The sequence below is a fragment of the Rhodoferax ferrireducens T118 genome, from assembly GCF_000013605.1.
Taxonomy (GTDB): domain Bacteria; phylum Pseudomonadota; class Gammaproteobacteria; order Burkholderiales; family Burkholderiaceae_C; genus Rhodoferax; species Rhodoferax ferrireducens.
This window is the reverse complement of sequence record NC_007908.1, coordinates 4,414,613-4,469,130: the sequence shown is the minus strand read 5'-3', so window position 1 is coordinate 4,469,130 and position 54,518 is coordinate 4,414,613. Positions and strand designations below refer to the sequence as shown.

General features: G+C 61.0%; 62 protein-coding genes (1 of these 62 cut by a window edge). 26 read left to right on the top strand and 36 right to left on the bottom strand.

The window, feature by feature from the left end; genetic code table 11:
- The 3 genes from RFER_RS20310 to RFER_RS20300 all read right to left on the bottom strand — a co-directional run.
- Positions 1–620 carry the 5' portion of a type I restriction-modification system subunit M gene (locus RFER_RS20310; protein ID WP_011466266.1) on the bottom strand. Its footprint begins 925 nt before the window's first position, so the window shows 620 of its 1,545 coding nt (coding positions 1–620); the start codon lies at positions 618–620; the stop codon falls past the left edge of the window.
- Positions 621–668: 48 nt separating this feature from the next.
- Complete coding sequence (locus RFER_RS20305; RefSeq protein ID WP_011466265.1) at positions 669–2,501, bottom strand: DEAD/DEAH box helicase; 1,833 nt, start codon at positions 2,499–2,501, stop codon at positions 669–671.
- 166 nt (positions 2,502–2,667) lie between these two features.
- On the bottom strand, positions 2,668–2,982 hold the full coding sequence (locus tag RFER_RS20300) for a BON domain-containing protein (RefSeq protein ID WP_011466264.1): 315 nt from the start codon (positions 2,980–2,982) through the stop codon (positions 2,668–2,670).
- Between the two features lie 246 nt (positions 2,983–3,228).
- Here RFER_RS20300 and RFER_RS20295 point away from each other — a divergent pair, with 246 nt between their 5' ends.
- On the top strand, positions 3,229–4,107 hold the full coding sequence (locus tag RFER_RS20295) for a DUF3014 domain-containing protein (protein WP_011466263.1): 879 nt from the start codon (positions 3,229–3,231) through the stop codon (positions 4,105–4,107).
- 37 nt (positions 4,108–4,144) lie between these two features.
- On the opposite strand, the gene RFER_RS20290 is transcribed toward RFER_RS20295, so the two are convergent.
- From RFER_RS20290 to RFER_RS24735, 3 genes are read right to left on the bottom strand one after another with little or no spacing between them, the layout of a single operon-like run.
- Entirely contained in the window at positions 4,145–4,648 is a 504-nt protein-coding gene (locus tag RFER_RS20290; protein WP_011466262.1) for a 3-hydroxyacyl-ACP dehydratase FabZ family protein, read from the bottom strand.
- Positions 4,645–5,907 (bottom strand): beta-ketoacyl-[acyl-carrier-protein] synthase family protein, encoded by a 1,263-nt coding sequence (locus RFER_RS20285; protein WP_011466261.1) that lies wholly within the window; start codon positions 5,905–5,907, stop codon positions 4,645–4,647. Before RFER_RS20285 ends, RFER_RS20290 begins: the two co-directional genes overlap by 4 nt.
- A 10-nt stretch (positions 5,908–5,917) precedes the next feature.
- Positions 5,918–6,475: an acyl carrier protein gene (locus RFER_RS24735; RefSeq protein WP_244095758.1), complete on the bottom strand. Its 558-nt coding sequence runs from the start codon at positions 6,473–6,475 to the stop codon at positions 5,918–5,920.
- Between the two features lie 10 nt (positions 6,476–6,485).
- Here RFER_RS24735 and RFER_RS20275 point away from each other — a divergent pair, with 10 nt between their 5' ends.
- The 4 genes from RFER_RS20275 to RFER_RS20260 are packed head-to-tail and all read left to right on the top strand — an operon-like array spanning position 6,486 to position 10,141.
- Positions 6,486–7,700, top strand: a complete 1,215-nt coding sequence (locus RFER_RS20275; RefSeq protein WP_244095757.1) for a beta-ketoacyl-[acyl-carrier-protein] synthase family protein — start codon at positions 6,486–6,488, stop codon at positions 7,698–7,700.
- A 24-nt stretch (positions 7,701–7,724) separates the two neighbouring features.
- Complete coding sequence (locus RFER_RS20270; protein WP_011466258.1) at positions 7,725–8,471, top strand: lysophospholipid acyltransferase family protein; 747 nt, start codon at positions 7,725–7,727, stop codon at positions 8,469–8,471.
- A gap of 3 nt (positions 8,472–8,474) precedes the next feature.
- Positions 8,475–9,263, top strand: a complete 789-nt coding sequence (locus tag RFER_RS20265; RefSeq protein WP_011466257.1) for a glycosyltransferase family 2 protein — start codon at positions 8,475–8,477, stop codon at positions 9,261–9,263.
- Positions 9,264–9,286: 23 nt separating this feature from the next.
- A complete protein-coding gene (locus RFER_RS20260; protein WP_244095756.1) occupies positions 9,287–10,141 on the top strand; it encodes a class I SAM-dependent methyltransferase in 855 nt (284 codons plus the stop codon).
- On the opposite strand, the gene RFER_RS23135 is transcribed toward RFER_RS20260, so the two are convergent.
- From RFER_RS23135 to RFER_RS24990, 17 genes are all read right to left on the bottom strand, one after another.
- Positions 10,138–11,274, bottom strand: coding sequence for a 1-acyl-sn-glycerol-3-phosphate acyltransferase (locus tag RFER_RS23135; RefSeq protein ID WP_011466255.1), 1,137 nt, complete (start codon positions 11,272–11,274; stop codon positions 10,138–10,140). The two genes, RFER_RS20260 and RFER_RS23135, sit on opposite strands and share 4 nt — an antisense overlap.
- Positions 11,275–11,287: 13 nt before the next feature.
- Positions 11,288–12,028 carry a 3-oxoacyl-ACP reductase FabG gene (gene fabG / locus RFER_RS20250; RefSeq protein ID WP_011466254.1) on the bottom strand — a complete coding sequence of 247 codons (741 nt, stop codon included), beginning with the start codon at positions 12,026–12,028 and terminating at the stop codon, positions 11,288–11,290.
- A 3-nt stretch (positions 12,029–12,031) separates the two neighbouring features.
- A complete protein-coding gene (locus RFER_RS20245; protein WP_011466253.1) occupies positions 12,032–12,832 on the bottom strand; it encodes a beta-ketoacyl synthase chain length factor in 801 nt (266 codons plus the stop codon).
- 6 nt (positions 12,833–12,838) lie between these two features.
- Positions 12,839–13,342, bottom strand: a complete 504-nt coding sequence (locus tag RFER_RS20240) for a hypothetical protein (protein WP_041791028.1) — start codon at positions 13,340–13,342, stop codon at positions 12,839–12,841.
- 3 nt (positions 13,343–13,345) lie between these two features.
- Entirely contained in the window at positions 13,346–14,074 is a 729-nt protein-coding gene (locus RFER_RS20235; RefSeq protein ID WP_011466251.1) for an alpha/beta hydrolase-fold protein, read from the bottom strand.
- Entirely contained in the window at positions 14,058–16,412 is a 2,355-nt protein-coding gene (locus RFER_RS20230) for an MMPL family transporter (RefSeq protein WP_011466250.1), read from the bottom strand. Before RFER_RS20230 ends, RFER_RS20235 begins: the two co-directional genes overlap by 17 nt.
- Positions 16,409–17,323, bottom strand: a complete 915-nt coding sequence (locus tag RFER_RS20225) for an acyl-CoA synthetase (protein WP_011466249.1) — start codon at positions 17,321–17,323, stop codon at positions 16,409–16,411. Before RFER_RS20225 ends, RFER_RS20230 begins: the two co-directional genes overlap by 4 nt.
- A complete protein-coding gene (locus tag RFER_RS20220) occupies positions 17,316–17,618 on the bottom strand; it encodes a 3-hydroxyacyl-ACP dehydratase FabZ family protein (RefSeq protein ID WP_011466248.1) in 303 nt (100 codons plus the stop codon). The genes RFER_RS20225 and RFER_RS20220 overlap by 8 nt, the downstream gene beginning before the upstream one ends.
- A gap of 1 nt (position 17,619) precedes the next feature.
- On the bottom strand, positions 17,620–18,966 hold the full coding sequence (locus RFER_RS20215; protein WP_011466247.1) for an AMP-binding protein: 1,347 nt from the start codon (positions 18,964–18,966) through the stop codon (positions 17,620–17,622).
- Positions 18,963–19,427 (bottom strand): hypothetical protein, encoded by a 465-nt coding sequence (locus RFER_RS20210; RefSeq protein WP_011466246.1) that lies wholly within the window; start codon positions 19,425–19,427, stop codon positions 18,963–18,965. The genes RFER_RS20215 and RFER_RS20210 overlap by 4 nt, the downstream gene beginning before the upstream one ends.
- Positions 19,424–20,218, bottom strand: coding sequence for a beta-ketoacyl synthase chain length factor (locus tag RFER_RS20205; RefSeq protein WP_011466245.1), 795 nt, complete (start codon positions 20,216–20,218; stop codon positions 19,424–19,426). The genes RFER_RS20210 and RFER_RS20205 overlap by 4 nt, the downstream gene beginning before the upstream one ends.
- Entirely contained in the window at positions 20,215–21,408 is a 1,194-nt protein-coding gene (locus tag RFER_RS20200) for a beta-ketoacyl-[acyl-carrier-protein] synthase family protein (RefSeq protein WP_011466244.1), read from the bottom strand. The genes RFER_RS20205 and RFER_RS20200 overlap by 4 nt, the downstream gene beginning before the upstream one ends.
- 154 nt (positions 21,409–21,562) lie before the next feature.
- Complete coding sequence (locus RFER_RS20195) at positions 21,563–22,417, bottom strand: polysaccharide deacetylase family protein (RefSeq protein WP_011466243.1); 855 nt, start codon at positions 22,415–22,417, stop codon at positions 21,563–21,565.
- Complete coding sequence (locus RFER_RS20190) at positions 22,414–23,007, bottom strand: LolA family protein (protein WP_011466242.1); 594 nt, start codon at positions 23,005–23,007, stop codon at positions 22,414–22,416. The genes RFER_RS20195 and RFER_RS20190 overlap by 4 nt, the downstream gene beginning before the upstream one ends.
- Before the next feature lies 1 nt (position 23,008).
- A complete protein-coding gene (locus RFER_RS20185) occupies positions 23,009–23,653 on the bottom strand; it encodes a hypothetical protein (protein ID WP_011466241.1) in 645 nt (214 codons plus the stop codon).
- Complete coding sequence (locus RFER_RS20180) at positions 23,650–23,937, bottom strand: phosphopantetheine-binding protein (RefSeq protein ID WP_011466240.1); 288 nt, start codon at positions 23,935–23,937, stop codon at positions 23,650–23,652. The genes RFER_RS20185 and RFER_RS20180 overlap by 4 nt, the downstream gene beginning before the upstream one ends.
- 128 nt (positions 23,938–24,065) lie before the next feature.
- Entirely contained in the window at positions 24,066–24,191 is a 126-nt protein-coding gene (locus RFER_RS24990) for a hypothetical protein (protein ID WP_279587685.1), read from the bottom strand.
- Between RFER_RS24990 and RFER_RS20175 the strand changes: the two genes are divergently transcribed.
- The 11 genes from RFER_RS20175 (at position 24,190) to RFER_RS20125 (ending at position 33,418) form a co-directional block, all read left to right on the top strand.
- Positions 24,190–24,765: a phosphatase PAP2 family protein gene (locus RFER_RS20175; protein WP_166485767.1), complete on the top strand. Its 576-nt coding sequence runs from the start codon at positions 24,190–24,192 to the stop codon at positions 24,763–24,765. The two genes, RFER_RS24990 and RFER_RS20175, sit on opposite strands and share 2 nt — an antisense overlap.
- A 146-nt stretch (positions 24,766–24,911) precedes the next feature.
- The gene (locus tag RFER_RS20170) at positions 24,912–25,184 is read left to right on the top strand and encodes an acyl carrier protein (protein WP_011466238.1); all 273 of its coding nucleotides are present in this window, start codon (positions 24,912–24,914) and stop codon (positions 25,182–25,184) included.
- Positions 25,181–26,242 carry a beta-ketoacyl synthase N-terminal-like domain-containing protein gene (locus RFER_RS20165; protein ID WP_011466237.1) on the top strand — a complete coding sequence of 354 codons (1,062 nt, stop codon included), beginning with the start codon at positions 25,181–25,183 and terminating at the stop codon, positions 26,240–26,242. The genes RFER_RS20170 and RFER_RS20165 overlap by 4 nt, the downstream gene beginning before the upstream one ends.
- A complete protein-coding gene (locus tag RFER_RS20160) occupies positions 26,239–26,790 on the top strand; it encodes a hypothetical protein (protein WP_011466236.1) in 552 nt (183 codons plus the stop codon). Before RFER_RS20165 ends, RFER_RS20160 begins: the two co-directional genes overlap by 4 nt.
- An 86-nt stretch (positions 26,791–26,876) precedes the next feature.
- A complete protein-coding gene (locus RFER_RS20155; RefSeq protein WP_011466235.1) occupies positions 26,877–27,866 on the top strand; it encodes a hypothetical protein in 990 nt (329 codons plus the stop codon).
- Entirely contained in the window at positions 27,856–28,989 is a 1,134-nt protein-coding gene (locus RFER_RS20150) for a beta-ketoacyl-ACP synthase III (RefSeq protein ID WP_011466234.1), read from the top strand. The genes RFER_RS20155 and RFER_RS20150 overlap by 11 nt, the downstream gene beginning before the upstream one ends.
- Positions 28,989–29,384 (top strand): hypothetical protein, encoded by a 396-nt coding sequence (locus RFER_RS20145; protein ID WP_011466233.1) that lies wholly within the window; start codon positions 28,989–28,991, stop codon positions 29,382–29,384. The genes RFER_RS20150 and RFER_RS20145 overlap by 1 nt, the downstream gene beginning before the upstream one ends.
- Positions 29,381–30,373 carry a BtrH N-terminal domain-containing protein gene (locus RFER_RS20140; RefSeq protein ID WP_011466232.1) on the top strand — a complete coding sequence of 331 codons (993 nt, stop codon included), beginning with the start codon at positions 29,381–29,383 and terminating at the stop codon, positions 30,371–30,373. Before RFER_RS20145 ends, RFER_RS20140 begins: the two co-directional genes overlap by 4 nt.
- The gene (locus tag RFER_RS20135) at positions 30,373–31,293 is read left to right on the top strand and encodes an ABC transporter ATP-binding protein (RefSeq protein WP_011466231.1); all 921 of its coding nucleotides are present in this window, start codon (positions 30,373–30,375) and stop codon (positions 31,291–31,293) included. The genes RFER_RS20140 and RFER_RS20135 overlap by 1 nt, the downstream gene beginning before the upstream one ends.
- 2 nt (positions 31,294–31,295) lie before the next feature.
- The gene (locus tag RFER_RS20130) at positions 31,296–32,447 is read left to right on the top strand and encodes an ABC transporter permease (protein WP_011466230.1); all 1,152 of its coding nucleotides are present in this window, start codon (positions 31,296–31,298) and stop codon (positions 32,445–32,447) included.
- A 311-nt stretch (positions 32,448–32,758) separates the two neighbouring features.
- Entirely contained in the window at positions 32,759–33,418 is a 660-nt protein-coding gene (locus RFER_RS20125; protein ID WP_041792962.1) for a DUF1345 domain-containing protein, read from the top strand.
- Positions 33,419–33,441: 23 nt separating this feature from the next.
- On the opposite strand, the gene RFER_RS20120 is transcribed toward RFER_RS20125, so the two are convergent.
- The 4 genes from RFER_RS20120 to RFER_RS20105 are packed head-to-tail and all read right to left on the bottom strand — an operon-like array spanning position 33,442 to position 36,463.
- On the bottom strand, positions 33,442–34,092 hold the full coding sequence (locus RFER_RS20120) for a lipoyl protein ligase domain-containing protein (RefSeq protein WP_425057093.1): 651 nt from the start codon (positions 34,090–34,092) through the stop codon (positions 33,442–33,444).
- A 44-nt stretch (positions 34,093–34,136) separates the two neighbouring features.
- The gene (locus tag RFER_RS20115) at positions 34,137–34,388 is read right to left on the bottom strand and encodes a lipoyl domain-containing protein (protein ID WP_011466227.1); all 252 of its coding nucleotides are present in this window, start codon (positions 34,386–34,388) and stop codon (positions 34,137–34,139) included.
- The gene (locus tag RFER_RS20110; protein ID WP_011466226.1) at positions 34,385–35,425 is read right to left on the bottom strand and encodes an alpha-ketoacid dehydrogenase subunit beta; all 1,041 of its coding nucleotides are present in this window, start codon (positions 35,423–35,425) and stop codon (positions 34,385–34,387) included. The genes RFER_RS20115 and RFER_RS20110 overlap by 4 nt, the downstream gene beginning before the upstream one ends.
- Positions 35,426–35,455: 30 nt before the next feature.
- Positions 35,456–36,463, bottom strand: a complete 1,008-nt coding sequence (locus tag RFER_RS20105) for a thiamine pyrophosphate-dependent dehydrogenase E1 component subunit alpha (protein ID WP_041792958.1) — start codon at positions 36,461–36,463, stop codon at positions 35,456–35,458.
- Positions 36,464–36,664: 201 nt separating this feature from the next.
- Between RFER_RS20105 and RFER_RS20100 the strand changes: the two genes are divergently transcribed.
- A complete protein-coding gene (locus RFER_RS20100) occupies positions 36,665–37,081 on the top strand; it encodes a YchJ family protein (RefSeq protein WP_011466224.1) in 417 nt (138 codons plus the stop codon).
- Positions 37,082–37,093: 12 nt separating this feature from the next.
- On the opposite strand, the gene RFER_RS20095 is transcribed toward RFER_RS20100, so the two are convergent.
- Positions 37,094–39,229: an acetoacetate--CoA ligase gene (locus RFER_RS20095; protein WP_011466223.1), complete on the bottom strand. Its 2,136-nt coding sequence runs from the start codon at positions 39,227–39,229 to the stop codon at positions 37,094–37,096.
- Positions 39,230–39,446: 217 nt separating this feature from the next.
- The gene (locus RFER_RS20090) at positions 39,447–40,016 is read right to left on the bottom strand and encodes a YbhB/YbcL family Raf kinase inhibitor-like protein (RefSeq protein ID WP_011466222.1); all 570 of its coding nucleotides are present in this window, start codon (positions 40,014–40,016) and stop codon (positions 39,447–39,449) included.
- 155 nt (positions 40,017–40,171) lie between these two features.
- Here RFER_RS20090 and RFER_RS25135 point away from each other — a divergent pair, with 155 nt between their 5' ends.
- The 3 genes from RFER_RS25135 to RFER_RS20080 all read left to right on the top strand — a co-directional run bounded on the left by RFER_RS25135 (position 40,172) and on the right by RFER_RS20080 (position 41,527).
- On the top strand, positions 40,172–40,291 hold the full coding sequence (locus tag RFER_RS25135) for a CopG family antitoxin (protein ID WP_425057092.1): 120 nt from the start codon (positions 40,172–40,174) through the stop codon (positions 40,289–40,291).
- 555 nt (positions 40,292–40,846) lie between these two features.
- Entirely contained in the window at positions 40,847–41,056 is a 210-nt protein-coding gene (locus RFER_RS20085; protein WP_011466221.1) for a DUF1059 domain-containing protein, read from the top strand.
- A 255-nt stretch (positions 41,057–41,311) separates the two neighbouring features.
- Entirely contained in the window at positions 41,312–41,527 is a 216-nt protein-coding gene (locus RFER_RS20080) for a hypothetical protein (RefSeq protein WP_244095754.1), read from the top strand.
- Positions 41,528–41,828: 301 nt separating this feature from the next.
- Here the strand turns inward: RFER_RS20080 and RFER_RS23610 are convergent, their stop codons facing one another.
- Positions 41,829–42,476: a hypothetical protein gene (locus RFER_RS23610; protein ID WP_011466220.1), complete on the bottom strand. Its 648-nt coding sequence runs from the start codon at positions 42,474–42,476 to the stop codon at positions 41,829–41,831.
- A gap of 766 nt (positions 42,477–43,242) precedes the next feature.
- Between RFER_RS23610 and RFER_RS20075 the strand changes: the two genes are divergently transcribed.
- Positions 43,243–43,566 carry a hypothetical protein gene (locus tag RFER_RS20075; protein ID WP_166485766.1) on the top strand — a complete coding sequence of 108 codons (324 nt, stop codon included), beginning with the start codon at positions 43,243–43,245 and terminating at the stop codon, positions 43,564–43,566.
- Positions 43,567–43,708: 142 nt separating this feature from the next.
- Here the strand turns inward: RFER_RS20075 and RFER_RS20070 are convergent, their stop codons facing one another.
- From RFER_RS20070 to RFER_RS20060, 3 genes are read right to left on the bottom strand one after another with little or no spacing between them, the layout of a single operon-like run.
- Positions 43,709–44,056 (bottom strand): hypothetical protein, encoded by a 348-nt coding sequence (locus tag RFER_RS20070; RefSeq protein ID WP_011466218.1) that lies wholly within the window; start codon positions 44,054–44,056, stop codon positions 43,709–43,711.
- 51 nt (positions 44,057–44,107) lie between these two features.
- Positions 44,108–44,845: a tRNA-uridine aminocarboxypropyltransferase gene (locus tag RFER_RS20065; RefSeq protein WP_011466217.1), complete on the bottom strand. Its 738-nt coding sequence runs from the start codon at positions 44,843–44,845 to the stop codon at positions 44,108–44,110.
- Positions 44,842–47,850, bottom strand: a complete 3,009-nt coding sequence (locus tag RFER_RS20060) for a DNA topoisomerase III (RefSeq protein ID WP_011466216.1) — start codon at positions 47,848–47,850, stop codon at positions 44,842–44,844. Before RFER_RS20060 ends, RFER_RS20065 begins: the two co-directional genes overlap by 4 nt.
- Before the next feature lie 112 nt (positions 47,851–47,962).
- On the opposite strand from RFER_RS20060, the gene RFER_RS20055 reads away from it, so the two are divergent.
- Genes RFER_RS20055 through RFER_RS20045 form a run of 3 tightly spaced genes read left to right on the top strand, consistent with a single transcriptional unit; the run spans position 47,963 to position 49,955 of the window.
- Positions 47,963–48,442 (top strand): SET domain-containing protein, encoded by a 480-nt coding sequence (locus RFER_RS20055; protein WP_011466215.1) that lies wholly within the window; start codon positions 47,963–47,965, stop codon positions 48,440–48,442.
- 6 nt (positions 48,443–48,448) lie between these two features.
- Positions 48,449–49,255, top strand: a complete 807-nt coding sequence (locus RFER_RS20050) for a biotin--[acetyl-CoA-carboxylase] ligase (protein ID WP_011466214.1) — start codon at positions 48,449–48,451, stop codon at positions 49,253–49,255.
- A gap of 40 nt (positions 49,256–49,295) precedes the next feature.
- On the top strand, positions 49,296–49,955 hold the full coding sequence (locus RFER_RS20045; RefSeq protein ID WP_011466213.1) for a hypothetical protein: 660 nt from the start codon (positions 49,296–49,298) through the stop codon (positions 49,953–49,955).
- Between the two features lie 15 nt (positions 49,956–49,970).
- Here RFER_RS20045 and RFER_RS20040 read toward each other — a convergent pair whose 3' ends face one another.
- The 3 genes from RFER_RS20040 to RFER_RS20030 form a co-directional block, all read right to left on the bottom strand.
- On the bottom strand, positions 49,971–51,425 hold the full coding sequence (locus RFER_RS20040) for a sensor histidine kinase (protein WP_011466212.1): 1,455 nt from the start codon (positions 51,423–51,425) through the stop codon (positions 49,971–49,973).
- A 30-nt stretch (positions 51,426–51,455) separates the two neighbouring features.
- A complete protein-coding gene (locus tag RFER_RS20035) occupies positions 51,456–52,130 on the bottom strand; it encodes a response regulator (RefSeq protein WP_011466211.1) in 675 nt (224 codons plus the stop codon).
- A gap of 97 nt (positions 52,131–52,227) precedes the next feature.
- Positions 52,228–52,767, bottom strand: a complete 540-nt coding sequence (locus tag RFER_RS20030) for a MarR family winged helix-turn-helix transcriptional regulator (RefSeq protein WP_011466210.1) — start codon at positions 52,765–52,767, stop codon at positions 52,228–52,230.
- A 154-nt stretch (positions 52,768–52,921) separates the two neighbouring features.
- Here RFER_RS20030 and recA point away from each other — a divergent pair, with 154 nt between their 5' ends.
- Complete coding sequence (gene recA / locus RFER_RS20025) at positions 52,922–54,025, top strand: recombinase RecA (RefSeq protein WP_049765762.1); 1,104 nt, start codon at positions 52,922–52,924, stop codon at positions 54,023–54,025.
- A gap of 5 nt (positions 54,026–54,030) precedes the next feature.
- Positions 54,031–54,492 (top strand): recombination regulator RecX, encoded by a 462-nt coding sequence (recX, locus tag RFER_RS20020; RefSeq protein WP_011466208.1) that lies wholly within the window; start codon positions 54,031–54,033, stop codon positions 54,490–54,492.
- The last annotated feature ends 26 nt before the right edge of the window (positions 54,493–54,518 follow it).

The following is a 54,518-nucleotide window of genomic DNA, read 5'->3' as shown; positions in this document are numbered from 1 at the left end:
TCAAACACCCGGCCCTTGTAGGGTTCCAGCATGACCACCAGCAGTTCCACGATGGAGCGCGGCGTATAAAACTGCCCGCCCTGCTTGCCCTCGGCCAGCGCAAATTCGCCCAAGAAGTACTCAAAGACGTGGCCCAGCACATCGGCGCTGCGGGCCTTGGCGTCGCCCAATGCAATGTTGCCCACCAAGTCGATCAGCCCGCCCAGGCTGGCGGGGTCAAGATTTTGCCGGGCAAAGACCTTGGGCAGAACGCCCTTGAGTGAAGGGTTTTCCTTTTCGATGGCGTCCATGGCCGCGTCAACGTGGCTGCCAACGTCGGGTTGCTTGGCCTTGCCCAACAAAAATGACCAGCGCGCTTGCGGCGGCACAAAGAAGACGTTTTCGGCCTTGTATTCGTCTTTGTCTTCCGGGTCGGCCCCGGCGTAGTCGCCTGCGCCGCCTTGCAGCTTTGTGAACAGTTCCTCGAAGGAGTCGGAGATGTACTTAAGGAAAATGAGGCCAAGCACCACATGCTTGTATTCGGCCGCATCAATGTTCTTGCGCAGCTTGTCGGCGGCTTTCCAGAGCTGCTTTTCCAGTGGTTCTTCTTTGTCGGGTTTTGCTGTGGGTGCACGGGCCATGGGAGTCGGTCTTTCAAATAACTAGTGGGGTACTGTACGACACGACACTCAGGTCAATCTCACCCCAAACCCCCCATCCCCACCCACCCCAATCACCAACCTCTGCGTCGCCCGCGTCGCCGCCACATAAAACACCCGCGCGGCTTCCTGCTCGTCTTCGCCCTTCGCAGGCATGTGCCCCACGCCGGGCAGCGCCACCACGGGGAACTCCAGGCCTTTGCTCACCTTCATGGTCATGATCTGGATGGCGTCGGCTGCGGGGTTGTACTCGCCGGTGCGCTTGCGCACATTGAACGGCAGCTTGCGCTGGTGCAGGGCGTCGGCGCACAGGTCCATGGTCTTCCAGTCCGCGCACAGGATGGCCATGTCGCCCCAAGCGTGGCCGTCCTTGTGCGCGTGGCTGAGTTGGTCGGCAATGGCGAATGCTTCTTCGCGCAAACTGGGCAGTTTGATGAGGATGGGCGCCTGCCCTTCGCGCCCGCAGCTGATGGGTTTCACCAGTGGTATGCCGTCATCGTCCCGGTCGTCCGCAGTCAGCAAATCGGCGGCAATGAGGTTGGCGGTTTGCAGAATCTGCTTGGTGTTGCGGTAGTTGATTTTCAAAATGGTGGTGCGGCCCTGCGCTTGCACGCCCACGCTTTTGAAACTGAACTGCTTGCTGCGCGCACGCTCATAAATGCTTTGCGCATCGTCGTACAGCAGTAGCAGGCTGTTGGTGGTGGGGTCCACCATTTGCGTGACCAGTTTGAGCCACTCGGGCGCGAAGTCGTGGCCTTCGTCGATCAGCACGGCCTGGTACTGGCCGCTGGGGATTTGCTTGCGGTCTACGGCGCGGATGACACGGTCAACCAGTTCTTCCGAGAACTTAGGGCCTTGGGGTGGCATAGCCTGTCCCGAGTATTTGAGCTGGTCATAGCACCATTTATGAAAATGCCGCACATGCACCTTGTCGCTCAAGCCCTTGGCGTCCATCACGCTGTGCAGCTTCACGCCCAGCGGCTCGTTAAAACACAGGATGAGAATGGGCTTGCTGCTGGCGGTTCTGGCCTGCGCCAGATACTCGGCGCGGTAGCCCAGAATCATGGTCTTGCCCGAGCCCGCCACGCCGTGGATGACACGGTGGCCATCGCCCAGGCTGCGCGCCAGTTGCTCTTGCTGAATGTCCATCACGCGCATGATGCTGGGCATCTCCGCATCCGCATCCGCATCCGCGTCGGTGTCGTCAAACAGCGCGGTTTGCCCAGTTGACCCGTGTGGCACCCGCACCTGCGGAAACATGATCCAGCGCACGCGGTCCAGTTGCGGCAGGCTCATCACGCCACGCATCATGTAGGGGAACATGTCCCACAGGCGGCTTTGCAGTTCTTCGGCGCCCACGCTCTCCAGCATTTCGTCCTGGCACAGCACGCGGTGCGGCTCGATGGCGTGCTGCAGTTCTGCGGCTTCAAACTGCTTGCGGGTGATGTTGGTCAACACCACGCCATAGCTCCAGGGGAAGGCCAGCTTGCCGGCGTGGGGGCCATCCGCCTGCACCAGTTGCGGGTCGCGCTCCAGCGCATTGACAACCTGATGCGCGTATTGGCGGGCTTGCTCCAGCGGGTTGATGACGTTTTTTGGAATGCCGTCGGGGATGATGGTCCAGGTCTGTTTGTCGGCCTGCTGGATGGTGCTGGGCTTCCAGTCTTTCACCTCCAGCACCAGAATGCCCCGGCGCGGGTGCATCACGCAAAAGTCGGGGTGGGCGTTCTTCGGGCCCATCGGCACGTCGTACCAGAGCAGGTAGTCGTCGTCGAGCTTTTGTTCCAGCCGCTCGGCCAAGCGTCGCTCGCCGCCTGTCATGCGCGACACGCAAGCGCCAAGCGCCGGTATGAGGGTTGCCATGTGGTGATCCCGTCCCTGAGATTGTTTGCGGGCCATTATGGGCGCAATCGCAGGGGGCTTGGCAGGGATCGGGTTAGGTCAAACCCTTAACGCGGCGGAGCTTGCTGTTTGGTGCCGTGCGCTAGCGCACGGTCTTGAAGATTCACGAGTGCGTTTGCGCGCACGCTCACGGACGCACGACGATCTCGTTCCTCACGGATTTCACCCCGTTCACACCACGCGCGATGCTCTCCGCCGTGCTTTTCTCCGTGGTGTTCTTGGCAAAGCCCGACAGCAGGACGACGCCATTGAGGGTTTCGACCTTGATGCTGGTCGCGGCGACCTGCGTGTTGTCGACGAAGCGCGCCTTGATTTGGGTGGTAATCGTGGCATCGTCAATATAGGCGCCGACGGTTTCCTGGCCGCGCGTGACGGCGCAGCCGGTGGCGGTGAGCAGAGCCACTGCGGCAACAAAGGCGGCAAGAAGAGTACGAATGATCATGATGAACCTCCTGTGAAAGTTGATGTGGGCTTGGCCTTGACTGATTGTCGGACGGGTTCCGAGCCCCACCAGCAAAAAAGAGTAATGCGAAGTAACCCGGCTGGCAAGCCACAAGCAGCCCGAAAAAATGCAGGAACTTGATGATTCGCAAGCGGTGCGACACCCGTGCAACAGCCGCTGATACATCCGGTTGCGTCCTGGCACCAGGGGCAGGCAGATAATTAAACGCATGGCTATACGAACAGAATGCGCGATGACAGCCCCCAGGCTTGCGCCGCCAGCAGCATGAGCACGGCACGACGCACGCTGCTGGCCGTCGTCATCGGCGCGGCGATCATCGGCGCGGCAGCGCTTTGGTGGAACATGTCCCGGCCCGCGCCCCAGACGCCTGTTGCGGCTGCGCCCGCACCCGAACCCGCGGCGGCACCGGCCGCCCCCGAATCGGCTGCGGCGCCCGCAGAGCCGGTGGTCCAGTACCCGGTCGAAGCACAGCCCGCGCAGGCGCTCCCCTTGAAGGCGGCTGATTTGGGTACGGTGTTGACCGATCTTCTGGGGCGTAAGGCGGTTCTTGAGTTCTTGGCGCTTGATGAATTTCCGCGCCGCCTGGTCGCCACGGTCGATAACCTCGGACGCTCCCACGCGCCGCCCATGCTGTGGCCCATCAAGCCGACGCCTGGCCGCTTCATGGTTGAAGAACGCGCGGGCGGCAGCGTCATCAACGCCGACAACAGCCAGCGCTACACGCCGCTGGTGCTGCTGGCCGAATCGGTAGACACGGGCAAGGCCGTCGATTTGTACATTCGCATGTACCCCTTGCTGCAACAGGCGTATGAAGAATTGGGTTACCCCAAGGCTTACTTCAACGACCGGCTGATTGCGGTGATTGACCAACTGCTCGCCACGCCCGGTGCCGACGAGCCGATTCAGGTTCACCTGACCGAGGTCAAAGGATCGGTTGCGTCGCTGCAACCCTGGGTGCGCTACGAGTTTTCCAATCCGGCTTTTGAGTCGCTGTCAGCCGGCCAAAAAATCATGCTGCGCGTCGGGTCGGTCAACGAACGCCGGCTGAAGGTGAAACTCAGCGCGGTCCGCCAGCAACTCATCAAACGCGTGGTGCCCCGTTAGAGAGCGCCATGACGCCGGCCCTGGCCTTCATGCTGGGTCAGGCGGCCCACCCCATGACGGCGGAAAACTGCGTTTTGTCGGCGTAGACCATCAGGGTTTCCAGTTGGGCCACTTCAATGCCATCTACCAGGGCCTGGGCATTCACCTGCACGGCATCCGCACCGATCTGGCGGCAGGTGATCTCAAACGTGACATCCTGTTCCGGCTGCACCGGGCGCTTGAAGGCACAACGCCGCACCGATGCCAGCACACCAATACGTTCATTGGGCAGGGACTGCACGTAGCTGTCGGCACTGAGCAAGCCGGCCCCGGCAAGTTGGGTCACCGATTCAATCAGCATGACTCCGGGCACCAGCGGAAAGCCGGGGAAGTGTCCCTGGACCACAGCGTTGTCCAGTGGCCAGTTGGCAATGGCCGTGTAGGCGCGCGGGCCCCGCGCGATCAACTGCTTGCAGGCAAAGATCGGCCCACGGTGGGGCAGTAATTGTTCAATGGCCCGGCGGTCCAGGGTGAATGGAAATTCAGGAATGAACTGCGTCATGGCGCAGCAAACCGGCGAGCGATCAGTGACACATTACTGCCGCCAAAGGCGAAGGAATTCGACATCACCGCGTCCACCTGGCAGCCGTGGCGTGCTCGCAGCGGGATGTAGTCCAGATCACAGCGTAGATCGGGTTTGTCGAGGTGGGCAGTGGGCGGCAGGGAGCCGCTGTTGAGCGCCTCAATGCTCAGCGCCAGTTCCAGCGCCCCGGTGGCACCAATCAGATGCCCGTGCATGGATTTGGTTGAACTCACGGCAACCAGGCGGGCCGCAGGGCCAAAGGCTTGGTGGATGGATTGGGTTTCGGTCACATCACCGGCATCGGTGGCGGTGCCATGGGCATTGATGTATTGAATTTGTTCCGGGGCCAGACCGGCTTCCTGCAGCGCTTGCTGCATGGCGTGGGCTTGACCATCGACACTGGGGGCAGTTAGATGCTGTGCGTCACTGCTGCAGCCGTAACCGGCCAACTCGGCCAGCACCCGGGCACCGCGCTGGGTGCTGCGGGTGGCGCTCTCCAGCACCAGGGCGGCGGCACCTTCGCCAATCACAAATCCGCTGCGACCGCTGGAGAATGGGCGGCAGCTGCGAGAGGGGTCGCTGGCGTCCGCCTTGGCCATGACGCGCAATGCGTTCCAGCCCAGCATGGCCCCGGCGTTGAGCATGGCTTCGGTGCCAACCACCACCGCTGCGTCCAAATAGCCATGGCGGATGGCCCGGTAAGCTTCACCGATGGCAATGGCCGATGAGGCGCAGGCCACCGAATAGGTGTTGCTGGGGCCGTGCAGCTTGTAGCGCATGGTGATGGCGGCAGCGGCCGCATTGGCCATGACGCGTGGCACCGTGAGCGGATGCATGACGGTGGGGTCTTTGTGCTTCAGATTGGGGTCGAGCAACGTGGTGTAAAAGCGTTCGTACAAGCTGTTACTGGTTTGCGAGCCGCCAAAACCAATGCCCACAAAGACACCGACGCGGCGCGAATCCGTGGGAGGGCAGGTAAAACCAGCCTCGGCAATGGCTTGCGCGGTGGCCACGAGTGCAAATTGGGTGGCACGGTCAAGCCCCTGGTCAGCACGTTCCAGCAGGGTTTGCGGGTCAACACTGGCTTGCGCCACCACCACATGAGGGAGCCTGGCGGCAATGTCTGCGGGGCAACCACCGATGCCGCTGCGGGCTTCCAAGGCGGCCGCAAAAGCGCTGGCCTTGTCGGCACCCAGAGGGCAAATGACACCCGAGCCGGTGACAACGACTTTGTTCACGGAGCGGGGATCAGTTGAGGGCGGTTTGGAGCTTGGTGTGTTCCTGCACCATGGCTTCGATGGCAGTCACCATCCCGGCAAAGGTCATAGGCAAAAAAACCATGGGGTCCGGAATTTGGAAGCCGTATTTGTCTTCGACTTCAAATAACATTTCGATCAAACCGAGGGAATCCAGTTCCAGATCAGCAATTTTCAATTCCGGATTCTCAAATTGCTGGGGATCAACACCTGCCGTCTCCACTAAATAATTCTTGATTTGATCAAATAACATGCTGGCTACCGGAGTGACATTGGTGCGGGATTGTATCGGAACGGGGTACAGCAACAGGTGAACTGCACACTGCACACCAATGGTTGCAAGGCATTTGCATGTATCCATCGCCGGACAATTTTCAACCGGCTGTTTTGGCAGTCTCTGAAATTTCGGGTGCTTTAGAATCCAACACATCTGCACACCACTGTGGCGGTCCAGTTGATTTGTTTTGATTATGGCCACACTGGAAACAACCAACTGATTTAACCCGCAGCAATTCATGAGCAAGGCGCCTGGTCGGAGAGTAGCTGTCACAGGCGTTGGAATGGTCAGTCCCTTTGGCGGCGACACCGACGACTTTTTCGACCGCATCATGCGCGGCGAATCCGCAATCCGTCTCTACGAGCATCCCACCTCGCCATCCCGGCTGGTGCAGCCTGCGGTGACCTGCGCCCAGTTTGATTCTGAAAAGTCGATAGGTCATGCGATCACCCATGTCACCGACCGCTACAGCCAGTTGGGTGTAGCGGCAGCGTTTTCAGCCTGGGACGATGCCGGCCTGAAACGTGAGGGTGCGGGCTCTGACGAATACGGTGTGTCCTGGGGGACGGCCGCCGGCGGCATGCTGACGTACGAGAAGGGCTACGGCGACATGTACCTGCGCGGCAAGCAGCGTGTCTCTCCCTTGTCGGTGCCTATGGCGATGAACAATGCGGCCGCATCCCATATCGCCATGGCTTTGGGGTTGGGCAGCGCCTGCATGACCTATTCCATGGCATGCGCTTCTTCCACCGTTTCCATCGGTGAGGCGTTTCGACGAATTCAACGTGGCGAATCTTCCTTGATCGTCGCGGGCGGTTCCGAGTCGCCGCTGGCATTTACCATCATGCGGGCTTGGGAGGCGATGCGCGTGGTGGCGGCAGGAGATGAGCAAACCGCGTATCGCGCCTGCCGACCCTTTCAGCAAGGACGCACGGGTCTTGTGCTGGGTGAAGGCGCCGCTGCGCTGGTGCTTGAAGACTGGGAGCATGCACGCCAGCGTGGTGCCCGCGTCTACTGCGAGCTGGCCGGATTTGGGCAAAGTTGTGATCACACACATTTGGTGCGTCCCGATGCCCAGGGGCAATCCAGGGCCATTATGGCTGCGCTGCATGAAGCGGAACTTGCGCCGGCACAGGTCGGTTATGTGAATGCCCATGGCACGGCCACAGTGGAAGGTGATCCGATTGAAATCAGTGCGCTCAGGCAGGTCTTCGGGGTCCATGCCGGGCAATTGGCCGTGAGTGCCACCAAGTCGATGCATGGACATTCGCTGGGTGCGGTCGGCGCCATGGAGGCTTTGATCACCGTGCTGGCACTGGCCCGGAAGGCGATCCCGCCCACCGCCCACCTGGAGCAGGTTGCTCCGGACTGCCTGGGGGTCCAGCATGTGATGGGCAGTGGCCTGCGCGATGTGCCGCTGCAGGCCGCCATCAGCAATTCCTTTGCGTTCGGGGGCAGTAACGCAGTCCTGGCATTTCGTGCAACCAGCGATGCGTAACGCTTGTCTGACACCGTTTTTCTGATGCAATTCCTCCGCCATCTGTATTCTGCTGCACGCCTGCGCTTCGCACTGGTGATGCTGGGTGTGGGGTGTCTGTTGTGGACGGTCCTGGCCTTGCCCTTGGGCCTGGTCTTGCCCAGCCGTTGGGGCATGTGGGTGGGGCGCTGGATGGCCACGCTCGGGTTCCGGGCCTATATTTGGCTGTTGGATGTCATTGGTCTGGGTCGCTTCGACATTGCTGCGCTGGACACCCTGCGTGGCGCGGGTCCTCTGATACTGGCCGTCAACCACCCTGGTTTACTGGATGCGCTGATGGTGCTGTCCCGGCTGCCGAATGTGACCTGTATTCTCAAGGCGTCGCTGATGCGCAGTCCCCTGTGGGGGGCCGGTGCCCGCCTGGCCGGATACATTCGCAACGACCTGTTTCTCGGCGCGGTCAATCTGGCGGTGGACGAATTGCACCATGGCAGTCAGCTCCTGTTGTTCCCCGAGGGTACGCGCAGCGACCCGATGCCCCTGGGCGAGTTTCAGATCGGCGCGGCCTATATGTCCTACCGCTCCGGCATTCCGATTCAGACCATCATCATCGAACAGGACAGCCGGTTTTTGGGCAAGGGTTGGCCATGGCTGAAGCGACCCGACATGCCCATGCACTTTCGCATTCGCCTGGGCCAGCGATTTGATCCACCGACCAACCCCAAGGCATTCACGTTGACCCTGCATGACTATTTTCGCAGCGAGATCAAGCCGCTCTCCGGCGGGGCCTGATCGATGCACTCCAAGCGCACTTTGCCCTCCACCACTCATCTGGTGCTGATCCCCAGCTACAACTCTGGTGCCAAGGTCTATGAGACCGTGGCGCAAGCCCGCGTCCACTGGAATCCGGTGTGGGTCGTGGTCGACGGCAGCACCGACGGCACCGCCGCCGTGTTGCAGGACATGGCGGCCCGGGACGCGGGGCTGCGGGTTATTGTGCTGCCCAAGAATCAGGGCAAAGGCGCGGCTGTGTTGTATGGACTGGATCAGGCTGCGCAACAGGGTTACACCCATGTCCTGTGCATGGACTCCGATGGCCAGCACCCGGCGAACCTGATAGAAGCTTTCATGCATTGCTCACAGGCCACACCTGCGGCCATGGTGTTGGGCGTACCGGTATTCGATGCCAGCGCACCGGCGCTGCGCGTCTGGGGACGAAAAATATCCAACTGGTGGGCGAATCTGGAAACCTTGTGGGCCGGCATTGGCGACTCACTGTACGGTTTTCGTGTCTACCCGGTGGACCCATTGCGCAGTGTGATGCGGGGCCAGCGCTGGATGCGCCGTTTTGATTTTGACCCCGAGGCCGCCGTGCGCTTGTGCTGGCGGGGCGTGCCACCGATCAATCTGCCGGCACCGGTGAAGTATTTGCAGGCGCATGAAGGCGGTGTTTCCCATTTCAACTACCGCCGTGACAACCTGCTACTGACCTGGATGCACATCCGCTTGATGGTGGGGTTTGTGCTGCGTCTGCCGATGTTGCTGATGCGGGCGTTGGGCCGTCGCTCAAGCCTGGGCAAGTAGGGGGTCCTATGTCTGTAGCCGTCATGATGCATCTGCTTCGCGAGCGACTGTATTGGCGCAAGCGGACCCGGGTGCCCGAGCCGAACCTGGTGATGCAGAGCGAGACCCAGACGGAGTCCTTTGCTCGAGCCGGTCAAGAGGGTGGGGCGCTGGCGTTTCTCTACCTGTACCACGCCGTGCAGATCACCTCGGTCTTGCAGCCTGGCGACCGCGTGCTGGACTTGGCCTGTGGTCCTGCCAACCAGCTGCTGCAAATTGCGCGACTCAACCCGCAAGTCCATTTTGTCGGGCTGGATGCGTCGTCCACCATGCTCCAGTGCGCGCAAAACACATTGGCGCAGGCACACATTCACAACGTTGAATTGGTCCAGGGCGACATGACCCGCCTGGTGCGTCAGGAAGACGCCAGCATGGACGGCGTGATCTGCACCATGTCCTTGCACCATTTGCCGGACCATGCGGCGCTCTGCACCACGCTGCGCGAGGTTCGCCGGGTGTTGAAGCCGCAAGGGCGTTTCTATTTGACGGATTTCGGGCGACTCAAGCTACTTCGCACCCAGCGCTTCTTTGCTGATGACCTGCGGCAGTCGACGCAATTTACCGAGGACTACTTCAATTCGCTTCGGGCCGCATTCAGCGTGGAGGAGTTGTCTGCTGCCGTGGCACCGTTGGGTTCGGACGTGCAACGCCACGTGACAGTGTTGGCGCCGTTCCTTGTGGTGTTCAAAAGTGCGTTTCAGCGCCCGATGGATCCGCCGACACTGCAGCGCGCCAAGGAGGCGTTTGCCAAACTGTCGGCCACGCACCAGGATAATTTTCGCAGCATGGCCAGCTGGTTTCGGGTCAGTGGTTACGCCTTGCCCTGCGAGTTGGATTAGGTGCGGGAAGCGGCTGCGCGCCGTGCGTTGAAGACCGGTTGTGCATACAGTTGCAGAAGTGCTTCGCGCGCCGGGACGCTGGGCAACCCCATTGCGGTCAACTCCGCTACCTGATTCGCAATCAGACCCAGGAATGCTTGTGCGTAAGGTGTGTCCAGGTCCCAGTTGTCTTGGGTCAGCAGGGCATGGGCGATCCGGTTGCTGTCCCAGGCGCGATAGATGCTCCAGATTTGCGCATCGATCCTGTCAGCGACTTCTTGCACTGCATCGGCGCTGTGTGCACCGTCCAGGCGGATTTCCTTGCCGAAGGCCAGATGGATATGGCCTTTGTTCGCAGTCACGCTGTCCCGGATTTGTGCCACATCTTCGTCAGCGGCCTTGTGGTACTTGCCATGCTGGAGCCGCAGCAGTGTTTCGCGCACCTTGTGGGTGGCGCAGGGCTCGAATTCGTAGGAGATGGCGACCGGAACAATGTGCAGTTTCTCAAAATCGGCGCGGGTTTTGTCGCCTGCCAGAGCCAGCATCTTGATGATGGCCGGGTCGGTGTGGTCGTTGCCGTCTTTGGTGCGGCCCGGACTTTGCGACAACCAGACGGAATAGCGCTGCTCTTCAATTTGTCGTGCCAGGTAGGCGGCTGTCTGCTGGGCCTTGGCATACACGTCGCGGCGTGCGCCGCTGCGCTTGATGACCACACCATTGAGCAGCAGCATCAGCTCGGCCACACCGGGGGTGTCCATCAGGTTGTCGCCCACACACACCTTGCAGGTGCCCCGCCCGCTGGACAGCAGGTTCAGTGAAACCAGTGCAGCGTCCATGACGATGCAGCGGTGGTTGGAGATGAAGAGAAATTTGCGGTCAGTCGGCAGCTGGTCCAGGCCGGAAATGCTCAGGCCCTGTGAGGTCTCTTTGAGAATGCGCTGCAGCATCGGGTTGACGTAGGCGAACTGGAACTCCTCGGTGCCGCGAAAGGCATTGGTCTGCTCGACGACGGCCTGCCGGGACAGCTCAGGAAAACACCAGCGCAGCATGGTGTCGGACAGTGGGCGGGTAAAAAACCGGTCGCGGCAGGCAGCAAATTCGGCGGGGCTGTCCACCGTGCGTTGGGTGCGGGTACTCAGGGGGTGGTGTGGCATGTTGAAGGGCCGGTCAAGCCATGCCGCCGTTGACTGAAATGACCTGGCCTGTGATGTAAGCCGCGCTGTCTGAGGCCAGGAAACCCACCAGGGCGGCCACTTCTTCCGGTTTGCCGGCGCGTTTCATGGGCACCAGGTTGGCAATGGCGGTGCTGTCAAAAACATCTTTGGTCATGTCTGAGCTGATGATGCCGGGGGCCACGGCGTTGACGGTGATGCCGCGTGTGGCCAGCTCCAGCGCGAGTGATTTACTGGCCGCGTGTAACGCGCCCTTGGCGGCGGCGTAGTTGGTCTGACCACGGTTGCCGGTCAGGCCGGCAATCGAAGAAATGCTGATGATGCGGCCCCAGCGGCTGCGGATCATGGGCATGGACAGTGGCTGTGTGACGTTGAAAAAACCGTGCAGCGACACATCAATCACCCGGTGCCACTGCTGGCGCTGCATGCCGGGAAAGACGGCATCATCATGGATGCCGGCATTGTTCACTAGCACCTGGATCGGGCCGTCTTCCAGCAGGGCTTCCAGGGTAGTCTGAGTGGCGTTGCTGTCGGTCACGTCAAACTGAACGGCCTGCGCCGAGCCGCCGCTGTTTTGCAGCTCGTCGCACAGGCTTTGGGCACTGGCAAGATGGCTGTTGGCGTGCACGATCACATGCAGACCGTCGGCAGCAAGGCGGCGGCAGATCGCCGCGCCGATGGCTCCACTGCCACCGGTGACCAGGGCGCGCCTCGTAGGTGTTGATTCGATATTCATGGTTCAGGCGATGTTGCAGACTTCGATGCCCAGGCGCAGCGTGTCCAGGTAGTCCACCACCACCGATCCACTGCGGCCTTGTGCCAGCAGGGCCAGCACAGGCAGGCTGCGGGCCACCGGAATGCTCTGGCGCAAATGCTCCAGGTCGTCCTGGGGCAGGTGGGTTGCCGGTGCGTCGCTGAAGCTTATCTTGAACTGCGCCAGTGCTGCCGGAGTCTGGCAGGGGTTGAGGATCAGGGCCACCCCCATGGCAGCAGGAATGGGCCGCAGTCTGTGCAGAGGTTCGGGATAGGTTGTGTCATAGGCCAGCAGCAGGCAAGGTTGGCCGCTGCTGTTGGCTTGGGTGGTGGCTTCCAGCAGCCCGGCGGCAAAGGTAGCATCAAAGGCGCTCAGGCTGGTGCTGGGTTGCATGCTGCCGGTGGCGATGCCCCAGTAGCCGGATGCCGCGTTGTGCACCGAGTTGTGAAAGCGGGTTGGGGACAGGGCGCGGTCGCTGGAGGCCAGGGCTTCCAGAATGGCATGGGAGTTGTCGCAATCGGCTTCGGTTGAGGAAAACACGGTGGCCAGGTTGGCCAGGTCAGCCCCGGCATGGCGTGCCGCCTCCAAGCCGATGGCCATTGACAGTTTGACGGGCATGCCCACCCGTCTGCGTTCGGCGGGAGGGAGCTTTTCAACGGCGGGCAGGGCAGTGGGCGCAGCCGCATAGGGCTGGCGGCCGGCCAGCACTTCACAGGTTTGCGCCCAACCGGCAAGGCCGGGGCCGAACACGCCGACACCGTCGAGGTAGATGGTTGGTGTACTCATGTGTGATCAATCACACCCGACGCGTTCCACTTGGGTCGTTCCCAGGACGGTCACGCCTTTGCCGTCAGAGGCGTTTGCGCCCGCCAGCACGTCACCAGCCGTGGTGGCCAGGTGCGATTTGCAATGGGCTTTGATGGTCACCCCCCCCATGACGCTGACAGTGGTCCGAAAGCAGTACCAGCCATTGGGGTTAAGCACCTGCACGACCGAACCGCCCGCAACGTTGACGCCGGGATTGACCAGAACCAGCGCGGGAGTTTGTGTGACTTCGGTGTCGGCGGTGTCGGGGCCGATGCCGAACACCTTGACCGAGGTGGAGAGTGTTTTGTATGGAGGATTTTTCCCGAAAGGGTGTTTTCCCCAGGCGTTCAGGCAACTGTTGACTGGGCTGTCATCTGTTTCCGCCGCAATGGCAGACGCCCATACGCTGGCACCCAGCAACAGACCGATCAAGCATCGTTTGCAGGTGTGTGTGATGTGCATGTGGTGCCCTTTTTTTACGGTGGTCATTGATCAACCATTGTAGGTACCACCAGCCACCTTCAGACTCGGCAGAGGTGGTGTTGGTGCGCCTGAACAGGCGGCTTTGCAGGCCAGCGGCCCGTGGTCCAGCCAATCTGCCCACAGCGCCTGCCAGGTGGGCCATTGATGTTTGCCAGGGAGTACGCGCACGTGATCCTCGGGCAGTAAATTCGAGAGCAATTGCTGCCCGCTCAGGAATCGGTCGGCGCTGCCGGTGCCTAAATACACCGGGGTTTTCCATTCGCCTTTTATGGATTCCCGGCCCAGCCATTGCCACCACTTGCGTTCATCCAAAACGCTGCTTGGGTTCTGACACCAGGCAAGCGCGCCGCCTGCGGTGCGGATTTCAGCCAGGACATCGCCCGTGCCGGGATAAGGGGCTATCAGAAAGATGCCTGAGGCCTGCTCGGCATGGTGGGCCACATAGTGCAGCGCGCTGAAGGCACCCATGGAAATACCCGCCAGCCAGACCGCACGATAGCCTTCGGCACGCGCGGGTTGCAGCACTTCTGCGTGCAGTGCGTCGACCAGACTCTTGTCGATCACATATTGCGCCGTGACATCGACCAGACGCAGATCCACGGGTAACTGGCGCTGGCGTACAGCCTCCACAAAACCTTGGTCGTAAAAGTCATCAATGCTTGACAGTGCAGGCGGCAGCAGCACCAGAAGCGTGTCGCTGCGTTGGGTGGCGGTGTGCAGATCAGTGCGGGTGTGCATCAGTGCGCTCTCGCGTCAGGATGGCGGCAAAGACCAGGGCCAGAAAAGCCCCGGGTGCCACGGTGCTGCCAATGGCAGCCAGCACCGGCACTTTGGACAGGCCCAGCAAGCCAAAGCTGCCCACTGAAGTCAGGTTGGCGACCAGCAGGGCCACTTGTGTTTGCTGGCGGTAGGCGGCACTGCCAGTCTGTGCGCTGCGGTCAAAGAACAGGGCGTAATTGGAGCCAACAGCCACCACCAGCAACAAGCCCACCAGGTGCAGGATGGTGAGCTGGATGCCCTGCAGCAGCAGGATGGCGGTGACACACACCACGGCACACGCCAGGGGTGCCGCCACCCGCAGGGTGCGAACCCAGGAACGCAGTGAGGCCAGCAGCAGCGCCAGGATGAACAGACAGCCCAGGCCCGACAGCCACAAAGCCTCATGGCGGTAACCGTCAAACAGGCTGCTGGACTCTTCCAGCATGTCGATCACCACCGCGTCATTCAAGCCTTTGGCGCGCAGCGCCGCATGCACCTGGTCCAGCGGGAGGTTGTCCGCCAAGGGGCCGTTGGTCATGGGGCGCAAGGGCATCAGCACCAGGATATCAGACGTGCGTGGGATCAGCATGGAGTCCACCATCAGCGCCACGGATGTGCCGTCCAAGTCCTTTCGCTGCAGGGGCGGGTGTTTTTGTGCGGTTTGCAGGTCGCTCAGAAACGGGGCCAGTCGTTCAGCCCGAACCGGCAAGTCTTGCAGTGCTTGTTGCAAGCGCGCGGGTGCCTGTGCCGCGTCGGGCAACGCGGCTTGTCTGGCATGCTGCAAGGCTACGCTGGGCAGTACGGTGGCGGGTGAGCTGAAGCCCGCCATCACTTGCGCTGTCACCAGGCTTTGCAGCACGGTGCCCGCACGCTCGGCTTGTTGCAGCGCGGCCTCCTGGTTCGGTGCGGTCAGCGCCATGATGTAGCGTGTATCGGTTCCACCCAGGTCGCCACGCAGTTGCTCGTCCACTTGCCGTTCGGATTGGGGAATGGGATTGAGGCCGGAGAGGTGGCGATTCCAGATGCTGCCGTTGTGCAGCAGCACGGCAGCGCAGGCCGCCAGCGCCAACGCGACCACCGGCCAGCGCAGCGCGGCGGCGCGTTCGATGCCATGATCCAGTTTGACCGCCATCCGGCTGAGGTCGCGCAAGGCCAATTTCCGCGGTGTCAGGACGGGCAGCACGTAGCGTGTGACCAGCACGGCCGCCACCAGCCCGCTGATGGAATACAGACCCAGTTGGGCCAGGCCAGGGAAGCTGGAGCTCAGCAGGGCGGCAAAACCTGCAATGGAGGTCAGGACACCCAGCCAGATGGTGCGCCAGAAATGGGGCGAGACCTGGGTGCTGCTGCGTTGAATGAAGAAGTAGATCGAGTAGTCCACCGCTTCACCAATCAGGGTGGTGCCAAAGCCCAGCGTCAGACCATGTACCTGACCAAAGCCCAGACTCACGGCGGCGATGCCGGCAGCGACCCCGGACAGCACCGGCAGCAAGCCCAAGACCAGGAGGGTGGGTGAGCGGTAGACCGCCAGCAGCAGGCAGACCACCAGGACAAAACTGGCGGTGGCCAGGCGCTCGACCTCGTTCTGAATGGTGGCGCGCGAGGCCACCGAGGAGACACCCGCACCACTCATCACCAGACGGGCATCCGGGTTGCGCCCAGGCAATGCGGCAAACAGCGCACGGGTGGTGTTGACCGTTTGGGACTGGGCTTCGGTATCAGATCCGGCTGCGCGGGTAAAGGCCAGCAGCAAGGCGCGTTTGCCGTCGCGTGAGGCCCAGGCGCCGTTGCTGTTCTGCGGTTGATTGAGGCCTGAGAATTGCTCCAGTAGGTGCAGGGTTTCGCCAGTGGGGTCGCGTGTAAACAATCGTTTGATGCTCATGCCGGCATCACCGGACAATGCGTCGATGGAATTGCTGATGGCGGTGTGTAAACCTTCGGCCTCAAAGTGCGCGGGCGTGACTGCCGGACTGAGCAGGTAGCGGTTGTCGAAGAAGTACGCTCGGTCACGCTCCATGGTTTCTTCCTGGCCGTTTTGCACGGCGACAAACAGGCCACTCTGCTGCAAATCTTTGGCCAGGGCGCGTGACAGTCGGGCGCGTTCGGCGGCATCGCCGCCTTCGATGCCCATCATGATCAGTCGGGCCACCGCACCATCGCGCAGTTGGTCAATCAGGAGTTGCTGGCGTGCATTGGGTGTACGGGGCATGAAGGCTGACAAATCCGCGACAAAGTGGGTTTGCAGCATCACCAGCAGGCAGGCCAACAGGCCTGCGAGCCAGATCACCAGCGGCAGTGCGCGGCGTTTAGTTGTCATGGGCTTGATTCCCAAAATTCAAAAAAATTGAACCAGTTGTAGGGCGCTGCCTTGCAGTGCCGCTCCAGGGAGGTGACGTATTTTTGGAGTGTCTCGCGAACCGCTTGATCGCGTTGGTCGCGGGTGATGCCAGCAAAGTCGGCCAGTGGCTCAAAGTGCACCTCATAACGATTGCCTCCGCAGTACAGCCCGGTCATGAAGTAGACCGGGTAGCCGAGCATGGCGGCCATGCGAAACGGGCCGGTTGGAAAGCGTGCGGGGGCTCCCAGAAACGGCAGGCTGAGGTAGTGGTCCGGGCCAGCGGCACGGTCGGCCAGGACACCGACCATTGCGCCCGTTTCCAGCTTGTGGTGGATGGTCAGCATGGAATCCATCTGGCCCAGTGCAATGATGCCGGTGATCGCTTGCGGATTGATGGCTGCCAGCGCGCGGTTGAGCTGGCGGGCATTCTCCGGGTACATCGCAATGCAGGAGTTGTGTTGATGGCTTCGGCCATGGGTGAGCAAGACCTCGAAACTACCCATGTGTGCGCCGAACAGCAGCATGCCTTGGCCGTTACTGATTGGCTCTGCGCCAAACACCTGGATGTCAAACAGCTCAGTCTGGTTGTTGAGCAGGTAGAAACGGTCATGAATGGTGCTGGCAAAAGCCAGGATGTGCCGGTAGAGGTCGCCCCAGGTGACCCTGCGTTGCAGGGCACGTTCCAGGTAACTGCGTGAGGCTTTGCGGGCCGTGGGGGCGGCTAGCAGAAAGTACAGGGCAATGCCATAGACCACGATGCGCGAGAGGCGACGCCCAAACAGCAGGGAAATACGGCTCATCAGCTGGAGCAGGAAAAAGCTGCCGCGCTCTTCGTGCTGCATCCATGCAGGCTTGTCGTCAACCTGTTTGGGGGGTGTAGGCTCACTCATGGGTTGCGCTTGGTGGCAAGGGAAAGCGGCCGCTGGCAATCTTGCGTGTCGCGCTACGAATTTCGAAGCGCACGGCAGAGTTGCCGACTTCAAAACCAAGTTCGAGAGGGTCGGCAGGCGTGGCTGGACTGTGGAATTTGGCTTCGGCCAGCGCCTGGAGGTGGTGACCCAGTTGGGCTTCAATAGCCGCCTGCGCCCAATCCAGCAACAGCACGCCGGGCACGATCGGGTGCCCGGGGAAATGGCCCGCAAACACCGGATGGTCCGCAGCAAATGGCAGTGCGACAACAGGCATATCAGGTCCTTGTGGCAAGGTGTTTGGCGCGCAGCCCGGCCAGGGTTGAGGCGGCCAATTTCCCGCTGGTATCACGCGGCAAGGTGGCTAGAAGGACCAGTGGGCGGGGCAGGAACACCGGGTCCACATGCTGGCGCAAGCTGGCCTGGATAGCGGTGCCTGTGAGCGAGGGGGCCACCACAAAGGCCATCAGGCGCGGCACGTCGTCGGCTGATTCACCGTCGTGCATGCAGAAAACGCCGTCCTCCACGCCGGGCAGGCTGAGCAGGAGCTGGTTGAGAAAAGCCAGCGAATTGCGTTTGCCGACGATGTTGATCATGTCCGAGTTGCGCCCTCGCAGGTAGAAGCGGCTCGGGCTCAGCAACTCCACCACATCGTTGAGGGTTTGCGGCGCATCAAAGTGCTCGGCGTGGGCGTGGGTCAGGTCTTGGTTCTGTTGCAGCGAAATGCCGGCATAGGTTTCCCACTGCGCCCCTTGGGTGGGCCGCCGGGTCGCCAGCGCACCGGTTTCGGTGGAGCCGTAGATTTCCACCATGGGTGCATTCAACTGGGCTTCGACTTCCTGGGCCAGTTCCAGTGACAGCGGGGCCGTGGCCGACAGCACGGCGCTGACGCGGGGCAAGGTGATCTGAGCGTCCATCAGCTTGCGCAAGTGAAAGGGGGTGGAAACCAGCAGGCGTGGTTCGGGCAGTTCGGCCAGGGCGCTGGCCACATCGGACGGAAAGAACGGTTGGCTGGCACTGAACTGGCCACCCCCAAAGATCGGCAGCAGCACGGTTGCTTCCAGCCCGAACATGTGCTGGGGCGACACGGTGCCCAGCACTGAGCAGGGGCCACCAGCGGCTTCCCACATGCGCTGGGCCTCGGTCAGGGCGCACTTGTGCATGCGCCAGAAGCTCATGCTGTGGGCCTGTGGTTTGCCGGTCGAGCCAGAGGTGAAGATACGCACAATCTGTTGGCTGCGTGGAATCTGCGGCATAGCCAGTGGCGCGTCGGCTGCCAACGGTGTGGTGTGTGGAACCTGCACATAGGGCATGTGCGCCACCATGGGCTTGGTTTGCTCACCCAGGCAGATGGCGTCGGGGAAATCGGCAAACAGTGCCGCCATGTTTTCCGGGGCCGTTGAGTTTTGCAGCAGGCTCACGATGCCGCGGCTGATGGCTGCAAACAGGGCCACGGAGAACCAGTAGCGGTCCTTGCACAGGTTGAAGACATGTCCGGTCTGCGGCAGTCGTGCAGCCAAAGCCAGGATGTCGCGCAGGAACTCGGCCTGGCTGACCGGGCGCTGGTTGCAGTAGGCAATGGTTTGGGTGCTCAAGGAGCCGGGTAAAAGGGGCAAGGTGTTCATGCGAGGGGAGCAAGGAGATTCTGGGGAGATGCCGGTGGCTTGACCATCACACCAGCACGGCCACGCAGCAGCAGACGTTCATGGCAGAGGACGCTGAACTCATACAGCAGACTCACCTCGTTGCCCGATATCCGGGTGGCCTGAATGGTGATCTCGGCCCCCACATTGTCCAGTCGGGGTGTCCACCATTGCACATTGCGCACACTGGTGAGGTAACCGACTTCAGGCAGCTGGTCCACGGGGGCCAACAGGGCACCATGCACCGCCATGGCTTGCGCCGCATATTCGATACCGGCGCTGATGGGCAGTCCATGTGTATTGCGCAGCGGGTTGTCCAGCGCCACGTGGTTGTGGGCCAGGCATTGGATGGAGGTGTCGTCCCATTGCTTAACCACCTCCAGCAGGCACATGGTGCCCTGGTGCGGAATGTGGCGCTGAATCCAGGCTCGGTCAATGGTCATGCTTGCAGCGTGATGGACAGGTTGAGCCCCTGCAGGTACTCGATCACCAGCGTCTGCGGCTGCGTCGTGGCCAAGGCCGAAAGCAACGGCAGTGCGCGGGCGGCCGGCACGTTGCCGCGCATGGCTTCGAGTTCCGGGATGGGCATGGGATGGATAGGGGTCTGAGTCAGCGAAATCGTCAGGCCACACAGGGTAGAGGCGCTACGCACCGGTGTCAGCAGCAGTGCGACACCAAAAGCGTGGGTGACGCTGCGCAGGGTATGCAGGGGCTCTGGATAGGGGGTGTCGAACACGACCAGCAAGCAGGACTGGGCGTTGCTGTGAATTTGGCTGGCGGCCTCCAACAGTGCGGCACCAAAGCCTGCATCCTGTGCACTCAGACTGGTGGAGGGTCGTTGGCTGCCTGTTGCAATGCTCCAGTACCCGGCGGCTGCGTTGTGCACCGAATTGTGAAAGCGGGTGGGAGAAATCGCACGGTCAGGCGAAGCCAGGCTTTCCAGGATCTGGTGGCAGTTGTCGCAATCGCCAGCACTTGATGCAAATACCGTGCCCAAATGCTGGAGATCAGCTGACGATGCTTGGGCTGCGTCATAAGCAACGGCCATCGCCAGCTTGACCGCCACACCCAGCCGACGGCGTTCCGCAGCGGGCAGGGAGTCGATGCTGGGCAGTTGCAAGGGTGTTGCCCGGTAGGTTTGCGGTGCAGCGAGCACGGCACGGGCATGCGTCCATCCATCGAGCCCAGGTGCATACAAGCCGATACCGTCAACAAAAACCTGCAGTGCCGTCATGCCCTTTTCCGGGAGAACAGCAAACTGCAATTGCTGCCGCCAAAACCAAAGGAGTTGCTCAGTGCGTGGGTAATGGCCTGCTCCTGGTTTGTCAAAAGGTAATTGCAATGCAGGCGTGGATCGGGGGTGCGGGTGCCGACACCGCCGGGTAAAAAATCATGGCGTAGCGCCAACGCGCAGATCACGGCTTCCACACTGCCGGCGGCTCCCAAGGTGTGGCCGGTGTGACCCTTGGTAGAGCTGCAGGGGGTGTTTGTGCCGAACACTGCGGTCACCCCTAGATCTTCGACCGCGTCGTTGCTGGGAGTGGCCGTGCCGTGCAGGTTGATATAGCCAATGGTCTGCGGCTGCAGCCCTGCCATGTCCAGGGCAGCTTGCATGGCCAGGCGCGCACCCCGTCCCTCGGGGTGGGGCGATGACATGTGGTGCGCATCGCTGGACTCGCCGACACCACTGAGCAGGAGGTCATCTGTCTGGGCCTGATCGGCACGTTCAAGCAAGATGAAGGCCGCGCCCTCACCAATCGAAATGCCGTCGCGCTGGGCATCAAAGGGCATGCAGGGGCGGTTGGATATCAATTGCAGTGAATTGAAGCCGTAGACAGTGGTCAGGCACAGGGAGTCGACACCCCCCACCACGGCAGCATCAATCAGGCCGCAGCCGATCATGCGCTGGGCGATGCCAAATACTTTGGCGCTGGATGAGCAGGCGGTAGAGACCACACACGCAGGCCCTTGCAGATCGGCGTAATGGCGCACGAAATCCGCCACGGAGAACATGTTGTGGGTATGCCGGTAACTGTGACTGGCAGGCAGGGCACCGCTGACCGGGTCACGCTGGCGATAAGCTTGCTCTGAACTCAGGATGCCCGATGTGCTGCTGCCCAGAAATACGCCGATGCGTTGTCGGCCATAGTGTTCTGCTGCGGTTTGCACACTCTGCATGAAACCGTCCTGTTCCAGAGCGAGCTGGGCCAGGCGGTTGTTGCGGCAGTCGAATGCTTGCATGTCGGCGCGTAGGTTGATGGCATCCAGGCCATCAACCTCGCCCAGGCAAGTGGGCAGGTCCACCGTCTCCCAGGAACGTGCCTGCAAGCCGCTGCGTTGCGCGCGCAGTGCACTCAATGTGTCGGTAAGGCCACGCCCCAACGCGGTGGTGGTTGTGAATGTATTTATTAAGAGTGGCTGCACGGTGAATTCACATGGTGGAATGCTGAAATTTTACTTGACCAGGGTGCGTGCACCTCTTGCTGTGTGTTGGCAAACGGGGTGCCATTGCCTAATGGCTGTTCTGTCTTGATCAAGTCTTGTGCGTTCAGTGGCTGGGGCTCATGGTGCAGAGACTTCAGCTTTCGCTTTCGATGGGGATGCATGCATGGGCCAGCGTGACAGGGGTCAGCCCGTGCGCCCGGATGGCATCCAGCAACCTGGGCAGCACCGCCACAATCAGCGCCTCGCCCGAAGGCGTGCGTGCTGCATTGCCATCGTGCAACAGCAAAATATCACCCGCTGCGAGTTGGTGGCTCAGTCGCCGCAAGACTTTTTCAGGATCACGCTCGCGGGTATCAAAACCACGGCGGGTCCAGGTGGCCAACTGCAGGCCCAATCCATGCAGAACCGGGTCCAGAAAGGGATTGCGTAGGCCGGCGACAGCACGATAGAAGTGGGGTGTCTGGCCCGTGATGCGCTGCAGGATGTGTTGCCCATCCTCAATTTCGCGTCGCCAGCCAGCGGGCCCCGAGAGTGCACACAGGGTGGGATGGCGTGCGCCGTGGTTTTCAATGGGGTGCCCCTGCGCCAGTATGCTGCGGCACAGTTCAGGATGTGCGGCGGCACGCTCGCCAATGCAGAAAAACGTCGCTTTGGCACCCTGCTGCGCGAGGATGGCCAGAACCTGTGGGGTCACCTGGGGGTCGGGGCCGTCATCAATGGTGATGGCCACTTCCGCCCGCTGTACCGCAGCAGTGGGCAGGCGCACCAGGTTGGCACCCAGGCAAGTGCTGCGTGGCCACAGGCTGGCCGCCATCAGCACCAACTGACTGAGGAGAACAATGGCGGCCGCCCAGCGCCATTCATGAGGGGAAATCAGAAACCACACCAGTGCCGCGACATGTAATGCCAGCTGGGCCAGCAGAAACGGTCCAGGGTGCCACGGGCGAGGTTTGGCCAGGGGTGTTTGTGCGGGCCTTGGCAGGTTCAAGGTGCAACAACTTTGGAGATGGTCATTTCAGAGCGGTCACCGTCGATCTGATCAAATGTGATGGTCTTGATGGCTGCATCGGCACCCCCAATACGGATTTGGCTCACCACCTTGGTCACGGCTTTTTGCACCGGTGTCAGGGTCAGTTGCCATTTGTTTTGCACGCCGGTGAATTCGATGGTGTAGTTTTTTTCCAGCGCGGCCTGGTCACCACTGAGGGTACCGCGAATGCTGTCGACCACAGCGGCCAACTCTGGGTGGTCCTGCAGACGCAGGTAGAGTGGTTGCTTTTCATGCAGGGTGACGGTCAGCTTGTCGCCGTCCAGCAGCATGATTTCCGGGTGGGGTTTGAGGGTGCGTTTTTCCAGGCGATTCGGCGCTTCAAAAGACAGTTCACCGGAAGATTCCAGTGGCTTGTCCAGAATACCGATGTATTTTTTTTCGACAAAGCTGGCTTTGCCGGATTTCTTCTGGGCCAGCGAATGCATCAGATCGGGCAGTGCCCAGTCTGCGCCGTAGCTGCTGGCGCACAGCGCCATGCCGACGATGGCGGTGAGCAGTTTCAGGCGATGCAAGGGTTGTGAGGGCATGTCAGCGTTGCTCATAGGAACGATAGGCCTGGATGGTCTGGGCGATGCTGAAGTGGGCGCGATCAGGCAGTACCCGCACCCGCACCAGGTATTCAATGACAAACATCAGCCCGACGAAGACCGGAGTGAGCAGGTTGGCAAAGTAGGACCAGACGGTAATCGGCCCCCAGAAAAACAGGCCTACCGACACCACCCCACTGGTCACAAAGTACACGGTCCAGACTAGCGTGACCTTCCATGTGTAGCGCATGTAGGTTGGATCAACCGGGCCAGGCAGCATCAGGCGTGTGACACGTGAGCACAGAGCCTCGGCATCGCCACGCCCCAGTGTGCTGCCAAAGGTGAGGGCCAGCAGCGACATGGCGCCGGCATGTTGCATGAAATACAGCCAGTTGACGTGGTTGCGCAGGGCACCAAGATACAACAGCACGGTGAGCGCCAGTGCCGCAAGCAGGGTCAGGGCCAACCAGCGCATGCGGGAATGCCAGGCAGCGAGCAAGGCCATGACGGTCAGAGGGGTCACCCCCAGTGCCAGCATCAGCAAGCTGGGGTGTTCGTTGATGGTCAACAGGTGGCTGAAAGCCAGGTACGCAGCGCCTGCGATGGCAATTACCGCAAACACCAGGAGCCGCGTGAGGCGGGTCACTTGGTGCGCTTTTCCGCGATATAGGCACTCAGGCTGCGCAGCGACTTGAAGATGGCGAAGTTGTCTTCACCCTCGGTCTTCATCTGAATGCCATATTGTTTGGACACCACCAGCGCAATTTCCAGAATGTCAATGGAATCCAGGCCCAAGCCATCGCCGTACAACTCGGAGTCGGCTTGGATGCTCTCTGGTGCGACCTCAAGATTCAGCGCCGAGACCATGAGTTGAGCCACTTCGCGTTCGAGTTTTGCGTTGGCCTCAGCGGGACTGGATAGGGTAGTCATGGGGGAAAAGATTCGTGGAATAATTGGTTTGCGGCGCAAGTTGGTCTGATGCCGTGGCAGTGTTCCTTGTGAACGATTCTTGCCATCGCGGGAGCCGCAATCGGGGATTGCCACGCATTTTAGTGTACTCAAGACATCTTCCAAGTCCCTTCTTCCAGCATGCCCTCTGATTTTTCTCCCCCGCCTGTTGTCGATTGGCGCGCGATTTTCCTGAATGATTTCTGGTTCAAATTTTTTGGCACCAGTGCATTCATGTCGGTTTTTTTCTGGGCCTACCTTTTTTTGCTGAAGAACCCCGTGTTCCCCGTCACCACCATGCCGCTGACGGTGGTGGACCGGTGGATCGGTTTTTTGCCGTTGGCGCTGGTTCCCTATTTGTCTCTGTGGATTTATTGTTCGTTGCCCGTGATGTTGATGCCTGCGCGCACCCGGCTGCTGAACTTTGGTGTCTGGATTGGCCTCATGTGCTTGTTCGCCCTGGCCATTTTTTACTGGTGGCCCAACGCCGTGCCACCGGCCGACATCGATTGGGCGCAGTATCCAAGCGTGGCTTTTCTCAAAGCGGTGGATGCGGCTGGTAATGCTTGTCCATCGCTGCACGTGGCGGCGGCGGTGTATTCGAGTTTCTGGCTGTACTGGTTGATGTGGGAGGTGCGCCTGGGGTGGCGCGCGCAGTCGATTCAGATGTTGTGGGGCGTTGCTATTTTGTACTCCACCATGGCCACCAAGCAGCATGTGTCGCTGGATGTGCTGGCCGGTACCGCACTGGGAATCGTGTTTGCCTGGAGCTCCAGGTGGTTTGATCGCAAACTGCAGTCGGTGCGCTGAACGGCGGGACGCCGCTGACTCAGGGCATCGGCAACCCCGTCCATAAAAGAAATGCCAGATAAATGGCGTGCGATGATTACTATTTATGCACTATTACCTAGCAAGGCGAATCTTGTGCACATGATGTGGCGAGATTTCTTCAACCCATGAACGAACACGACATTGCATTCCGCTCCGAATTAAAAGCGTACATCCTCTCTGCCGTGGATAAGACAGAACCTGCCGATGGACTGCGCGACGACGAGCCGTGGTTCGGGTCAGAGTCCCGGTTGGATCTCGATTCACTCGATGCCCTGCAGATTTCCATGGCGATTCAAAAAAAGTACCGCGTGCGCATGCCCGACAGCAAAGACACGCGTCGCGCGATGGTCTCGTTGTTGGCCTTGGCTGAGTATCTGCGCACGCATCAACCGACATGAAACCGGTCTATCTCGCGGGCCGTGGGCTGGCCTGTGCGCTGGGTTTGACGGTGAAAACGTCGTTGACGGCCTTGTCCCGAGGGAGTGACACGGCTGCCACCTGTGTTTTGCCTGGTGAGTCAGCCCCCAGTTTTCCTTATCGTGCCATAGCTGATACCCAGAGTGACTGGAATGAGCGCGCCTGCACGCTTATTCGGCGGGTCGCCCTGGAGGCCGGGGCCGAACGGGCCTGTGACGGGGCCTTGTTCATTGCCACATCGTCGTTTGACATCGGTGCCGTGGAGCAGGGTGCCGCAGGCATGGATTACCAGGCCTTCGCCGACAAGGTCGCCAGCTGGTTGCAGTGGCGCGGGCCGGTGTATGTGCTCAGCACGGCCTGCACCTCCAGTCTCAACGCCATGATGGCGGCACATGCCTTGCTCCGCAGCGGCGAGGTGGAGGATGCCTTGGTACTGGGTGTAGAACTGAGCAACCAACTGACTTTGGGTGGTTTTGCCGCCTTGCAATTGCTCTCGCCAGATCGCAGCAAACCTTTTGGCCAGGATCGCAACGGTCTGGTCCTGGGTGAAGCGGTTGCTGCATTACGTCTCTCCAACCACCAAAACTCGCCCTGGCAAATGCTCGGGGGTGCCAACGTGGTGGATGGTCGGCAGCCGACCAGCGCCTCAGCCCTTGCCATTGTGAACATGTACCAAAGTGCTTTGGCGCAATGTGGTTTGGCTGCGCAGGCCATCGACCTAGTCAAGGTACAGGCCGCGGGCAGTCCGGGCAACGATGCCATTGAGGCGCAAGGCTTGCGTGACATGTTTCAAGTTATCCCGCCCCTGGTTTCGCTAAAGATGGCCATCGGACACACCATGGGTGCATCCGGGGCCGCAGAAGTTGCCTTGCTTACCGCCTGCCTGGAACAAGGTGTGTGGCCGACGTATGCTGATTCGGTGGATGAAACCTTGGGCGTCAATTTCATGGCACACCAGCCGGATGCGGTTCGCCGTGTCATGGCGACTATCCTTGGATTCGGCGGCGGGCATGCCACGGTGGTGTTGGAGCGCACATGAGTCACCTTACAGTCAGCGGACGCTGCATCGCCGCCCCACCGCCTGCCGATTGGCGTGAACAACTCGCCCAATTGCTGGGTGCCAAGCCCCGTCGTATCGGCACCTGGGCGGAGCTGGGTCTGTATGGCGCATTGCGTTGCATGACTGATGCCGGTGAAAAGACGTTGCCCTCAGATGCGATATTGCTGCTGACCAGCCGCCGCGGCACCTATGCCGCAACCGACAGCGCCCTGGCGCAGATGTGTGACGGTTTGCCCATGCCACTGACGTTCTTGCAGACACAGCCGAGTCAATTGCTGGCTTTGCTGGCGGCCCAAATGGATTGGACCGGTCACGCCTGCTTTCTCGCGGCCGCGCTGCCGCAGGACTTGCTGCGTCTGGCAAGTGTGCAGACCGGACGTGGCGGTGTGCTGCTGGGCTGTGTCGACGAAACGGAGGGTGGTTCCAGCAATTGGTTGAGGCTTCGTCCTGATGCGCCGGAAAAACATGATTCTGCGGCCACTTTTGCCGCCTGGATGCCTGTGGCCCATGTTGCGCACCTGGCATAGTCAAGCCGGGAGTGACCCATGCTTGGAACGATAATAGCCATACTACTTTTTCAATATCCATCAAGGATGGATGTCTTTGCAGTTAGATGGCTCCATTGAACACAATCAAAACCCCAACCCGAGCCTCTATCAAGCGCATTCTGGTTTTGTCTTACTCGCAAACCGGGCAACTGGCCGAGATCACGCAGAGTATCGTAGCGCCGCTGCAGCAATGTCCTCACTTCAGCGTTCACATCGAGACCTTGCGACCAGTCCATCCTTATCCGTTTCCGTGGCGATTTTTCAGCTTTCTTGATGCCTTTCCTGAATCTGCCCAAATGGTGGCGCCATCGTTGCACCCTTTGTCCCTGACGGGTGACGAGGACTTCGATCTGGTGATCCTGCCCTACCAGGTCTGGTTTCTCGCCCCGTCCTTGCCCATCACCGCCTTTCTCAAACACCCGCTGGCCAAAAAGCTGTTGATGGGCAAGCCGGTGGTGACCGTCATTGCCTGTCGCAATATGTGGATGCTGGCGCAGGAGAAAACGAAAAGTTTGCTGGCTGCCTGCGGTGCACGTTTGCTCGACAACGTGGCCATGGTCGACCCCAGCTCCACGATGACCACACTGCTGACCACACCGGTGTGGCTGCTCAGCGGCAAGCGTGACTTGTTGCCGGGTTTGCCACCGGCCGGGATTGATGCGGCCAGTATCAAAGCTGCGAGCCGCTTTGGCTTCGCGTTGCGTGACGCCTTGCAAAACGACCAGGAGCGAGGCACGGCGCCCTTGCTCACCGGTTTGAATGCGGCAGATTCTGATCCGAGTCTGCTGTTCAGCGAGAAGGCGGGCACCCGAAGCTTCCACCTCTGGGGCAAGTTGCTGCGCACCGTGGGGGAGCCGGGACAGTGGCATCGCCGTCCCTTTTTGCTTCTGTATGTATGTTTTTTGATCACGCTGATTCTGAGCGTCGTGCCCTTGAGTTTGCTCATGCAGGCGGTATTGCGGCCGTTCTTGCAGCGGAAGATGGCATTGCTCAAGCAGAAATTTGACGCACCGTCGGGTTCCGGTACCGAGAGGATGGCCTTGTATGAGTTGTGATGTTTTCCTGACGCGCACAGCGTCGTATTTGCCACTGTTGCCCGTGGGCAATGACGAGATGGAGTCGGTGCTCGGCATGGTCGGCGGGCGTCCTTCCCGGGCACGTCGCATTGTGTTGCGTAACAACGGCATCCAGAGTCGTCACTATGCGCTGGACCCTACCACCGGCGAGCCGGTTATGACCAATGCCGAACTGGCGGCGCATGCTGTCCGCGCATTGGGTGACCTCGGCCCTGTGGATTGCCTGGCTGCCGCCACCTCGCGACCTGATCAATTGATGCCATCGCATGGGGTCATGGTGCATGGCGCTTTGGGTTGGCCTCGCCTGGAAGTGGTCTCGTTGGCTGGCATCTGCCTGGCCGGGGCTGCTGCCTTCAAATATGCCTGGCTGTCAGTGCGTGCGGGAGACGCGCAGCGTGCAGTTGCCGTGGCTTCCGAAATGGCCTCGCTGGCATTGCGTGCCCGCAACTTTGACGCTGAACTTGATCACAAAGTGAATGAGTTGGAAGCACGCCCCGAAATCGCTTTCGAGAAAGATTTCTTGCGCTGGATGCTGTCTGACGGTGCGGGCGCTGTGCTGCTGGAAAATAAACCCAACGGCGCGCTGAGCCTGAAAGTGCAGTGGGTGGAACTCTCCTCCGCTGCCCATGAACTGCCACCTTGCATGTATTCCGGGGCGGAAAAGAACGCCGATGATTCCTTGACCGGTTGGCAGTTATTCTCAAGTCAGGAATGCGCCGCGCGCTCAGTGTTCACGGTAAAGCAGGATGTGAAACTGCTTAATGAACATGTCGTGCGCGCCACACTCACCGAGCCCCTGCGGGAGTTGGTGAAGAAACACAACCTGGCGGGACAGCAGATCGACTGGTTCTTGCCACACTTCTCGTCCAATTACTTTGCTGACCCTGCTGCTGATGGCGTTGCAGAAGCCGGTTTGAACATCCCGCGCGAGAACTGGTTTACCAATCTAGTGCAAAAGGGCAACACAGGCTCTGCTTCTCCCTTCATCATGCTTGACGAACTGTTTCAGTCTGGTCGCATCCAGAAAGGGCACAAATTGTTGATGTTCGTCCCTGAAAGCGGTCGATTCTCCAGCGGCTTCATCTTCTTGGAAGCCGTCTGATGGACGTGAACGACGTGCCTCAAGAGGGCAATTGCACGCTGGGCAGTCATCGCAAGGCGCTGTACGCCAAGGATGCCGAGGGCATGATGGTGATCGTCCCCTCGCGTGGATCGGAAGTAGATGAGACCGTCACGATGCAGGCGGTACACCGCATGAATGCTCTGGCCGAAGAAGCCAAAACGCGTGTGCTGGCGGGTCAAAGCGCACCGCTGGAGTACTGGATGTGCGCCCGCCGTATGGATGTGGCGCTGCTGTCGCAAATCAGCGGCATCTGGCAATGGCGTATTCGCCGCCACTTCAATCCGCAGCGTTTTTCGCAGCTATCACCGCGCCTGCTGGCCCGGTATGCCGAAGCGCTCGGGCTGACCACCGCCCAGTTGCAAACCCGACCATGAACACGACCGTGACCCCTTTTCAGCATCGTCACGCGGCACATTGCGAGAGCGGTGCCGCCGCCAACCTGATGACGCACCACGGCGCGAAGCTGTCTGAAGCGATGGCCTTTGGCCTGTCTTCGGCCTTGTCCTTCGCCTACCTGCCGTTCATCAAACTCACCGGCTTCCCGCTCATTGCGTACCGCATGCCGCCCAAGTTCATCCTCAAGGGCATGAGCAAACCGTTTCAGGCCCACTTTCGTTTTGAGACCTTCCGCGCCCCTGAAGCCGGTATGCGTCGGCTCGACGAGCTGCTGGCGCAAGGCCAAGTGGTCGGGTTGCAAACCTCGGTGTTCTGGCTGCCGTATTTTCCGGAAGACATGCGCTTTCATTTCAACGCCCACAACCTGCTGGTGTACGGCAAAGACGGCGATGATTACCTGATCAGCGACCCGGTGGCAGACCTGCCGCAACGCTGCGCCAGTGCCGACCTGCAGCGTGCCCGGTTTGCCAAAGGGGCGCTCGCGCCCAAAGGCCTGCTGTATTTTCTGGAAGGCGTCGGCCGCACGGAAGTCAGAGCCGAAGCGGTTAAAAGTGCCATCAAAAAAACCGTACGCATCATGCTGGGCCCCATTCCCCTGATTGGCGTTCGAGGCATGCGCATGCTGGCCAACCGGGTGGCCAAGCTCGACACTTCGGAACACAGTCTCAACTATGTTGGCCACATCGTGCGCATGCAGGAAGAAATCGGCACCGGCGGTGCGGGTTTCCGTTTTATCTACGCGGCGTTCTTGCAGGAAGCCGCGCAAATCACTGGCCTGACTGAACTCTCCGTGCTGTCGGAGCGCCTGAATGAAACTGGCGACGGCTGGCGTGAATTCGCCTTGAAAGCCGCGCGCATGATCAAAGGCCGTGAGTCGTTCGAACCGAAAAAACTGGCAGACATGTTGCGCGGTCAAGCCGAGCGCGAGACTGAATTTTTCCGGGCGCTCAAGACCGCTGTCGCCTGATGCTGGCCATCCGCAACCTGAATTTTCGCTACCCGACGGCGAATGTCGCGGCGCTCAGTGACGTCTCGTTTGAAGCTCAACGTGGCGAAGTGCTGGGCTTGCTCGGCCCCAATGGAGCGGGGAAAACAACGCTCATTGCGCATCTCTGCGGACTGCTGGCGCTACAGAGCGGCGACATTACCATTGACCAGCAAGCCCTGGCCGTAGTACGTGCCAGCCAGCCGACGCGCATCGCCGTGGCACCGCAGGAGTACGCCTTTTATCCCAACTTGAGCGTGGTCGAGAATCTCGCCTGTTTTGCTGGCGTGGGCAGTCTGTCGGGAAGCGAGAAAAAATTGCGCATTGCCGAATGTCTGGCGTTTGCACAACTGGAGCGCTACGCCTCGGTGCATGCAGATCGCCTCTCAGGCGGTCTCAAGCGGCGTCTCAATCTGGCGATTGCCTTGCTGCACCGTCCTGAGTTGTTGTTGTTCGACGAACCCAGCGTCGGCGTGGACCCCCAATCGCGGGCTTTTTTACTGCAAGCCATCAAACAGCTGGCGCAGGATGGGTGTGCCGTGATTTACACCTCGCACTACATGGAAGAAGTCCAGGCCATTGCCGATCGCGTGGTCATCCTTGATCAAGGCCGGGTGTTGATCAAAGGGCCCCTGGCCGAACTGCTCAACGCCAACGGAACGTTGCTGCAATTGGCGCTTGAAGGCGATGAACCAGAACGCTTGCAATCCTTGCTGTCACCCTTTGGCGACGTCACGCTGCTGGGTACGGGCGTGCAGCTCACGCTGGCGTCACGGCGTAGTTTGGCTGGCGTCATCGCGGCCGTGGACGCGGCCGGTCTGGTGGTCCGCCATGCGCGTTTTGGCCACGCCGATTTGGAGCAATTGTTCATGTCGCTCACACACCACTCATTGCGAGACTGATCATGCTGCTGGCTTTGATGAAAAAAGAACTGCTGGCGTTGTCACGCGACATCCATGGCATGGGGGCGCTGTTCATCATGCCGATGGTGTTCATCATCGTCATGTCGATGGCGCTGAAAGACGTCTACACCCCCGCTACCAAGAGCCTGGCCTACGCCGTCGTCAATCAGGACCAAGGAAAAACGGCCGACAAACTGATCGAACGCTGGACCCAGGAAGCAGGAGCCGCACAGCCATTGCCCGAACAATGGCAAGACGAAGTGCGCGCCGGCCGCCTGAAATATGTGTTGCTGGTTGAAGCGGGATTTTCCAAAGTCATGGATGACCTTGCCAGTCATGGTGATGCCAAAGCGCGCCTGCTCACCGAGCCCGGTCTAGACAACAGCGTGTTCGCGACCAACCGCATGCGTCTGCTCGCCATCGCCGCACAACTGCGTGTGGAAGGCCTGCTGGCCAAGCTGCCCCGCCAACTGAATACCTCCGCGCTGACGGGTGACGCGCCCGTGGCGGCGGAGCGCATGAGCGTGGGGCCGCGCCCGACTGCGGTGCAGCAAAACGTGCCCGCCTGGCTTGTATTCGGCATGTTCTTTGTGGTGGCTTCTATCGCGGGCTTGTTCGTGGAAGAACGTGCATGCGGCGCCCTGTCGCGCTTGCGCAGCCTGGGTGCCAGGCCGTGGCAGTTGATCGTGAGCAAAATTATTCCTTATCTGGCCGTCAACGGCGTACAGGCGGCGCTGATGCTGGCGGTCGGTGTCTGGCTTATGCCCCAGATCGGCGGTGAAGGTTTGTCGCTTCAGGGTATTGACTGGGGCGCGTTGCTGCTGATGCTGTTGGCCATCAGTCTGGCCGCCGTCAGTCTGGCGTTGACCGTAGCCTGTCTCGTCAGCACCCACGCGCAGGCCGCCACCTTGGGCCCCATTCTCAACGTGCTGATGGCCGCCTTGGGCGGCGTAATGGTGCCACTGTTTGTGATGCCTCCAGTGATGCAAAAGATTGCAGCCTACTCCCCCATGAACTGGGGTCTGGAAGGCTTGCTTAATGTGTTGCTCCGCAACGGCGACGTCGCCAGCGTACTGTCCCAAGTCGGCCGACTGGCGGGTTTTTCAGCGCTGATGTTGATGATTGCCTTTTTACTGTTCCGACGGCGGATTTGACGCAGAAATCGCCCTAAATCCGGCAGTTACCTGACCAAAACACGCCGCCAAACCAATACTGGTGCGGGTTTGCGAATTTTAGTAAACGCACCCAGCAGGTAAACAACTACGCAAACAGACAAAGAGCGGCAGTTTGGCCAGTGAGGCTATGAGCGCTCGGAATGGAGCGCCTGGCAATACGGCCAAATCTGCTCCACGGTAGTTGGTGTCGCTGACTTCGACGGATGAGTGCTTGGCGCCAAGCGCGACAAATTTCACCGTGTAAATCACTTGTTGCCAGCGGTCCGGTCTGCCGCGGCACAATGGGCGCCATGCGCAAACATATTTCTGAAACCACCGGTCTGCAGCGTCTGGGCTACGGCTTGCTGGCTGGCCTGCTGACGGCGGCACTGCCGCTGCCGCTGGTATGGCCGCTTCGCGGGCTGCTGGCATGGTGTGCGGGCATTGCGGTCTACCTGCTGCTGGCCTGGTGGCTTTGCATGCGCTTTGACGGCCGGCGCACGCGCGAGCGAGCGCAGGCACAGGACGAACCCAGTGTGGTCATTTTTCTGGTGCTGGTATTGGCCACCCTGGCTTGCGTGGCTGCCATTGTCTTCATGATGCAGCACACGCGGGATCTCTCGGGCATGGAGCGCACGCTGCACATAGCGCTGTCGATGGCGGCGCTGGCGGCGTCATGGCTTTTCATCCAGGCTATTTTTGCCTTTCATTATGCGCACCGTTATTACCAGGAAGAACAACGCAAGCAGCCCGCCGGCCCCGGCCTGCAGTTTCCCGGTGGCGGGGATCCGGACTATTTCGACTTTCTGTATTACGCGCATGTGATCGGCATGACGTCGCAGGTGTCCGACGTGCAGGTGAGCTCGCGTGGCATGCGCCGGCTCACGACGCTGCATGCCATGCTGTCCTTTGCCTTCAATATGCTGATCCTGGCGCTCAGCATCAATGTGGTGGGCAGCGCGCTGCAGTAGACCTGGTTGGATCGCAGGAGAATCTAGGCCCGGCTTGTCAGGAGTTCGCGCTCAAGCCACTGCGTCAAGACGGCCGCAAAGCGCTCAGGCCCGATCGGGCCGCCAGCCATCTCTTGCGCGCTGACGGTGCCGTGCCGCAGCAGGGACTCATGCTGGCGGTAGCCCATGGCGTCACAGAGCAAGGCCCAGTCAACCGGGCCCACCAGGGTACCGGCTACCAGCAGCACGCCACTGCGGCACCTGCGCTGCGCCAGACCCACCAGCTTGCGGCCCTCGGCATTCACCAGCTCCCATGGCGACAGGCCGCCAAAGCAGGCCCAGCTCACGGTGCTGACCGCGCTGGCCTCATGGGCGCTTGGCAGTTCCTGCGGCGGCAGGGCACGCGCGGCCACGCCGAACGCCTTGAGTACCTCCACATGCAACTGCCCCAAGTGCCGATAGCTGTCGATCAGGCCCTTGCAAACCCAAGGGTGCTCCGGCGGCAAAACGACCGAGACGCTGACCAGCCACGGGCCGGTCAGAACAGCGCCGCCGCCTGACTCACGCAGCGTCAGTTCGGCCCGTCCGCGGAGGCGGCGTTCGATGTCATCGCGCAGGGCGCGTTGCGAACAACCCAGCACAATGGCGGGCGCGGCGTAGGTCCAGACACGAAAACGCGGGCCTGCCCCTGCCAGCGCAAGCTCACGACGGTTCCACGCCTGCTCTTGAAGGGCGGGGTTTACGGCAGCTCCTTCAGCACGGCAATCGGCTTGCCCCGGGCGAAGGTCTCGCCGGCTGGCACCAGGATCTTCTCGACGCGGCCGTCATCGGGTGCCACGATGTCCTGGTTCGCCTTGACCAGAACAACATTGGCCAGTGTCTGTCCGGCGCGCACGGTGTCGCCCTCGGCCACCAGCCATTTGTCCAGCAGCGCCTCGGTGGCCGGGTCAATGTCTTTCCAGGCGTCAGGACTGAGCGTGATGCCGGTCATGCGGCGACTCCTTCCGCCATGCGCGCCTGCATCAGCTTTTGAACCGCTTCAACGATGCCCTTCACCTGCGGTATGACAAACTGTTCCAGCGGCCGGCTGTAGGGGATTGGCACATTGGGCAGCGCGAGCCGCTTGATCGGCGCTTTCAGGACCACTGTGTCCAGGTTTTCCGCCACGGTGGCCGAGATTTCACCGGTCAGGCCAAAGCCCAAGTAGTCCTCGTCGGCGATCAGGAGCCGTCCGGTTTTGGCCACGGACTTGAGCACCGCAGCGCGGTCGAGCGGCACCAGCGTGCGCAGGTCAATCACTTCTGCGTTGATGCCCTCGCGCGCCAGTTCGTCCGCCGCCAGCAGCGCCTTCTGCACCATCTGGCTGATCGTCACGATGGTGGCGTCCTGCCCTTCGCGCACCACCTTGGCCTGCCCGAACGGGATGGTGTAGCCCGCCTCGGGCACCTCGTTGCTGCTGCCCTCGAAATACGCCATCCACGGCAGGCCCATGATGCCCTTGTGGTACATGAACATGACCGGGTTGTCATCGCGGATGGCCTGGATCATCAGGCCTTTGGCGTCGTAGGCGTTCGACGGCACCACGACCTTGAGGCCCGGCATGTGGGCAAAGGTGGCGTACAGACACTGCGAGTGCTGGGCGGCGTCGTTGTAGCCGCCGCCAATCGCGGTCGTCAGCACCACCGGCAGCTTGAGGTTGCCGCCGGCCATGTAGGTGTTTTTGGCCAGGTGGTTGTAGATCTGGTCCATGCAGACGCCAAAGAAGTCGACAAACATCAGCTCCACGATCGGTCGCAGGCCAGCGGCGGCCGCACCGGTGGCGGTCCCGATGAAGGCCGTCTCGGAGATCGGCGTGTCCATGATGCGGTCCGGGCCGAACTTGTCGAGCAAGCCACCGGTGGCGCCAAAGATGCCGCCGTAGGCGCCAATGTCTTCGCCCATGACGAACACATTGGGGTCGCGTGTCATTTCCTGCGCCATGGCCTCCGAGATTGCCTGGGCCATGGTGAGTTTGCGGGTCGTGCTCATGTTCTGCTCCTGGAATTTTGGGTTGCCGGTTCAGGCAAAGACATCATTGAGCGCATCCTGCGCGGCCGGATAGGCGCTCTGGCGGGCAAAGGCGAAGGCACCGGCCACCCGCTCTTTGGCCCGGGCCACGATGACGCCTTCTTCGGCGTCGGTCATCAGGCCGCGGCTTTTCAGCAGGGCGGCCAGCTTCGGGATCGGATCGTTCTTGCGCAGATTGCTGACCTCGTCCTTGGGTCGATAGACCTCCGGGTCGCCCTGAAAATGGCCCAGGTAACGGTCGGTCTTCACCTCGATCAGACTCGGGCCCTCGCCGAGACGGGCGCGCTCGATCGCGGGCGCCACCGCCTCATACACTTCCAGCGCGTCATTGTTCGCGACCTTGATGCCGGGTATGCCGTAAGCCGATGCGCGGTCCGCCACCCACTCGATACTGGTCGCGTTGGACTTTGGCACCGAGATCGCCCAATTGTTGTCTTCGCAGACGAAGATCACCGGCAAGCGCCAGAGCGCAGCAAGGTTCAGGGACTCATGAAACGAACCCTGATTGGCGGCGCCTTCACCAAAGAACGCAACCGCCACCCAGTCTTCCCCCATTTTCTTGGCGGCCAGGCCAGCCCCGCAGGCCGGCGGCAAACTGGCCCCGATGATGCCGCTGCAACTGAACTTGTGCTCGGGGTCAAACAGGTGCATGTGGCCGCCCTTGCCCTTGCCCAGTCCCGTGACCTTGCCAAACATCTCGGCCGTCATCTTGTCGAGCGGCACGCCTTTGGCAATCGCAAAGTGATGCGGCCGGTGGGTGCCCACCACCGTGTCTTCCTTCTTCAGATGGGCGCAAACGCCGACCGCGACCGGCTCCTGACCAGCCGCCAGATGCATCTCACCGGGCACGGGGCCGGAGCCAATATCGAATGCCAGTCCTTTTTGAATCTGGGGCGGCAATTTGCCCTCCAGGTAGACGTTGGCCATGGTCTCTTCGTAGTTCCGGATTTCGACCATCGTCTCGTACATCCAGAGCAGTTTTTCCGGGCTGGCTTGCATGCTCATCTCCTTGAAGTTGTGCGAGGCCTGATGCCGGGATGTGTCTTGCGTGACGCTCGGCATGGGGAAGGAAAAGGGTCAGCATAGGCTTGCAAGCATTCGATTTTTTGATTTTTATCAACCGCCCATCAGGCCAGCCGGCGAACCCGTCGCCCGGTGCAGCGCGGCCAGGCACGACCTGTACCCGCTACCATTGCTTTCATGAAAAAGAACCTGCACCCGGCCCGCGCGGCCTGTCCTTGCGACAGCGGCGAAACCTATGGCAACTGCTGCGGCCCGTGGCACGCCGGTCTGGCCGACGGTGTGTACGCCCCCACGCCCGAGGCGCTGATGCGCTCGCGCTACAGCGCCTATGTGCTAGGGCTGATCGACTATTTGCTGGCCACCTGGCACCCGTCCACCTCGCCGGGCGAGCTGGAATTGCCGCCGCTCAAATGGCTGGGGCTGGAGCTGCGCCACGCGCAGGCCACCGGGGAGGCCGGGGTGGTGGAATTTGTGGCGCGCTACCGCGAGAACGGGCGCGCTGGGCGCATGCACGAGACCAGCCGCTTTGTGCGGGAAGACGGGCGCTGGTACTACATCGACGGCGTGCTGGCGCAGGACGACACCCAAGCCTGAATGGCAGCGGCCTCAGGGCTGCGACCGTGCCCGCGCCAGGGCCACATACCAGTCCAGACAAGCCGGGTTGGCCATCGCCTCGCGGTTGAGCACCTTGTCCAGCGGCTGCCCCAGCAGCAGCTTCTTGATCGGCAGCTCCTGCTTCTTGCCCGACAAGGTGCGCGGAATCTCCGCCACCTGAAAAATTTCATCGGGAACAAAGCGCGGCGATAAGGCGGTTTTGATCGCGTTCACCAGCTTGGCCCGGACGGTGTCGTCCAGCGCCAGACCTTCGCGCAGCACCACAAACAGCGGCATGTAACTCTCGCGCCCCAGGTATTCGAGATCGACCACCATCGAGTCCAGCACTTCGGGCAGCGCCTCCACCGCGCTGTAGAGCTCGCTGGTGCCCATGCGCAGGCCGTGGCGGTTGATGGTGGCATCCGAGCGGCCATAGATCACGCAGCCGCCGTTGCGCCCGATCTTGAGCCAGTCGCCATGACGCCAGACGCCGGGGTAGGTGTCGAAGTAGCTGGCCAGGTAGCGCTGCTTGCCCACGTCGCCCCATAAATACAGCGGCATGCTCGGGATCGGCTGGGTGCACACCAGCTCGCCCACCTCATCGATCACCGGCTCACCCTGCTCGTTCCTGGCCTCGACCGCGCAGCCGAGCAGGCGGCACTGCATTTCACCGGGAATCAAAGGCAATTCACGGTTGCCCCCGATGAAGGCACCACAAAAATCGGTACCGCCAGAAATATTGCACCACCAGATATCGCCCCCACGCTCGCCCACTGCGTGTGGGTCGCTGCCCCCCGAGGAGGCCATGCCTTGCTTGGGGCGGCCCGGCGCGGCGGCATTCGCCCTCAAATGGGCAAACTGCTCGGTCCCCCAGGCCTGCGCCTCGGGACTCAAGGGTGAGCCGGTGCTGCCCAGCGCCCGCACACGGGAGAGGTCGCCGCATTCGCCCAGGTTCACATCGGCCTTCAGGCAGTTGGCATAAAACGCGGCACCGGCGCCAAAAAAGGTCACTTTCAGCTCGGCGGCAAAACGCCACAAGGTGGTCCAGTCAGGCGCCACTTTGCTGCCCGCGGCATCGACGCTGCGCCCGCCCGGGCTGCCGTCAAAAAGGCAGCAGGTGGTGCCGCTGAGCAGGCCACTGGCTTGCGCGTTCCACATCACCCAGCCGGTGGTGCTGTACCAGTGGTAGCGCTCGCCGAGCGTGTTGGGGTCGTAACTGCAGCCGATGTCGTTGTGCAGGTTTTTCAGCGCCAGTGCCACCAGTATCGTGCCGCCATGGCCGTGCACAATCGGTTTGGGCAGGCCCGTGGTGCCACTCGAATAGACCACCCACAGCGGATGATCGAAGGGCAGCCAAAGCGGCTCGAAGGCGTCAGTCTTTGCATCATTTTGGCCTGTAGCCTCCGTGAAACAAGCTTGACTAGCTACTGTTTTAATAGTGTCTGTAGGCAGCCCCAGGTTGCTCTGCAGAATCAGATGCCGCACCGAGGGCAGTGCCGCGCACAGCTCGGCCAGCACCGCGCGACGGTCCAGCTCGCGCCCGCCGTAGGTGACGCCGTCGCAGGCGATCAGCACCTTCGGTTCGATTTGCTGGAAGCGGTCCAGCACCGCGTTGCTGCCCATGTCAGGCGCGCAAACGCTCCACACCGCACCGATGCTCACCGTGGCCAGAAAAGCCACCATCGTCTCCGCACTGTTGGGCAGGTAGGCGGCGACGCGGTCGCCCGCAAGCACCCCTTGCGCCTGCAGGTGCAGTGCCAGCGAGGCGACCTGGCGGCGCAGCTCGGGCCAGCTCAACTGCCGGGCCGGTGCGCTGCCTAGCGTCTCTTCATTGTGGCTGAGGATGGCCGGGAAGCCGCCCGCATCGGCCGCGGCCACATGGCGCAACACCTGCTGCGCATAGTTGACGCGGGCACCGGTAAACCAGCGCGTGTTGGGCATCGGCGCACCGTCACACACCGCGCTGTGCGGCGTCGGCGACTGCAGGTCAAAGTAGTCCCAGATGCTTTGCCAGTAAGTGTCCAGATCGGTCACCGACCAGCGCCACAAAGCGTCGTACGAATCAAACGACAAGCCGCGGTGCTGGCGCAGCCAGTTTTGGTAGAGGCGAATTTGGGGCACGCAGGGCGGCGCTAGGGAGGGGGTCATGGGTCGAGGGTAATCCGGTTTTGACTAAAAGAACAAAAGCGACTGACGCCTGTTTGACACCGGCAAGTCTGCGTGCCGGCTTTTCGTGAGCCCCGCAAAGGACGCCAGCAGGAATTGGTCGCAGCCGCAGTTTGCTATAATATATATAGCTACTTAGGCAGTAAATACGGGGGCTGGAGCCCTGTTTTGTCTATAAAACGGGGACTTGTCCGCGCGCTCATTTGGCCTTCGGTCGGCCGTACCTGGCCGTGAAGCTGGCTTGCCCCAGGCTGTTGCCGTGGATCATGTAGCCAGTCAGCGCAGCGGTGGCGTCAGCCGGCACTTCAAGTTTGTCTTTCAGGGCATACACGGTGAAGATGTAGCGGTGCGGTTTGTCGCCCGCCGGTGGGCAAACGCCACCCCAGCCCGCCACACCGAAGTCGATGCGCGCCTGGCTGGCGCCTGGGGGCAGGTTGGCCCCGCCCACCGCCCCGGCGTCGGCCGCGAGCGCGTTCACCTCAAACGGGAGGTTGATCACCATCCAGTGCCACCAGCCTGAGCCGGTGGGTGCGTCCGGGTCGTACATGGTGACGGCAAACGCCTTGGTCGCCTTGGGCGCGCCGCTCCACTTGAGCGCTGGTGATTTGTTGTCGCCGGCGCAGCCGAAGCCATTGAACTCGAAGCGCTGGGCGATGGTGCCGCCCGCCTTGATGTCGGGGCTGCTGAGGGTAAAACCGGCCGCTTGGGCCAGGCTGGCGCCGCCGATCAGGGTGGCGGCCAACACGGTATGTTTGAGGGTCTGCTTCATGCGGTGCGCTCCAAAATTTTGATGATAAGAGCGTGCCGCCTGGGCTGCATCAGGGTATTCCCAGCCCAAGCCGCATCACCCCCAATGCTGGCTCCCAATGCCGGCCAGCTCGAAAGCCAATAAGGTGACCCTGCCCAACTTGAAGGACCAAGACGATTTCGCTTCGACTGCCTCGGCATTGGCTGGACGCCATCAAAGCAGCCGCAAATTCCCGGGATGTGCTCTACCAATCATTGATCACGATATGGCTGCAAGAGAAGGTGCATGTTCACTGATGACTGCGCAATCTGCGTGACCTGGGCGCGTCCAAGTGGAGGACCTGGCGCGCTTCGCGGCAGAAGCGGGCCGCACCTCTTGCCGGGCTTTCGCAGTGCGCCAGACGGCCCGGCTGGTGCAAGCGTCCGGCGTGTCCGTACCCGTGCCGGCCGCGGACTCTTGAAAACTGTCAGGCGCCTGTCGACTTTCGGAACTGACTTTTCCAAACCCGACATTGGCACCTGCAGCGTGACCGTCGGCAATGGGACGCTGATTTCTTCAAAATCTACTTCGGCAATCGATCAAGAGCGGACGCTTGCAAGCTGCGCTCGTTTCACTTTTCGATAACCTTCTCCTTCTGTTGTGTTCGCCTGCCTGGCACAAGAAGTCGAGATGGTTTCATAGACTCCAGAAACTCCTTGTTGTGGCCGATGAGGACTTGAAAACGAGGATTTTTTGACTATAAAAGAACACGGCAAACTTCGCATTTGTACTTCGATCGGGGCGGCACTATTTGGTAGTAGATGACGCCCTGATTCGAGCCTTGCCGTCACTTGCTTGATGAGGAGGTTGAAATGACACGCAAATATATCGATTGCCGGGAATTCCCGAGTGAGATGAATTGCACAGTAGCGCTATCGGCCGATACGGACAAAGAGTTGCTGGATGCGGCTGTGCAGCATGCTGTGTCGGTCCATCGGCATGAGGACACGCCGGAATTGCGCACACAGCTGCAGCAGTTATTCAAAGAAGGCACACCGCCCATCGTGGCTCCTCGCAAGTAGCGGGCCTTGCAGTGCAGCCGGTGAATGACGCCAGTTATCGATCGGGGCATTCAGTGGTGATGCCGGTTACTTCGTAATTTTCCGTCCGGCAATAACAAGTGTGATACCTCCCGGCATCGCTACGGAGGCAAGCACAAGCCGTTGCGTATTAGATTCCGAATATCCCGGTACGATTCGGCCCATGGATACAAGCACGCTTTACCCCCCGTCTCATCCAAGCCCGCCTCAAAGAGGCCCTGGCTTGAGGTGGATGTGGTGATCGAAAACGCCGCCGGGCAACTGGTGGGCATCGAGGTCAAAGCCAGCGCCGGCGTCAAGGAAAGCGATCTGCGTGGCCAGAAAAAACTGGCCAGCGTCGCGGGCGTTCAGTTCAAGATGGGGGTGCTGCTGTATGACGGCCTAGAGACCTTGCCACTGGGTGATGGCCTGTGGGCTGTGCCCTTGTCTACCTTGTGGGGAAAGGAGTGCTGACAGCGCGGTGCGGCCTTACCGCGCCGGTCAGGCTGATGAGCGGGCGCAGCGCGGGATTCCTATTTCGATCAACGTTTGCTCAGCGACGAATACGTTGTTCAAGAAATAGCGGCTGCGTGCTGTTGCCCTTCAAGCGAAATGTTGACAACTCCCCAGCCACTGACTCTTTAAGACACAAAGCCGACAGTCAAGTTTCCAGAAAGAAGTCATAAAACCGCTAGTTGAACGACCCACGTTGGACCCGCACGGTGGGTGGTAAGGGGACTGTTTGCAGCCGTTACCTCTCCGATTGAGGTCAGGGCTATGGACGATTGAGGCAGCTTGGATACGGTGCTGGCTCGTCCGGTACTTTGGAACACAGCTTAATAGGGTTAAGCATTTGTAGGCGCCCCACCCATTTTTGTTGATCAAGCTTGAGTGGTTTATCAGAAACTTCGCCTCTTTCCGACCACTGAATTGTATATAAGTCCTTTTCACCTCTGAGCGCAATTATTAGCGTTGACTCACTGTAACTATCCGTCGGATTTGCCGTTCCGCAACTCGTGATAGTAACGAAGGAACTATAGCCATCAATTTTTGTATCCCCAGGACCAACAGAATTGAAAGAACTAGGACAAACCTTTCGGAATCCATTTGAAATCAATTCGGCAAATGCCTTTGGCGAAGCATTTGGATTTAAAGCTAGCCCTTTATAGCCAGTCACTGTGATCATTTGCGACCATTTCTTTATTGATTCTCCCGCAAGAACAGATTCTTGAATATAGCTGCTGTCCTTTGCTTCTTCAAAGACTAGATCGAAGCCCTTAGGAGATGAAAGCATTACAAGCTGGCTGAAAATTGGGGTGATTTTTTTGAGCGCGGCTTCATTCTTTTGGGGGAGACTACTTTGCGAAAAACCAAGTGAGGGAAGCATTGAAATGACAATGAACGTGACAAATATCTTCAGCATATAGACCTCGACGGGTTGTTACTGTTAAAAGGAAAAGTAATGCAGTGAAACCCAACTGTTAGCACTCATTTGCCACGCTGCAATTCTGCTAGAAATCATGAGCGCGTCTTGGACGAAGATAAACCATGTTGGACTGAACCGCGCAAGTCTAGCTCACTGGAAGTTCTGGAAGAATGTCGGCTCCCGCTGCACAGGAGGCGTTCGCACTGCGCTTTTGAGGCGTGTGTTTACGACTTTAAAAAAATCGTCTCCAAAATCCAACGCCCCGCAAACCCGCATGAATGCTAGAGGCGTGTTTACGACTTCAATTGCGCGAAACAGTGTACGCATCACGCAAATTGACGATCAAGACCGCACTCAGACAAGTGCTAACTCCTGTCCGCCAAAACAACAACTGGGATTGAGCCAGAGAAAAGACTTTAGAATTTCGTAGCGCTGTGCAGGAAAGCGTTTTGCCCACACAAAAAACCACAGGGATTTCATGAACAATCAAGTGCTAACAAGGCGTGCAACGTTGATCACACTGACAAGCGCAGTGGGTCTGCTAGCAGCGTGCGCCAATGGATACCGATACCGAGATCGCTCAGGACGATATGTCCCAGTCCCGGTGGCGAATTTCAAGCTTCAACGCGCATCGGTTCGGTGGCAGGACAACCCTGGGTTTTTTGTTTCGATAGGAGTCGTCGCCTACGGGGGTGTAAGCAGTGCCGCCATGCGAGAAGCTACAAAGCCAACGTCCCCGCAAGCGAGACAAGCGACCTCGGACATGAACCTCATTCGCAACCTCTTCAAGGAAGAATTGAGCGCCACGCTCAAGGACCGGTTGAAGAACTCAGGTGTCGAGGAAGGCGTCGATCAACTCATCGTGGTCACGCCGGTGTCCGGCCACCAAACAGGTGCAGAAACAGTGATGTCGTTGAGGACTGTCGTTTTGGACATGGCAAGCAAAGAGAAGTGGCAGTACGACGTTGGAGTTACCAGTGGCCCATTGGTTTTGGGTCCACAAAACAACAAGCCAACGAACCAATACGTCCATGACTATGTATCCACGATCATTTCAGTCTTCAAGGACGGTAGGTTGATCGACTGAAAGCGGCCCTGCCCTGGAGCTTGCGGGTAAGAACGCAGGTGTTTTTCTGTGCCCAGGCCAAATTGCGACCGGGGGAATGTTGCGTGCACAGTGCTAGTGGAGATCGAAGCGCTTGACTCGGCCGGTCACCAAGGGTGCCGCACTAGAGGGTTAGTGTGATTCCTTGGCCGTCCCGGTCAAGGTAGTTCACGTGATAGCCGTACTTCTTGAGGGCAGCCGAATCCCGGCGGTCCTGAGGCGTGTCATAGTTGAACCAGAGTGTGGGCGCTTCAGAGTCGACGATGACAAGGGCCACGGCTTCTTCATCGGGATGCTTGAAGTAGTTGTTGTTTGTGCTGCACACGTAGTGCTTGGCCTTGACCACCTTTAACAGGTCATTGGTGACGTTGGCCCGACTCCCGTGGCGGCTGACTTGATCACATCGGCAGGCAAAGGTGGCCGCCACCGGACGTTTACGGTCCTGCGTGGTCTCATCAACATGAATCGACACCCATCATTCAGTTTCACGACTTGTCTGTCGTGAATGTGGCGAGGAATTCAACTACCCAAACTGTGCAGGCCAAGCCAGATCGCGCAATCGCCGATGCGCCGCGTCTTCAAGATCCGGCGGCACGGACTGCCTGGAATTCAAGTAATGGTTGCTGAAGACCTCCAGATAGGTTTCCAGCGTCTCGGCTGCATGTGTCTCTCCGCCCAAGGCCAGGCACAGTGCGGCCACCTCCGAGGTGCACAGGTGGTCATCGCGGGTCGAGCGGCGCAGGCGGTAGCGCGAGAGTTGTTCGGGCTGCAGGCTGAGCACCGGCAAGTGGTTCAAGTAGGGGCTTTTGCGAAACATCTTGCGCGCCTGCGACCAGGTGGCATCCAGCAGGACAAACAACGGGCGTTTGCCGGCAAGCACCGGCACCTCGGTCACGACGCGCTCAGGGGCGACATACTCGCCGGGAAACACCAGATAGGGTGCCCATTGCGGGTCGGCCAGCAGAGTCAGCAAGGCGGGGTCCACTTGCGTGCGCGACCAGCCAAAAGCGGCGGTGTCCGGCACCACGTCGGCGATCAACCAGCCGGTGTTGCTGGGTTTGAGCGGCTCCATGTCGCACATGATCAGGCACATGCCAGCGCGGGTCGTCACCTGGGGCCGCAAGGCGCACAGGCAGTGGCTGAAGATCACCCGGCAAGCGGGACAGCGCGGCGCGTGCGAACCCCGGGCAACAAAGGGCTTGTCAAGGCTCGCCAGGCTGGCCTTGCGCTGCTCGCGCAGGCGGGCGACCGCATGGCTCACGCCAGGTGTTTTCCGACAATGCCGGCCAGCTCGAACATCGTCACCTGCGGCTTGCCGAACACGGCCAGCAGTTTGGCGTCGGCATTGATGTTGCGCTTGTTGACGGCGTCCTGCAGATTGTTGGCCTTGATGTAGTCCCACAGCTTCTTGATCACCTGCGGCCGCGCCACCGGTTCCGCGCCAATCACGGCGGCCAATGCCGCGCTGGGCTGCAGGCCGGCGGCTGGGCTGGCGACTTTTTTGACCGCTGCCTTGCGCGGCGTTTTGGCGCTGGCCTTGGCCGCGGCTTTGGGGCTGGCCACTTTTTTAGCGGCTTTCTTGGCTGCAGCCCCCGTTGTTGCTGCTCGAGCTGCTCCTGTTTTTGCAGCTACCGAGGCCCCGGCTGCCGACTTGGCGGCGGTTTTGCGCGGCGGGAATTTGCTTGGTGCAAACTCAAAATTCACTTTGCCGGCCTCGGCGTCCCAGGCCAGCATGGCTTTGAAGCCGCGCCGGGTGCGCATGGAGACAAACTTGTCGAGCAAATCGGTCTTGCCGGTGGCCAGTAACTTGGCGATCTGCTCGCGCTCAATCGGCTGCTGCAGGATGATCTGGCCGGTCTTGAAGTCGCAGCTGGGCGTGGCCTGGGCGTCGGTGGGCACGGACTTTTCGCAGACGTAGTTCTTGCCATGCTCAAACACGGGAGCACCGCATTTGGGACAGGCGCCCAGTGACTCCTGGCCACTGAAGTCGATCAGTTCACCGCTTTCCTCGCCCTTCTTGTCGTCGCCAAAGTCAAATTCGAGCTTGTAGTTTTTGCTTTCCTCGTCGAACTTGATCACCATCTCAGCCGTGAACGGCCAGCCCGCCTTGGAGCGGAAACCCTCCAGCGGGCCAATCTTTTTGTCGCGCAGAAACTGCTCCACTTCGGCCACTTCAAAGGTTCGCCCGGCCGGGGTCTTGCCAAAGGAGAAGCCGCAGCCTTCCTCCGCGCCGGTCTTGCCGGTGCAGGTGTAGCGGCGGTAGTTTTCCTTGATGATGCCGCCGCAGTTCGGGCACGGTGCTGTCAAAGTGGCGTAGTTGCCGGGGACGGTGTCGCGGTCGTATTCCTTGGCCTGCTTCACCATGCGCTCGGTCATGGCGGCAATCTCGGCCATGAACTCAGCCCGGCTGAGCTGACCGTGCTCCATCAGTGCCAGCTTGTGTTCCCACTCGCCGGTCAATTCGGCTTTGGACAACTCCTTGACATCCAGGCCGCGTAAGAGCGTCATGAGCTGAAACGCCGATGCGGTGGGGATCAGCTCGCGGCCTTCGCGCAGCATGTATTTCTGCGTCAGCAGGCCTTCAATGATGCTGGCGCGGGTGGCCGGTGTGCCCAGGCCTTTTTCGTGCATGGCGGCGCGCAGCTCATCGTCTTCAATGGTTTTCCCGGCGCCTTCCATGGCGCCCAGCAGCGTGGCTTCGGTGTAGCGTGCGGGGGGTCGGGTTTTCAGGCCACGGGCCTCGACCGTCTGCGCCGTGACGCGTTCACCGGCTTGCACCGGCACCAGGCGCTGGCCCTTGTCGCCGTCTTTGGCGCCGTCACGATCCGTCACTTCATCGACGGCCTCTTTGCCGTAAATGGCCAGCCAGCCGGGCTTGACCAGCACCTTGCCTTCGGTCTTGAAGCTGTGGCCGGCGGCCACGGAAATTCGGGTCGTGATCTGGTATTCAGCGTTCGGGAAAAACACCGCCATGAAGCGGCGCACCACCAGGTCATAAATCTTCTGCTCGGCTTCGCTCAAGCCGCTGGGCGCCTGCAGGGTCGGGATGATGGCAAAGTGGTCACTCACCTTGCTGTTGTCAAAGATTCGTTTGCTGGGGCGAATGTAGTTGTTGTTCAGCGCCGTCAATGCGTGTGGTGCCAGATGGCGCATGGCGCTTTTTGAGAGCATCTCGAACGTTTGCTTGACCACCGGCAGGTAGTCCTCGGGCAGCGCGCGCGAGTCGGTGCGCGGGTAGGTCAGGGCTTTGTGACGCTCGTACAGGCTTTGCGCGATCGACAGCGTGGTTTTGGCGGAAAAGCCGAACTTGCCGTTGGCCTCACGCTGCAGGGAAGTCAAGTCAAACAGCAAGGGAGAAGCCTGCGTGGTCGGCTTGCTCTCTTCGGTGACGCTGGCGGTTTGGCCACGCACGGCATCGGCAATCGCTTGCGCTTCGCGCTGCTGCCACAGGCGGTCGGCCTTGAGCTCCGGGTCGGCCTCCTCAAGGTTACCGGCGGCGGCATTGGCGGCGGCTTTTTTCCACTGCGGGTCAAACCATTTGGCCGGGTAGTCGCCCGCCTGCGCGGCGAAGGTGGCGTGCACCTCCCAATAGTCGCGCGACACAAAGGCGCGGATTTTTTCCTCGCGCTCCACCACCACGCTCAAGGTCGGTGTTTGTACCCGGCCCACGGTGGTCAGAAAGAAGCCGCCGTCGCGCGAGTTGAACGCCGTCATGGCGCGCGTGCCGTTGATGCCGACCAGCCAGTCGGCCTCCGAGCGGCAGCGCGCCGCGTCGGCCAGCGGCAACATTTGTTCGTTGGAGCGCAGGGTGTTGAAACCGTCGCGAATGGCTTGCGGCGTCATGGACTGCAGCCACAAGCGGCGCACCGGCTTGCCCAGCGGCTTGGCCCCGCCCGCATATTGCTCGATCAGGCGAAAGATCAGCTCGCCCTCGCGCCCGGCATCACAGGCGTTGATGAGTTGGTCCACATCCTTGCGCTTGGCCAGTTTGACCACGGCGTTCAGGCGCGTTTTGGTTTTGTCCACCGGCTTGAGATCAAAGTGCGGCGGAATCACGGGCAGGTGGGCAAAGCTCCACTTGCCGCGCTTGACGTCAAATTCTTCCGGCGCCTGAATCTCCAGCAAGTGGCCTACCGCACTGGTGACGACGTAGCTGTCGCTTTCAAAATGCTCGTCGTGCTTGTCGAACTTGCCCGCCACCGGCGTGAGGGCGCGCACGATGTCTTGGGCGACTGACGGTTTTTCGGCAATGATCAATGTTTTCATCTGACTACAATCCAGTTTCTCGCGGGCGCCCGGGCGCTCGCACATGCACGTGGGCACGCACACACGCGCCCATACGAGTTCACGATACCAAATTTTTTAGACCGGTCCCCAAGTGAGCAAAAAAAACGTCGCCGCAGGCAATCGCCGCATTCAAACCCGGCGCTCCGGCGTCCATGGCAAGGGAGTGTTTGCCGTGCAGCCGATTGCCGAGGGCGAAACCCTGATCGAGTACGTGGGCGAGATCATCAGCTGGCCCGAGGCGCAGGCGCGCCATCCCCATGACCCGGGCAACCCAAACCACACGTTTTATTTTCACGTGGATGAAAACCATGTGATTGATGCGCTGTACGGTGGCAACTCGTCGCGCTGGATCAACCATGCGTGCGACCCGAACTGCGAGGCCGAAGAGCAAAACGGCCGCATCTTCATCAAGGCCTTGCGCAACATCGAGGCGGGCGAAGAGCTCAATTACGACTATGGCCTGATCATCGACGAGCGTTACACCCCCAAGCTCAAGGCCGAATACCCGTGCTGGTGTGGTTCCGCCAAGTGCCGCGGCACGCTGCTGGCGCCCAAACGCGGCCGCCGCTGACGAGGCATGGACACCCACGTCATGGACGCCATCCGGGAGGCCGTGCTGCCCGACCTGCCCGGCTTTCGCGCCGAGTGGCTGCCCCAAATCGATTCCACCAACAGCGAGTTGATGCGCCGCGCCCGTGCCGGGCGGCTGGAGCCGGTGCTGCTGGTGGCCGGGCAGCAAACCGCCGGGCGCGGGCGTTTGGGGCGGCAGTGGTTCAGTGACACAGGCGCCGACGCCAAACTGGGCAGCGAGGGTTCCCTCACTTTCTCGCTTGGCTTGCCATTGGCGCCGCTGGACTGGTCTGGCCTGTCCCTGGCCGTGGGTGTCAGCGTGGTCCGCAGTCTTCATCCCGATCTGCGTTTGAAGTGGCCCAATGATGTGTGGCTGCGCGACCGCAAGCTGGCGGGCATTCTGATTGAAACCGCCAATCTGGCCGACACCCCCGAGGCTCGCTATGCCGTGGTGGGCGTCGGCATCAACATGAAACCGCGTGCGGCCACCGGCTTGAGCACGCCGCCGGCTTGGCTGGGCGAGGTGTTGCCAGGCGTCGAAGCGCCAGAGGCGCTGCTGCGCATTGCCGCGCCGCTGGTGCGAGCGCTCAAGCTATTCGAGGCCAACGGGTTTTCAACCTTCCAGGCCGGTTTTAATGAGCGGGACGCGTTGGGCGGCCTGGCCGTTACTCTCAGCGACGGCACGACGGGTGTTGCGCAGGGGGTGGATGGCATGGGCGCCTTGCTGGTGCACACGGCGCACGGCCTGAAGAAAGTCACCAGCTCCGAAGTGAGTTTGCGGCCCCTGAACCCGCCGCCCTACGAAAATCTCTAGCCCTCCCCAGCGAAGACCGCTTGCCGGCACTCTATCGACCATGTTGCGTTCTTTTGTCCTGGCCCTGCTGCTGATCAATGGTCTTTACTTCGCCTGGTCGCAGGGTTTTTTGCAGTCTTTGGGGCTTGCACCCGCAGCGCAGACGGAACCCCAGCGCCTGGCCCAGCAGATCAAACCCGGGGCCTTGCAGGTGCGCACGGTGCAGGAGTTGCGCCTGACTGCAGCGCCGCCCGTGGCACCCAAGCCCGGCACGTGCTGGCAGGCGGGCGTGTTTGAGGGGGCTCAGGCCACGCTGCTGCGCGAGGCACTGGTCGCGGCAGATTTGCCCGCAGGCGCATGGTCGCTGGACCCGGTCCTGGAGCCCGGGCGCTGGATCGTCTACATGGGCAAATTCGCCAATGCCGAGGCACTGGCGAAAAAAAGTGCTGAGCTCGCCGGCTTGAAGCTGAAAATTGAGCCCTTGAAAGACCCGGCGTTGCGCCCGGGACTGTCGCTGGGCGGCTACGAGACGCAGGCAGCGGCCAATGCCGCACTCGCCGTCCTGGTCCAGCGCGGTGTGCGCACGGCGCGGGTGCTGCCGGAGCGCGCCGAGGTGCGCGGTGTGATGCTGCGGCTGCCCGCGGCCGATGAAGCGCTGCGCGGCAAGCTCGATGCGCTCAAGCCCGCGCTGGCAGACAAGGCCTTGAGCCCGTGCTCGTGAGTTCGCGTCCGGGCGTCAGGCCGGCGCCGCCTCAGAACTGCTGGCCCAAAAGCGCACGCTGAAGCGGGCCCCCGGGCGCGTCTGCCCGGGGTGGGTGGGCTCCAGGCTGACCGTGGCGTTGTGCTGGTGCGCGATTTCCATCACGATCGGCAAGCCCAAGCCGGTGCCATCGGCCTCGGTCCCCAGCGCGCGGTAAAAGGGTTGGAAGATCAGCTCGCGCTCGACCTCCGGCACGCCGGGGCCGGAGTCCTCCACCTGCAGCATCAGCGTCTTGCCAAACGGGTCGGTCAGCACCCGCGCCGTGATGACGCCGGGTTGGCTCAGGCTGGACGGCGTGTAGTTGATGGCGTTGTCCACCAGGTTGCGTATCAGCTCCTTGATCAGCGTCGGGTTACCCGCCAACTGGCCTGACTCGGTGCCCGGTTGCGTGCCTTCATAACCCAGATCAATCTGTTTTTCAATCGCCCTGGGTACGCAATCGCGCACCACCGCCATGGTCAGTTCGGCCAGATCGCAGACCTGGCGCGGCATCGCCTGGCCACTGCTTTCGGCCCGTGCCAGCGCCAGCAACTGGTTGACGCTGTGGGTCGCCCGGATACTGGCGCGGCCGATCTGGCGCAGCGATTGTTTCAACTCTTCGGCGCTCGCCCCCTCGCGTTGCGCCAGTTCCGCCTGCATGCGCAGCCCCGCCAGCGGTGTCTTGAGCTGATGGGCCGCGTCGGCCAGAAAACGCTTTTGGGTCGCAATCGAATCTTTCAGCCGCAGCAGGAGGTCGTTGACCGAATGCACCAGGGGTGCGACTTCCAGCGGGACGGCCTGCGCCTCGATCGGGCTCAAGTCATCGGGTTTGCGCGCCCGAATGCGCTCTTCGAGCTGATGCAGCGGCTTGATGGCCTGCACCAGCGCCAGCCACACCAGCAGCACCGCCATGGGCAGGATGGCAAACTGCGGCAACATCACGCCCTTGACAATTTCGGTCGCCAGCAGGGACCGTTTTTCCAGGGTTTCAGCCACCTGCACCAGCGCCGGTTTGGCGCCGGGCAGCGGCAGCTTGACCCAGGTGTAGGCGACCTTGACCTCGTCGCCGTGCACCACGTCGTCGCGAACGCGAACCTCCCCCGGCTCGAGGGCCTCTTCCTTGGGCGGCAAGGGCATCTCACGCTCGCCGCTCAGGTACTCGCCGCGCGTGCCCAGCACCTGGTAATAGACCGTGTCAGCGTCGTTGGCACGAAGCAGTTCGCGCGCTGGCAGTGGCAGCTGAAATTGCGCCCGCTGGTCGCTGATGGTGACCAGCTGCGCCAGCGCCCGCACGTTGTACTCCAGTGCCCGGTCAAACGGCTTGCCGGCAATGTTTTGAGCGACCAGCCAGGTCAACACCAGACTGACCGGCCACAGCAACAACAGGGGCGTGAGCATCCAGTCCAGGATTTCACCGAACAGGGAACGCTGTTCGTGGTGGGGAATAGTCACGGTGCTGCGCGCCGAGGCGACCTCATCAAATTATTTGGGAATTTTTTCCAGGCAGTAGCCCAGGCCGCGCACCGTGGCAATGCGGATGGGGCCTTTTTCAATTTTTTTGCGCAGACGATGGATGTAGACCTCAATGGCGTTGTTGCTCACCTCTTCGCCCCATTCACAGAGTCGCTCGACCAGCTGGTCCTTGCTCACCAGACGGCCGACGCGCTGCAGCATCACTTCGAGCAGCCCGAGCTCACGGGCCGACAGCTCCACCATCACGCCGTCGATGGTGGCGACACGGCCGGACTGGTCATAAATCAAGGGGCCGTGCTTGATGGTGCTGCTGGCCGAGCCCATGCCGCGGCGGCTTAACGCGCGTACCCGTGCTTCAAGTTCATGTAGGCTAAAGGGCTTGGCCATGTAGTCATCGGCGCCCAGGTCCAGCCCTTTGACGCGTTCTTCCACGCCGTCGGCGGCGGTCAGGATCAGCACCGGCAGCGCGGAGCCGCGGGCGCGCAGTTTCTTCAAGACTTCGAGTCCGTGCATTTTGGGCAGGCCCAGGTCCAGGATCAACAGGTCGAATTCGGTGTTGGTCATCAGCGCGGCGTCGGCTTCCGTTCCGCTGGCGACATGGTCGACGGCGGCGCCCGAACTGCGCAGGGTTCGCAGCAGGCCGTCAGCCAGTACCTGATCATCTTCGGCAATCAGAATTCGCATCTTTGACTCCTCATTGGGGTGGTGCCTGAGACCTTGTCAGGCTCTTGTCAGCCGATTCTAGGCGGGGGCACTGTATTTCATCAAACGCGGCTGACATTCACGCGGCATACGCTTCCAGGCCAAGCGCCATGACCGTGGCCACTTCCGTGCCGACCGCCGTGCGCAGTTCGGCCTGTGCCTGCACCACCGCTTGCCGGTATGCCTGCAGCCAGCTCAGGCCCACGGGGGTAAACACAATGCTACGCGCCCGGGCATCGTGCGCGTCCGGTACGCGCAAGACCAGGCCCCAGGCTTCGCATTGATCCACCAGCTTGCCCATGGCCTGCTTCGTCATGCCGGCGCGCTGCGCCAGCTCGGTCAGGCGGGCGCCGCCCTGCGCCAGGTGCCGCGTGATGTGGATGTGGGAGGCGCTCAAACGCCCGCGCGCTGCCAGGTTCGACAGCGCCAGCGGCACGTCGTCATTCCGCGCCATCAGCGCCAGCACGCGGGCATCAAACTTTTGCAGCGCCTGGCCCAGCCAATGACCTACATGCGCCTGGCGCCAGGCGTCGGGCAGGCCCGCTTGCGCTGCGGGCGTCGCCTCCCGCGGCTGCGGGGCGAGGGCGCCAGACCGGGCCAAGTCGGGTCGTTCAAACATAGCCTAGATAGTAAGCCAAATTGACTAAAAAATGTATTTACAGATTTGAACAACAGCCGCTAAACTACTGTTCAAGCATCCAGCCTGTCATTAAAGCCAGAGGATGCGGCAGATTTACGCAGATTCAACCGGTTCTTATTTCAAGGAGATTTTCATGGATGCACCCGTCGTCGCCCTCAAGGCCCCCACACCCGCTCCCACCCCGATCAACAGCGAAAAAGCCAAAGCCCTGCAAGTGGCGCTGGCCCAGATCGAGAAGCAGTTTGGCAAGGGCACCATCATGCGCCTGGGCGAGGGTGAGGTGATCGAAGACATCCAGGTGGTATCGACCGGCTCCTTGGGGCTGGACATTGCCTTGGGTGTTGGCGGTCTGCCGCGCGGCCGGGTGGTCGAGATCTACGGCCCGGAGTCCTCCGGCAAGACCACGCTCACGCTGCAGGTGATTGCCGAAATGCAAAAAACCGGTGGCCAGTGCGCCTTTATCGACGCCGAGCACGCGCTCGATATCCAGTACGCCCAAAACCTGGGTGTCAATCTGCAAGACCTGCTGATCAGCCAGCCCGATACCGGTGAGCAGGCGCTGGAAATCGTGGACAGTCTGGTGCGCTCGGGTGCGGTGGACCTGATCGTGGTCGACTCGGTCGCGGCGCTGACGCCCAAGGCCGAACTGGAGGGCGAAATGGGCGACTCCTTGCCCGGCCTGCAAGCCCGGCTGATGAGCCAGGCGCTGCGCAAACTCACGGCCCACATCAAGAAGACCAACTGCATGGTGATCTTCATCAACCAGATTCGCATGAAGATTGGCGTCATGTTTGGCAGCCCCGAGACCACCACCGGCGGCAATGCGCTGAAGTTCTACGCCTCGGTGCGACTCGATATCCGGCGTACCGGCACCATCAAAAAAGGCGACGTGGCGATTGGCAACGAAACCAAGGTCAAGGTCGTCAAGAACAAGGTGGCGCCGCCGTTCAAGACGGCTGAATTCGACATTTTGTTCGGCGAGGGCATCAGCCGCCAGGGCGAGATCATCGACATGGGCGTGAATGCCAACATCCTTGACAAGTCGGGCGCCTGGTATGCCTACAACGGCGAGAAAATCGGCCAGGGCCGTGACAATGCGCGCGACTTCCTGCGCGAGAACCCCGCGCTGTCGCAAGAGATCGAAAACAAGGTGCGCGCCTCGCTCGGCATTCCCTTGTTGCCAGGCGCCCCGGAGCCCGATGTCAAAGCCAAAGCGGCCAGCAAAAAGGCGGCCTAGTTCTCGTGTCATTTGTCCAACCTTCGCTCAAAGGCCGCGCCTTGCGGCTGCTCAGTGGCCGCGAGCATTCGCGCGCCGAGCTGATGCAAAAGCTGCAGCGTTTTGAAGAAGAGCCCGGCAGCTTGGCTCAGGCCCTCGATGAGCTGCAAGCCAAGGGTTTTATCAACGAGCAGCGGGTGATTGAGTCGGTGCTGTACCGACGCGCCGCCAAGCTGGGCACGGCACGCATCAAGCAAGAGCTGCAAGGCAAAGGCCTGGAGCCCCAAGCGGTCAGCGCCGCGCTGGCCGGCCTGCAGGCCTCGGAACACGAGCGGGCGCGGGCGGTCTGGCAGAAAAAATTTGGCACGGCGGCGGTGGACGGCGCCGACGCGGCGCGCCAGATGCGGTTTCTGGCGGCACGGGGGTTTAACGCTGAAGTGATCCGGCGTGTGGTCGCCGGGCGGCAGGACGACGGAACCGGCTGTTGACTTGTTTTGTAAGCCAAATCAAGCTC

Bases quoted from the DNA above. Each gene is read 5' to 3' on its own strand.
- RFER_RS20305 (WP_011466265.1), bottom strand. From the start codon at position 2,501: ATGGCAACCCTCATACCGGCGCTTGGCGCTTGCGTGTCGCGCATGACA.
- RFER_RS20300 (WP_011466264.1), bottom strand. From the start codon at position 2,982: ATGATCATTCGTACTCTTCTTGCCGCCTTTGTTGCCGCAGTGGCTCTG.
- RFER_RS20295 (WP_011466263.1), top strand. From the start codon at position 3,229: ATGCGCGATGACAGCCCCCAGGCTTGCGCCGCCAGCAGCATGAGCACG.
- RFER_RS20290 (WP_011466262.1), bottom strand. From the start codon at position 4,648: ATGACGCAGTTCATTCCTGAATTTCCATTCACCCTGGACCGCCGGGCC.
- RFER_RS20275 (WP_244095757.1), top strand. From the start codon at position 6,486: ATGGTCAGTCCCTTTGGCGGCGACACCGACGACTTTTTCGACCGCATC.
- RFER_RS20270 (WP_011466258.1), top strand. From the start codon at position 7,725: ATGCAATTCCTCCGCCATCTGTATTCTGCTGCACGCCTGCGCTTCGCA.
- RFER_RS20265 (WP_011466257.1), top strand. From the start codon at position 8,475: ATGCACTCCAAGCGCACTTTGCCCTCCACCACTCATCTGGTGCTGATC.
- RFER_RS20260 (WP_244095756.1), top strand. From the start codon at position 9,287: ATGATGCATCTGCTTCGCGAGCGACTGTATTGGCGCAAGCGGACCCGG.
- RFER_RS23135 (WP_011466255.1), bottom strand. From the start codon at position 11,274: ATGCCACACCACCCCCTGAGTACCCGCACCCAACGCACGGTGGACAGC.
- fabG (WP_011466254.1), bottom strand. From the start codon at position 12,028: ATGAATATCGAATCAACACCTACGAGGCGCGCCCTGGTCACCGGTGGC.
- RFER_RS20245 (WP_011466253.1), bottom strand. From the start codon at position 12,832: ATGAGTACACCAACCATCTACCTCGACGGTGTCGGCGTGTTCGGCCCC.
- RFER_RS20240 (WP_041791028.1), bottom strand. From the start codon at position 13,342: ATGACCACCGTAAAAAAAGGGCACCACATGCACATCACACACACCTGC.
- RFER_RS20235 (WP_011466251.1), bottom strand. From the start codon at position 14,074: ATGCACACCCGCACTGATCTGCACACCGCCACCCAACGCAGCGACACG.
- RFER_RS20230 (WP_011466250.1), bottom strand. From the start codon at position 16,412: ATGACAACTAAACGCCGCGCACTGCCGCTGGTGATCTGGCTCGCAGGC.
- RFER_RS20225 (WP_011466249.1), bottom strand. From the start codon at position 17,323: ATGAGTGAGCCTACACCCCCCAAACAGGTTGACGACAAGCCTGCATGG.
- RFER_RS20220 (WP_011466248.1), bottom strand. From the start codon at position 17,618: ATGCCTGTTGTCGCACTGCCATTTGCTGCGGACCATCCGGTGTTTGCG.
- RFER_RS20215 (WP_011466247.1), bottom strand. From the start codon at position 18,966: ATGAACACCTTGCCCCTTTTACCCGGCTCCTTGAGCACCCAAACCATT.
- RFER_RS20210 (WP_011466246.1), bottom strand. From the start codon at position 19,427: ATGACCATTGACCGAGCCTGGATTCAGCGCCACATTCCGCACCAGGGC.
- RFER_RS20205 (WP_011466245.1), bottom strand. From the start codon at position 20,218: ATGACGGCACTGCAGGTTTTTGTTGACGGTATCGGCTTGTATGCACCT.
- RFER_RS20190 (WP_011466242.1), bottom strand. From the start codon at position 23,007: ATGCCCTCACAACCCTTGCATCGCCTGAAACTGCTCACCGCCATCGTC.
- RFER_RS20180 (WP_011466240.1), bottom strand. From the start codon at position 23,937: ATGACTACCCTATCCAGTCCCGCTGAGGCCAACGCAAAACTCGAACGC.
- RFER_RS20175 (WP_166485767.1), top strand. From the start codon at position 24,190: ATGTCGGTTTTTTTCTGGGCCTACCTTTTTTTGCTGAAGAACCCCGTG.
- RFER_RS24990 (WP_279587685.1), bottom strand. From the start codon at position 24,191: ATGAATGCACTGGTGCCAAAAAATTTGAACCAGAAATCATTCAGGAAA.
- RFER_RS20170 (WP_011466238.1), top strand. From the start codon at position 24,912: ATGAACGAACACGACATTGCATTCCGCTCCGAATTAAAAGCGTACATC.
- RFER_RS20165 (WP_011466237.1), top strand. From the start codon at position 25,181: ATGAAACCGGTCTATCTCGCGGGCCGTGGGCTGGCCTGTGCGCTGGGT.
- RFER_RS20160 (WP_011466236.1), top strand. From the start codon at position 26,239: ATGAGTCACCTTACAGTCAGCGGACGCTGCATCGCCGCCCCACCGCCT.
- RFER_RS20155 (WP_011466235.1), top strand. From the start codon at position 26,877: ATGGCTCCATTGAACACAATCAAAACCCCAACCCGAGCCTCTATCAAG.
- RFER_RS20150 (WP_011466234.1), top strand. From the start codon at position 27,856: ATGAGTTGTGATGTTTTCCTGACGCGCACAGCGTCGTATTTGCCACTG.
- RFER_RS20145 (WP_011466233.1), top strand. From the start codon at position 28,989: ATGGACGTGAACGACGTGCCTCAAGAGGGCAATTGCACGCTGGGCAGT.
- RFER_RS20140 (WP_011466232.1), top strand. From the start codon at position 29,381: ATGAACACGACCGTGACCCCTTTTCAGCATCGTCACGCGGCACATTGC.
- RFER_RS20135 (WP_011466231.1), top strand. From the start codon at position 30,373: ATGCTGGCCATCCGCAACCTGAATTTTCGCTACCCGACGGCGAATGTC.
- RFER_RS20130 (WP_011466230.1), top strand. From the start codon at position 31,296: ATGCTGCTGGCTTTGATGAAAAAAGAACTGCTGGCGTTGTCACGCGAC.
- RFER_RS20125 (WP_041792962.1), top strand. From the start codon at position 32,759: ATGCGCAAACATATTTCTGAAACCACCGGTCTGCAGCGTCTGGGCTAC.
- RFER_RS20115 (WP_011466227.1), bottom strand. From the start codon at position 34,388: ATGACCGGCATCACGCTCAGTCCTGACGCCTGGAAAGACATTGACCCG.
- RFER_RS20110 (WP_011466226.1), bottom strand. From the start codon at position 35,425: ATGAGCACGACCCGCAAACTCACCATGGCCCAGGCAATCTCGGAGGCC.
- RFER_RS20105 (WP_041792958.1), bottom strand. From the start codon at position 36,463: ATGCAAGCCAGCCCGGAAAAACTGCTCTGGATGTACGAGACGATGGTC.
- RFER_RS20100 (WP_011466224.1), top strand. From the start codon at position 36,665: ATGAAAAAGAACCTGCACCCGGCCCGCGCGGCCTGTCCTTGCGACAGC.
- RFER_RS20095 (WP_011466223.1), bottom strand. From the start codon at position 39,229: ATGACCCCCTCCCTAGCGCCGCCCTGCGTGCCCCAAATTCGCCTCTAC.
- RFER_RS20090 (WP_011466222.1), bottom strand. From the start codon at position 40,016: ATGAAGCAGACCCTCAAACATACCGTGTTGGCCGCCACCCTGATCGGC.
- RFER_RS20085 (WP_011466221.1), top strand. From the start codon at position 40,847: ATGACACGCAAATATATCGATTGCCGGGAATTCCCGAGTGAGATGAAT.
- RFER_RS23610 (WP_011466220.1), bottom strand. From the start codon at position 42,476: ATGCTGAAGATATTTGTCACGTTCATTGTCATTTCAATGCTTCCCTCA.
- RFER_RS20075 (WP_166485766.1), top strand. From the start codon at position 43,243: ATGAACCTCATTCGCAACCTCTTCAAGGAAGAATTGAGCGCCACGCTC.
- RFER_RS20060 (WP_011466216.1), bottom strand. From the start codon at position 47,850: ATGAAAACATTGATCATTGCCGAAAAACCGTCAGTCGCCCAAGACATC.
- RFER_RS20050 (WP_011466214.1), top strand. From the start codon at position 48,449: ATGGACACCCACGTCATGGACGCCATCCGGGAGGCCGTGCTGCCCGAC.
- RFER_RS20045 (WP_011466213.1), top strand. From the start codon at position 49,296: ATGTTGCGTTCTTTTGTCCTGGCCCTGCTGCTGATCAATGGTCTTTAC.
- RFER_RS20035 (WP_011466211.1), bottom strand. From the start codon at position 52,130: ATGCGAATTCTGATTGCCGAAGATGATCAGGTACTGGCTGACGGCCTG.
- RFER_RS20030 (WP_011466210.1), bottom strand. From the start codon at position 52,767: ATGTTTGAACGACCCGACTTGGCCCGGTCTGGCGCCCTCGCCCCGCAG.
- recA (WP_049765762.1), top strand. From the start codon at position 52,922: ATGGATGCACCCGTCGTCGCCCTCAAGGCCCCCACACCCGCTCCCACC.